At 68.1% G+C, this 56,477-nt stretch carries 49 protein-coding genes, 3 tRNA genes and 1 riboswitch (1 of these 53 only partly in view); of the genes, 34 read left to right on the top strand and 18 right to left on the bottom strand.

The genetic code is table 11. The annotated features are described in order from the left end of the window. Nucleotides 1–28: 28 nt before the first annotated feature. Complete coding sequence (gene arfB / locus AC07PZ_RS20065) at nucleotides 29–442, top strand: alternative ribosome rescue aminoacyl-tRNA hydrolase ArfB (RefSeq protein WP_495296889.1); 414 nt, start codon at nucleotides 29–31, stop codon at nucleotides 440–442. 24 nt (nucleotides 443–466) lie between these two features. Here arfB and AC07PZ_RS20060 read toward each other — a convergent pair whose 3' ends face one another. After that, the gene (locus AC07PZ_RS20060) at nucleotides 467–1,351 is read right to left on the bottom strand and encodes a LysR substrate-binding domain-containing protein (RefSeq protein ID WP_495296888.1); all 885 of its coding nucleotides are present in this window, start codon (nucleotides 1,349–1,351) and stop codon (nucleotides 467–469) included. A 106-nt stretch (nucleotides 1,352–1,457) separates the two neighbouring features. Here AC07PZ_RS20060 and AC07PZ_RS20055 point away from each other — a divergent pair, with 106 nt between their 5' ends. After that, on the top strand, nucleotides 1,458–2,702 hold the full coding sequence (locus AC07PZ_RS20055; RefSeq protein ID WP_495296887.1) for an MFS transporter: 1,245 nt from the start codon (nucleotides 1,458–1,460) through the stop codon (nucleotides 2,700–2,702). Between the two features lie 24 nt (nucleotides 2,703–2,726). After that, complete coding sequence (gene dkgB / locus AC07PZ_RS20050) at nucleotides 2,727–3,539, top strand: 2,5-didehydrogluconate reductase DkgB (protein ID WP_495296886.1); 813 nt, start codon at nucleotides 2,727–2,729, stop codon at nucleotides 3,537–3,539. On the opposite strand, the gene AC07PZ_RS20045 is transcribed toward dkgB, so the two are convergent. Further along, nucleotides 3,505–5,190: a SulP family inorganic anion transporter gene (locus AC07PZ_RS20045; protein WP_495296885.1), complete on the bottom strand. Its 1,686-nt coding sequence runs from the start codon at nucleotides 5,188–5,190 to the stop codon at nucleotides 3,505–3,507. The genes dkgB and AC07PZ_RS20045 overlap by 35 nt on opposite strands. A 70-nt stretch (nucleotides 5,191–5,260) precedes the next feature. Continuing rightward, nucleotides 5,261–6,082 (bottom strand): AraC family transcriptional regulator, encoded by an 822-nt coding sequence (locus AC07PZ_RS20040; protein ID WP_495296884.1) that lies wholly within the window; start codon nucleotides 6,080–6,082, stop codon nucleotides 5,261–5,263. A 184-nt stretch (nucleotides 6,083–6,266) separates the two neighbouring features. Between AC07PZ_RS20040 and AC07PZ_RS20035 the strand changes: the two genes are divergently transcribed. Then, nucleotides 6,267–7,517, top strand: coding sequence for an MFS transporter (locus tag AC07PZ_RS20035; protein ID WP_495296883.1), 1,251 nt, complete (start codon nucleotides 6,267–6,269; stop codon nucleotides 7,515–7,517). Between the two features lie 28 nt (nucleotides 7,518–7,545). Here AC07PZ_RS20035 and AC07PZ_RS20030 read toward each other — a convergent pair whose 3' ends face one another. Then, nucleotides 7,546–8,058: a 6,7-dimethyl-8-ribityllumazine synthase gene (locus AC07PZ_RS20030; RefSeq protein WP_495296882.1), complete on the bottom strand. Its 513-nt coding sequence runs from the start codon at nucleotides 8,056–8,058 to the stop codon at nucleotides 7,546–7,548. Between the two features lie 117 nt (nucleotides 8,059–8,175). Then, nucleotides 8,176–8,340: riboswitch (FMN riboswitch) on the bottom strand. Nucleotides 8,341–8,445: 105 nt separating this feature from the next. Then, nucleotides 8,446–9,537 (bottom strand): DNA glycosylase AlkZ-like family protein, encoded by a 1,092-nt coding sequence (locus tag AC07PZ_RS20025; RefSeq protein ID WP_495296881.1) that lies wholly within the window; start codon nucleotides 9,535–9,537, stop codon nucleotides 8,446–8,448. 92 nt (nucleotides 9,538–9,629) lie between these two features. On the opposite strand from AC07PZ_RS20025, the gene AC07PZ_RS20020 reads away from it, so the two are divergent. Beyond that, nucleotides 9,630–11,345, top strand: coding sequence for a thiamine pyrophosphate-binding protein (locus tag AC07PZ_RS20020; protein ID WP_495296880.1), 1,716 nt, complete (start codon nucleotides 9,630–9,632; stop codon nucleotides 11,343–11,345). A gap of 63 nt (nucleotides 11,346–11,408) precedes the next feature. On the opposite strand, the gene AC07PZ_RS20015 is transcribed toward AC07PZ_RS20020, so the two are convergent. Continuing rightward, entirely contained in the window at nucleotides 11,409–11,831 is a 423-nt protein-coding gene (locus tag AC07PZ_RS20015) for an SWIB/MDM2 domain-containing protein (protein WP_495296879.1), read from the bottom strand. A 170-nt stretch (nucleotides 11,832–12,001) separates the two neighbouring features. After that, on the bottom strand, nucleotides 12,002–12,952 hold the full coding sequence (locus tag AC07PZ_RS20010) for a DMT family transporter (protein WP_495296878.1): 951 nt from the start codon (nucleotides 12,950–12,952) through the stop codon (nucleotides 12,002–12,004). 35 nt (nucleotides 12,953–12,987) lie between these two features. Between AC07PZ_RS20010 and AC07PZ_RS20005 the strand changes: the two genes are divergently transcribed. The 16 genes from AC07PZ_RS20005 (at nucleotide 12,988) to recD (ending at nucleotide 36,922) form a co-directional block, all read left to right on the top strand. Beyond that, on the top strand, nucleotides 12,988–13,392 hold the full coding sequence (locus tag AC07PZ_RS20005) for a gamma-glutamylcyclotransferase family protein (RefSeq protein WP_495296877.1): 405 nt from the start codon (nucleotides 12,988–12,990) through the stop codon (nucleotides 13,390–13,392). Nucleotides 13,393–13,631: 239 nt separating this feature from the next. Continuing rightward, nucleotides 13,632–14,963, top strand: coding sequence for an isocitrate lyase (gene aceA / locus AC07PZ_RS20000; RefSeq protein WP_495296876.1), 1,332 nt, complete (start codon nucleotides 13,632–13,634; stop codon nucleotides 14,961–14,963). A 259-nt stretch (nucleotides 14,964–15,222) separates the two neighbouring features. Then, nucleotides 15,223–17,130, top strand: coding sequence for a threonine--tRNA ligase (thrS, locus tag AC07PZ_RS19995; protein WP_495296875.1), 1,908 nt, complete (start codon nucleotides 15,223–15,225; stop codon nucleotides 17,128–17,130). Nucleotides 17,131–17,207: 77 nt separating this feature from the next. After that, nucleotides 17,208–17,816 carry a translation initiation factor IF-3 gene (infC, locus tag AC07PZ_RS19990; RefSeq protein ID WP_495297088.1) on the top strand — a complete coding sequence of 203 codons (609 nt, stop codon included), beginning with the start codon at nucleotides 17,208–17,210 and terminating at the stop codon, nucleotides 17,814–17,816. Between the two features lie 142 nt (nucleotides 17,817–17,958). Continuing rightward, nucleotides 17,959–18,162 (top strand): 50S ribosomal protein L35, encoded by a 204-nt coding sequence (gene rpmI / locus AC07PZ_RS19985; RefSeq protein ID WP_298926708.1) that lies wholly within the window; start codon nucleotides 17,959–17,961, stop codon nucleotides 18,160–18,162. 23 nt (nucleotides 18,163–18,185) lie between these two features. Further along, nucleotides 18,186–18,545 (top strand): 50S ribosomal protein L20, encoded by a 360-nt coding sequence (gene rplT, locus AC07PZ_RS19980; protein ID WP_307689828.1) that lies wholly within the window; start codon nucleotides 18,186–18,188, stop codon nucleotides 18,543–18,545. A gap of 127 nt (nucleotides 18,546–18,672) precedes the next feature. After that, nucleotides 18,673–19,749: a phenylalanine--tRNA ligase subunit alpha gene (gene pheS / locus AC07PZ_RS19975; RefSeq protein WP_495296874.1), complete on the top strand. Its 1,077-nt coding sequence runs from the start codon at nucleotides 18,673–18,675 to the stop codon at nucleotides 19,747–19,749. A gap of 40 nt (nucleotides 19,750–19,789) precedes the next feature. Next, complete coding sequence (gene pheT / locus AC07PZ_RS19970) at nucleotides 19,790–22,228, top strand: phenylalanine--tRNA ligase subunit beta (protein ID WP_495296873.1); 2,439 nt, start codon at nucleotides 19,790–19,792, stop codon at nucleotides 22,226–22,228. 5 nt (nucleotides 22,229–22,233) lie between these two features. Then, nucleotides 22,234–22,608: an integration host factor subunit alpha gene (locus tag AC07PZ_RS19965; RefSeq protein ID WP_495296872.1), complete on the top strand. Its 375-nt coding sequence runs from the start codon at nucleotides 22,234–22,236 to the stop codon at nucleotides 22,606–22,608. A 64-nt stretch (nucleotides 22,609–22,672) separates the two neighbouring features. After that, on the top strand, nucleotides 22,673–23,182 hold the full coding sequence (locus AC07PZ_RS19960) for a MerR family transcriptional regulator (RefSeq protein ID WP_495296871.1): 510 nt from the start codon (nucleotides 22,673–22,675) through the stop codon (nucleotides 23,180–23,182). A gap of 25 nt (nucleotides 23,183–23,207) precedes the next feature. Continuing rightward, a tRNA-Pro gene (locus AC07PZ_RS19955) sits at nucleotides 23,208–23,284 on the top strand. A 198-nt stretch (nucleotides 23,285–23,482) separates the two neighbouring features. Beyond that, nucleotides 23,483–24,685, top strand: coding sequence for a metallophosphoesterase family protein (locus tag AC07PZ_RS19950; protein ID WP_495296870.1), 1,203 nt, complete (start codon nucleotides 23,483–23,485; stop codon nucleotides 24,683–24,685). Next, a complete protein-coding gene (locus AC07PZ_RS19945; RefSeq protein WP_495296869.1) occupies nucleotides 24,682–27,366 on the top strand; it encodes an AAA family ATPase in 2,685 nt (894 codons plus the stop codon). The genes AC07PZ_RS19950 and AC07PZ_RS19945 overlap by 4 nt, the downstream gene beginning before the upstream one ends. Nucleotides 27,367–27,399: 33 nt before the next feature. After that, nucleotides 27,400–30,960: an exodeoxyribonuclease V subunit gamma gene (recC, locus tag AC07PZ_RS19940; protein ID WP_495296868.1), complete on the top strand. Its 3,561-nt coding sequence runs from the start codon at nucleotides 27,400–27,402 to the stop codon at nucleotides 30,958–30,960. Further along, nucleotides 30,957–34,757, top strand: coding sequence for an exodeoxyribonuclease V subunit beta (recB, locus tag AC07PZ_RS19935; RefSeq protein ID WP_495296867.1), 3,801 nt, complete (start codon nucleotides 30,957–30,959; stop codon nucleotides 34,755–34,757). Before recC ends, recB begins: the two co-directional genes overlap by 4 nt. Next, nucleotides 34,754–36,922 (top strand): exodeoxyribonuclease V subunit alpha, encoded by a 2,169-nt coding sequence (gene recD, locus AC07PZ_RS19930; protein ID WP_495296866.1) that lies wholly within the window; start codon nucleotides 34,754–34,756, stop codon nucleotides 36,920–36,922. The genes recB and recD overlap by 4 nt, the downstream gene beginning before the upstream one ends. Nucleotides 36,923–36,925: 3 nt before the next feature. Here recD and AC07PZ_RS19925 read toward each other — a convergent pair whose 3' ends face one another. The 3 genes from AC07PZ_RS19925 to AC07PZ_RS19915 all read right to left on the bottom strand — a co-directional run bounded on the left by AC07PZ_RS19925 (nucleotide 36,926) and on the right by AC07PZ_RS19915 (nucleotide 39,433). Beyond that, nucleotides 36,926–37,210 (bottom strand): hypothetical protein, encoded by a 285-nt coding sequence (locus tag AC07PZ_RS19925; RefSeq protein WP_495296865.1) that lies wholly within the window; start codon nucleotides 37,208–37,210, stop codon nucleotides 36,926–36,928. Between the two features lie 115 nt (nucleotides 37,211–37,325). Beyond that, entirely contained in the window at nucleotides 37,326–38,633 is a 1,308-nt protein-coding gene (locus AC07PZ_RS19920; protein ID WP_495296864.1) for a c-type cytochrome, read from the bottom strand. Between the two features lie 8 nt (nucleotides 38,634–38,641). After that, nucleotides 38,642–39,433, bottom strand: a complete 792-nt coding sequence (locus tag AC07PZ_RS19915; RefSeq protein WP_495296863.1) for a c-type cytochrome — start codon at nucleotides 39,431–39,433, stop codon at nucleotides 38,642–38,644. 63 nt (nucleotides 39,434–39,496) lie between these two features. Here AC07PZ_RS19915 and AC07PZ_RS19910 point away from each other — a divergent pair, with 63 nt between their 5' ends. Next, nucleotides 39,497–40,153, top strand: coding sequence for a DUF1345 domain-containing protein (locus tag AC07PZ_RS19910; RefSeq protein ID WP_495296862.1), 657 nt, complete (start codon nucleotides 39,497–39,499; stop codon nucleotides 40,151–40,153). A 15-nt stretch (nucleotides 40,154–40,168) separates the two neighbouring features. Here AC07PZ_RS19910 and AC07PZ_RS19905 read toward each other — a convergent pair whose 3' ends face one another. The 3 genes from AC07PZ_RS19905 to AC07PZ_RS19895 are packed head-to-tail and all read right to left on the bottom strand — an operon-like array spanning nucleotide 40,169 to nucleotide 43,163. Then, nucleotides 40,169–41,137 carry a DMT family transporter gene (locus AC07PZ_RS19905; protein ID WP_495296861.1) on the bottom strand — a complete coding sequence of 323 codons (969 nt, stop codon included), beginning with the start codon at nucleotides 41,135–41,137 and terminating at the stop codon, nucleotides 40,169–40,171. Then, a complete protein-coding gene (locus tag AC07PZ_RS19900; protein ID WP_495296860.1) occupies nucleotides 41,134–41,631 on the bottom strand; it encodes a methylated-DNA--[protein]-cysteine S-methyltransferase in 498 nt (165 codons plus the stop codon). Before AC07PZ_RS19900 ends, AC07PZ_RS19905 begins: the two co-directional genes overlap by 4 nt. Next, nucleotides 41,628–43,163, bottom strand: a complete 1,536-nt coding sequence (locus AC07PZ_RS19895) for a DNA-3-methyladenine glycosylase 2 family protein (protein WP_495297087.1) — start codon at nucleotides 43,161–43,163, stop codon at nucleotides 41,628–41,630. Before AC07PZ_RS19895 ends, AC07PZ_RS19900 begins: the two co-directional genes overlap by 4 nt. Before the next feature lie 113 nt (nucleotides 43,164–43,276). On the opposite strand from AC07PZ_RS19895, the gene AC07PZ_RS19890 reads away from it, so the two are divergent. Both AC07PZ_RS19890 and AC07PZ_RS19885 read left to right on the top strand, forming a co-directional pair. Beyond that, the gene (locus AC07PZ_RS19890) at nucleotides 43,277–44,659 is read left to right on the top strand and encodes a phosphomannomutase/phosphoglucomutase (protein ID WP_495296859.1); all 1,383 of its coding nucleotides are present in this window, start codon (nucleotides 43,277–43,279) and stop codon (nucleotides 44,657–44,659) included. A 17-nt stretch (nucleotides 44,660–44,676) separates the two neighbouring features. After that, nucleotides 44,677–46,038, top strand: coding sequence for a 3-deoxy-D-manno-octulosonic acid transferase (locus AC07PZ_RS19885; protein WP_495296858.1), 1,362 nt, complete (start codon nucleotides 44,677–44,679; stop codon nucleotides 46,036–46,038). Nucleotides 46,039–46,049: 11 nt separating this feature from the next. On the opposite strand, the gene AC07PZ_RS19880 is transcribed toward AC07PZ_RS19885, so the two are convergent. The 4 genes from AC07PZ_RS19880 to AC07PZ_RS19865 are packed head-to-tail and all read right to left on the bottom strand — an operon-like array spanning nucleotide 46,050 to nucleotide 49,249. Next, nucleotides 46,050–47,396, bottom strand: a complete 1,347-nt coding sequence (locus tag AC07PZ_RS19880; RefSeq protein WP_495296857.1) for a TolC family outer membrane protein — start codon at nucleotides 47,394–47,396, stop codon at nucleotides 46,050–46,052. Between the two features lie 51 nt (nucleotides 47,397–47,447). After that, on the bottom strand, nucleotides 47,448–47,786 hold the full coding sequence (locus AC07PZ_RS19875; RefSeq protein ID WP_495296856.1) for a rhodanese-like domain-containing protein: 339 nt from the start codon (nucleotides 47,784–47,786) through the stop codon (nucleotides 47,448–47,450). Between the two features lie 20 nt (nucleotides 47,787–47,806). Further along, the gene (locus AC07PZ_RS19870; protein ID WP_495296855.1) at nucleotides 47,807–48,493 is read right to left on the bottom strand and encodes a protein-L-isoaspartate O-methyltransferase family protein; all 687 of its coding nucleotides are present in this window, start codon (nucleotides 48,491–48,493) and stop codon (nucleotides 47,807–47,809) included. A gap of 42 nt (nucleotides 48,494–48,535) precedes the next feature. Beyond that, entirely contained in the window at nucleotides 48,536–49,249 is a 714-nt protein-coding gene (locus tag AC07PZ_RS19865) for a TetR/AcrR family transcriptional regulator (RefSeq protein ID WP_495296854.1), read from the bottom strand. Between the two features lie 175 nt (nucleotides 49,250–49,424). On the opposite strand from AC07PZ_RS19865, the gene msrA reads away from it, so the two are divergent. From msrA to AC07PZ_RS19830, 7 genes are all read left to right on the top strand, one after another. Beyond that, nucleotides 49,425–49,976 carry a peptide-methionine (S)-S-oxide reductase MsrA gene (gene msrA / locus AC07PZ_RS19860; RefSeq protein WP_495296853.1) on the top strand — a complete coding sequence of 184 codons (552 nt, stop codon included), beginning with the start codon at nucleotides 49,425–49,427 and terminating at the stop codon, nucleotides 49,974–49,976. A gap of 22 nt (nucleotides 49,977–49,998) precedes the next feature. Beyond that, complete coding sequence (locus AC07PZ_RS19855) at nucleotides 49,999–50,436, top strand: hypothetical protein (protein ID WP_495296852.1); 438 nt, start codon at nucleotides 49,999–50,001, stop codon at nucleotides 50,434–50,436. 85 nt (nucleotides 50,437–50,521) lie between these two features. Next, nucleotides 50,522–52,603 carry a TonB-dependent receptor gene (locus AC07PZ_RS19850; RefSeq protein WP_495296851.1) on the top strand — a complete coding sequence of 694 codons (2,082 nt, stop codon included), beginning with the start codon at nucleotides 50,522–50,524 and terminating at the stop codon, nucleotides 52,601–52,603. A gap of 48 nt (nucleotides 52,604–52,651) precedes the next feature. Next, nucleotides 52,652–53,608 carry an AEC family transporter gene (locus AC07PZ_RS19845; RefSeq protein WP_495296850.1) on the top strand — a complete coding sequence of 319 codons (957 nt, stop codon included), beginning with the start codon at nucleotides 52,652–52,654 and terminating at the stop codon, nucleotides 53,606–53,608. 92 nt (nucleotides 53,609–53,700) lie between these two features. Continuing rightward, nucleotides 53,701–54,063, top strand: coding sequence for a hypothetical protein (locus AC07PZ_RS19840; RefSeq protein ID WP_495296849.1), 363 nt, complete (start codon nucleotides 53,701–53,703; stop codon nucleotides 54,061–54,063). A 275-nt stretch (nucleotides 54,064–54,338) separates the two neighbouring features. Further along, nucleotides 54,339–54,665 carry a hypothetical protein gene (locus tag AC07PZ_RS19835; protein ID WP_495296848.1) on the top strand — a complete coding sequence of 109 codons (327 nt, stop codon included), beginning with the start codon at nucleotides 54,339–54,341 and terminating at the stop codon, nucleotides 54,663–54,665. A 99-nt stretch (nucleotides 54,666–54,764) separates the two neighbouring features. Then, nucleotides 54,765–54,840 (top strand) — tRNA-Thr (locus AC07PZ_RS19830). A gap of 192 nt (nucleotides 54,841–55,032) precedes the next feature. Here AC07PZ_RS19830 and AC07PZ_RS19825 read toward each other — a convergent pair. Continuing rightward, a tRNA-Arg gene (locus tag AC07PZ_RS19825) sits at nucleotides 55,033–55,109 on the bottom strand. Between the two features lie 270 nt (nucleotides 55,110–55,379). On the opposite strand from AC07PZ_RS19825, the gene AC07PZ_RS19820 reads away from it, so the two are divergent. The 3 genes from AC07PZ_RS19820 to dusA form a co-directional block, all read left to right on the top strand. Beyond that, a complete protein-coding gene (locus tag AC07PZ_RS19820) occupies nucleotides 55,380–55,730 on the top strand; it encodes a hypothetical protein (RefSeq protein ID WP_495296847.1) in 351 nt (116 codons plus the stop codon). A 111-nt stretch (nucleotides 55,731–55,841) separates the two neighbouring features. Continuing rightward, complete coding sequence (locus AC07PZ_RS19815; protein ID WP_495296846.1) at nucleotides 55,842–55,994, top strand: hypothetical protein; 153 nt, start codon at nucleotides 55,842–55,844, stop codon at nucleotides 55,992–55,994. A gap of 216 nt (nucleotides 55,995–56,210) precedes the next feature. Then, a protein-coding gene (gene dusA / locus AC07PZ_RS19810) for a tRNA dihydrouridine(20/20a) synthase DusA (RefSeq protein ID WP_495296845.1) crosses the window boundary here: on the top strand, nucleotides 56,211–56,477 show its 5' portion. It continues 723 nt past the right edge of the window; the window shows 267 of its 990 coding nt (coding positions 1–267); the start codon lies at nucleotides 56,211–56,213; the stop codon falls past the right edge of the window.

Raw genomic sequence — 56,477 nt, 5'->3', positions numbered from 1 at the left:
TTCCGCGGTGTTCCTGGACAATCGCCGGATGGTGCCCCTTCGTCCATCCCTCCAGGTCGACCCCGACGAGGTCGAGATGAGCGCCATCCGCGCACAGGGAGCGGGCGGCCAGAACGTCAACAAGGTGTCGAGCGCGGTGCACTTGCGCTACGACATTCCGGCGAGTTCGCTGCCGGCGGACGTGAAGGAGCGGCTGCTCGCGTTGCGCGACAGCCGCATCACCCAGGAAGGCGTGCTGGTGCTCAAGGCGCAGCAGCATCGCACGCAGGAGATGAACCGCGCCGATGCGCTGGCGCGCCTGCAGGCCCTGGTCGACAGCGTGGCCACGCCGCCACGTGCACGGCGCGCCACCAAGCCGACCTATGGCTCGAAGCAGCGGCGGCTCGAAGGCAAGAGCCAGCGGTCGGAGGTCAAGAGCCTGCGCGGCCGGGTGCGGGACTGATCTTCGCCATCGAGCAGCGCCACATCAGCGCAGCCGCTCCGACACGAAATCCAGGAACGAGGTGATGCGCGCCGACAGCTGCGTGTTGCGGTAATAGACCGCATGGATCGGCTGGCGCACGTCGACCGTGTCGCGCACCAGCAGCGGCACTAGCGCGCCGCTTTCGCGGTCCGCGCCGGTCATGAAGTCCGACAGGCAGGCGATGCCCACGCCCTGCAGCGCGAGCTGGCGCAGCGTTTCGCCGCTCGACGCCGTGAGCTGCGGCGTGATCGGCCATTCCTCGCCATGCGCGCCGCGCAGCGGCCAGCGGTTGAGCGACTCCGGCTGGTTGAAGCCCAACAGCAGATGCTGGGTGAGCTCGTCGACGCGCTTCGGCCGGCCGTGCGCCTCGATGTACGCCGGGCTCGCCAGCACGCGCAGCCGATGGCTGCCGAGCGGCCGCGCATGCAGCGTGGAGTCGCGCAGCGCGCCGATGCGGATGGCGATGTCGGTGCGGCGTTCGATCAGGTCGATGTTGAGGTCGTCGGTGTCGAGCTCGAGCTGGATCTGCGGAAAGCGCTCGCGGAAGGCGGGCACCAGCGGCACGATGACGTGCAGCATGAAGGGCGACGCGGCGTTCACGCGCAGGCGGCCGGCGGGCTGTTCGCGGCGCGTGGCCATGTGTTCTTCCGCATGGTCGATCGCGTCGAGGATGCCGCGTGCGTGCGCCAGGAACGCCGCGCCTTCTTCCGTGAGTTCCAGCCGGCGGGTGGTACGGCGCAGCAGCGTGGTGTCGAGCTTCTGTTCGAGCCGGCTCAGTGCGCGGCTGATGCCCGAGACGGTCTGCGAAAGCTGCTCGGCCGCCGCGGTGATGGAGCCCGCGTCCACCACGGCGCGGAAGGCCGCGAGTTCTTCGATGGTGGTCTTCATTGTTGACTCCGGGTCAATTGACTTTGGGAGCTTAAGGGGTTTTTCTGCAAAGGTGAAAGGCCGAGACTCCAGGCTCCTCAACGTACCGGACATTCCTGGAGCCACCATGCCCATCGCTCTGCTCGCGCTGACCCTCAGCGCATTCGCCATCGGCACGACCGAGTTCGTGATCGTCGGCCTGCTGCCCACCGTAGCAGCCGACCTCGGCATCGGCCTGCCGTCGGCCGGCCTGCTGGTCAGCCTGTATGCGCTCGGCGTCGCTGTCGGCGCACCGGTGCTCACCGCACTCACCGGCAAGGTGCCGCGCAAGGCGCTGCTGCTCGGGCTGATGGCGCTCTTCACCGCCGGCAACCTGCTGGCCTGGCAGGCGCCCAGCTACGAGACGCTGGTGGCCGCGCGCGTCCTCACCGGGCTGGCGCATGGCGTGTTCTTCTCGATCGGCTCGACCATCGCAACCGGTCTGGTGCCGAAGGAGAAGGCCGCGAGCGCCATCGCGATCATGTTCACCGGCCTCACGGTGGCGCTGGTCACCGGCGTGCCGCTGGGCACCTTCATCGGTCAGCACTTCGGCTGGCGAGAGACCTTCCTCGCCGTGTCGGCACTGGGCGTGATCGCCTTCATCGGCAGCTGGATCTTCGTGCCCGGGGACATCCGCCACAGCGCGCCGGCCTCGCTGGCGCAGCAGGCCAGGGTGCTGGCCGAACCGCGGCTTCTGCTGGTCTATGCGAAGACCGCGATCGGCTACGGCGGCTCCTTCATTCCGTTCACCTTCCTCGCGCCGATCCTCACCGACGTCGCCGGCTTCAGCGCGGGTGCGGTGGGCTGGGTGATGCTGGTGTATGGCGTGTCGGTCGCAGTCGGCAACATCTGGGGCGGCAGGCTGGCCGACCGCCTGGGTCCGATCCCGGCGCTGAAGATCATCTTCACGCTGCTGGCTGCCGTGCTGCTGGTCTTCCAGTTCACCGCGCCGCACAAGTGGCTGGCATTGGCCACGGTGCTGGCCTGGGGCGCGGTCGCCTTCGGCAACGTGCCGGGCCTGCAGGTCTACGTGGTCAAGCAGGCCGAGCGCTTCACGCCGCAGGCCGTCGATGTAGCCTCGGGCCTGAACATCGCGGCCTTCAACCTCGGCATTGCCGGCGCGGCCTGGGCCGGCGGCCTGATCGTCACGCACCTGGGCCTGATGCACACACCTTGGATCGGCGCGCTGGTGGTGCTGGTCTCCCTGGCACTCACGCAGTGGAGCGGAAGGCTGGATGCACACCCCCAGGCTTCGCTTCGCGCCGCCAACCCCCTTGCAGGGGGCAACGCCGGCGGTCCGGCGAAGCCGGTCCCGCGGCGCTTCACGAACTGATCGATTTCGTCAACGAAAGAACCTATGAACACGAACACCATCCCTGCCTTCGGCCTCGGCACCTTCCGCCTGAAGGACCAGGTCGTCATCGACTCGGTCCGCAACGGGCTCGACCTCGGCTACCGGCTGATCGACACCGCCCAGATCTACGGCAACGAGGCCGAGGTCGGCCAGGCGATCGCCGAGAGCGGCGTTGCCCGCAGCGAGCTGTTCCTCACGACCAAGATATGGACCGACAGCTACGCCGCCGACAAGCTCGTGCCCAGCCTCAAGGGCAGCCTCGCGAAGCTGCGCACCGACCAGGTCGACCTGACGCTGATCCACTGGCCCGCGCCGGGCAATCCGGTGCCGCTCGCCGAGTTCATGGGCGCGCTGGCCGATGCCAAGGCACAGGGCCTCACGAAGCAGATCGGCGTGTCGAACTTCAACATCGATCTCATGAAGCAGGCGATCGACGCGGTCGGCGCGGGCGAGATCGCGACCAACCAGATCGAGCTTCATCCCTACCTGCAGAACGGCAAGGTGGCCGCGTTCGCCGCCAGCCAGGGCATTCGCATCACCTCGTACATGACGCTGGCCTACGGCAAGGTGCTGAAAGACCCGGTGATCGAGGCGATCGCCGCCGCACGCGGTGCGACCACGGCCCAGGTCGTGCTGGCCTGGGCGCTGCAGCTCGGCTACGCGGTCATCCCGTCGTCCACGAAGCGCGTGAATCTGGCCGGCAACCTGAAGGCGCAGCAGCTGGTGCTGAGCGCCGACGAGATGGCGCAGATCGCCGCGCTGGAACGCAACGAGCGGCTGGTCAGTCCGGAAGGCCTGGCGCCCGTCTGGGACTGAGCGCGGCCAGCGCTTCCGCGTCGGTGCGGTAGCTGAGGAACAGCGGGCCCGGCGACAGCAGGCCCGCGCGTTCGAGTACCTGCTGCGCGGGCAGCTTGAGGCCCGACAGGTGCAGGCGCACCTTCTGCGATTCGAGCAGTTTGCGGATGTTGCCGAACACCTCGGCACCCGTGATGTCGATGCGATTGATCGGGTGTGCGAACAGGCAGACGTCGGTCAGGCCCGGCCGTTCGGCGAGCGCGACGGTGATCGCGTGCTCCAGCGTGCTGGCGGATGCGAAGTCGAGCTCGGCGTCCATGCGCAGCGCATACAGATCGGGCGCGAGCGGCGGCAGGTGCCACAGGTGACGGTCGCGCAAGCTGCCGTCGGCATGCAGGCCGACCTCGATGATGCGCGGATGCAGGTGCCGGAACATGTAGTGCGCCAGGGCCGCGAGCAGGCCGCCCAGCACGCCCCAATAGATCGACGGCGCGGTCGCGATGGTCAGCACGAAGGTCGCGCCGGCGATGGACGCCTCGATCGGCGACACGCGCCACAGCGCGACGAACGCGCGCGGCTTCAGCAGGCCCAGCGTGGCCGTGACCACGACCGACGCGAGCACGGCCTGCGGCACGTGGTAGAGCAGCGGCATCGCCCACAGCAGCGCGCCCGCGACCACCAGCACGCTGAACAGCGTCGCCCACTGCGTCTTTGCGCCGGCGTAGAGCGTGATGGCCGAGCGCGAGAACGACGAGCTGGTCGGGAACGAGCCGCTGAGCCCCGAGGCGATCTTGCCCAGGCCCTGGCCGATCAGGTCCTGGTTCTCGTTCCAGAGCTTGCCGGCACGCGCGTTGTCGACCTTGGCGCTCGACGCGGTTTCCAGGAAGCTCACCAGCGTGACGAGGAAGGCCGGCAACAGCAGCGTGCCGAGTTCCGAGAAGGTGATCGCGCCGGGCCAGTAGAACGACGGCAGGCCCGATGGCAGTTTGCCGATGACGGCGCCGCCGTTGAGCGCATAGCCGATGGCTGCGCTCGCTGCGGCGGCCACCGCGACCAGGGCCATCGTGGTCGGCAGTTTCGGCACGAAGCGCTTGCCGGCCCACAGCATCGCCATGCCGCCGAGGCCGAAGGCGATCGCGTAGAAGTCGGGCGGCGGCCCTTCCAGCAGCTGTGCATAGCTGCGGCCGGTGAAGCCGAGCAGGGCAGGCAGTTGCGACAGCGTGATCAGCACCGCGGCGCCCTGGGTGAAGCCCATCAGCACCGGCGAATTGACCAGCCGCAGCAGCCAGCCGAAGCGGCCGATGCCGAGCGCGAGCTGCATCAGGCCCGACAGCAGCGTGAGCCAGACCGCCAGCGACACCCATTCGCGGCTGCCCGGAATCGCCAGCGGTGCCAGCGAGGCGCCGACCAGCAGGCTGGTGAGCGCGGTCGGGCCGACCGACAGGCGTGCCGACGAGCTGAACAGCACCGCGATCAGCGCCGGGAACAGCGCCGCGTAGATGCCCGTGATCAGCGGCATGCCGGCAAGCGCCGCGTAGGCCACGCCCTGCGGGATCACCATCAGCGCGACGGTGACGCCGGCGGAGGCCTCGTTGACGAGCAGCGCGCGGTCGGGACGCGGCCAGGAAAGGAAGGGAAGCCAGCGGACGAGCTGGTCGCGGGTCAAGGCCATGGATGCTGCGCGCGGTAGGGTTCGGAAGGCACCGGCCGATGATACGGAAGCCGCCTCCCGCGGTCGCCGGCTAGCGCGTCTTGCGATGCTGAAAAGCCGTCGGCGACTGGCCCGTGGCCGTCTTGAACATCGCACAGAACGCGCTGTCGGTGGCGTAGCCGCTCGCCGCGGCGACCTGGCTCACCGGCATGCCGCGCGCCAGCAGCGGCAGCGCGTGTGCCATCACCGCCTGCTGACGCCACGCCTGCCAGCTCATGCCCAGCTGGTCGCGGAACATGCGCGCCACCGTACGTTCGCTCGCGCCGATGGCCGCGGCCCGTTCAGCGAGCGTGGCGCGCGCCGCGGGATTGCGCAGCATCGTCTCGCAGAGCTGGCGCAGGCGCTTGTCGGCGGGCAACGGCACGTCGATGCGGATCTGCGTGGCGCGCTCGAGCTCGTTGACCAGCAGCGGTGCGATCCAGCGCTCGCGCTGCGCGGCGTCCGGGTCGACGCCGCCACGGTCGTCGGGCGTGGTGTCGAGCGCCAGCATCAGGGCGCGCAGCAACGGGCTGATCTCGAGCACCTCGCAGCGCTCCCAGGACGGCGCGACCCAGCCGTGCAGATAGACCGTGCGCAGCTCGGCGTCCTCCACCAGCGTGATGCTGTGCGGCATGTCGGCCGGCACCCAGAGCGCGCGCGATGGCGGCACGATGTAGCTGCCGTCTTCCGTCGACAGCCGGATCACGCCGCGCGTCGAGAAGGTCAGCTGCGGCCACGGATGCTGGTGCAGCGCGACGAAGGTGTCGGCCTTGAGGAAATGCTCCTTGGCGCGCAGCGGGCGCACGGCGTCGGGCGCGTAGAAGTGCGGTGTCAACGGGCCGACGATGTTGGACGGCCCGGACACGACCCGCAATGCGGGCTCCGTGCGCCGAGGCCGCGTCGGCGATGGACCCGCGGGGGAAGTCGAGGGAGAGGTCGAGGGAGAGGTGGGTGCGTCAGGGTTTGGCATGAATCCGACAAATCTTGTCCATGTATCGCCATTCTGCCGCGAGGTGCGCTTCTACGATCGACGCTTACCTCTGCTTTGCACATCAGCCATGTCCATCAATCACTCTTCCGCCGCCGTGGGCCCGACCTTGCGCTCCGATGCCCAGTTGATCGGGCTCGTGGGTCTGGCACACGCCATCAGCCATTTCAGCCAGCTCGTGCTGGCGCCGCTGTTCCCCTGGCTCAAGGACGCGTTCGACGTCAGCTACACCGAACTCGGCGGGGTGTTGACGGTGTTCTTCGTGGTGTCGTGCATCGTGCAGGCGGCGTCGGGCTTCGTCGTCGACAAGCTCGGCCCGCGGCCGGTGCTGTTCGTGGGGCTCGGCCTGCTGGGCATCGCGGCGTTCGGCTATGCGCTGGCGCAGAGCTACTGGATGCTGCTGGCGAGCGCCGTGGTTGCAGGGGTCGGCAATGGCGTGTTCCATCCGGTCGACTACACGCTCTTCAACCGCAAGGTCGCGCCGACGCGGCTCGGCCATGCGTACAGCGTGCACGGCATCACCGGCAGTCTCGGCTGGGCGCTCGCGCCAGCCTTCGTCGTGCCGCTGGCCATGGCGTATTCGTGGCGCGTGGCGCTGGCGGCCGCAGGCGCACTGGCCATCATCGTTCTGGCGGTTCTTTGGATCTACCGCAGCGTGTTGTCGCTCGACGTGAAGGCGGTCCACAAGGCCACCGGGCAAGGCGCGCCGGCGATGGCCGGCGGCGAGTTCGGCTTCCTGAAGATACCGGCGGTCTGGATGTGCTTCGGCTTCTTCTTTTTCTACGCGATGGTGATCAGCGTGGTGCAGACCTTCGCGCCGGTGGCCGCAGGGCATCTGCATGCGGTGCCCGTGGCGCTGGTGGCCGTCTGCCTGACGGTCTACATGGTGGCGAGCGCGATCGGCATGGTGTTCGGCGGCTTCCTGGCGTCGGACCCGTCGCGCTGCGAACGCATCGTCGGCGCCGGCTTCGGCGTGGCGGCGGTGCTCGCATTGATCCTCGCGTTCGCCGACTTCGCGCCGGTGCTGGTGCCGGTGATGTTCGGTGCGATGGGCTTTGCGTCCGGCATCGCCGGCCCGTCGCGCGACCTGCTGGTGAAGCGCTCGACGCCGGCCAACGCGACGGGCCGCGTCTACGGCGTGGTCTACGCGGGCCTCGACATTGGTCAGGCGACCGCGCCGCTGATCTTCGGCCGCCTGATGGACCACGGCCAGTACCTGAGCGTGATCATCGGCCTGGCCCTGGTGCAGGGCGTGCTGATCGCCAGCGCCTTCAATGTGCGCCGGGTGCGGCGCGAGGCGCTGGTGCCGGTTTCGGCCTGAGGCCCCTCAGGCTGCTTCTTGCGGCCTTTCAGGCGGCCAGCAGGGCGTCGACCTGGCGCAGGCCTTCGATGGTCTTGATGCAGGCTTCGGCAGCTTCGGTGCCCTTCACCGCGAAGTGGCGGTGGAAGTACTTGCGGTGCTCGACGTGCTCGTGGAAGTGGTGCGGCGTGAGCACGGCCGACAGGATCGGCACGTTCGTCTCGAGCTGCAGCGACATCAGCGTGCTGACCACGGTGCTCGCGACGAACTCGTGGCGGTAGATGCCGCCGTCGACCACCAGCGCGCAACCGACGATGGCCGCATAGCGGCCCGACAACGCGAGCCGCTTGGCATGCAGCGGGATCTCGAACGCGCCGGGCACGTCGATCACGTCGATGCGGTCGCGCGGGAAGCCCAGCCGCTCCATCTCCACGAGGAAGGCGTCGCGCGCCTGGTGGACGATGTCCGAATGCCATTGCGCTTCGACGAATGCGACGCGGCTTGCATCGGGCGTGTCCGATGCCTGGATGGCGGAAAGGGGAAGGTCGTTGATCTGACTCATGGTGTGCCTCAAAAAGCAGGTTTCCTGAATCAGGGCGCACGAAACCACGAAGCCGACCGCGCGTCGCCGCCTCCATGCAGCCATGCATGCGACGGGACACGCGGGCAGCCCCGCATTTCGCGCTCTCTTTCATCCGGACTGTGACCGTCGGCTCCGGAATCGCACCGGATCTGCTGACCCCGGAACCCAGGCAGGGTACCGGGCGCTCGCGGGCTCATGCAGCCCCTTTCGAGGACCGCCATCACCGCCGGTGGGGAATTGCACCCCGCCCTGAGAACGCTTGCCCGGGCTTGCGCCAGGGCGGTCTTGATTCTAGGGAGCGCCTGCACGGTGCGCTGTCGCGCATGGGGCAAAACCCTTGGGTGCCGCGGGGTGACCGAGGCGCGCTCAGCGTCGTTGCAGAAAGGCCGTCATGCGTTGCAGTTCGTCGTCGATCGATGCGCGGTAGGCGGCACCTGTCGGCGCTTTGCCGGCATAGCCGAAGGCGGGCGTCAACTGGCCGTCGCGCGCCGATACGTTGGCCCATCCGATCACGCGGTCGTGCTGCAGCAGCGGCAGTGCGTAGTAGCCGAACTGGCGCTTGGCTTCCGGCGTGTACGCCTCGAACTTGTAGGTCCAGCCCCAGAGCAGTTCGAAGCGGCGTCGGTCCCACACCACGGGGTCGAAGGGTGCGAGCAGGCGGACGTCGTCGTCCGGGGCGTGGCGGCGCGAACGCGGGCTTTCTTCGGTTGGCCAATACCAGGTGACGCCGTCGATGCGGCAGCTTGCGAGCTCATCGCGTGCCATGCGCAGTGCGGCCTGCGTGTGCGCCGACAGGTGCGGCGCGCCGTAGCCCAGCAGGCGTACCAGGTACGTCAGGCTGACGGCAGGCAGCGGCGCGTACTTGTGGACCACCAGCGCGATCAGCGCCGCGGCGCGACGCGCACGACCGGCGGGGCTGTCGTCCGCAGGCGGATGCGTCACCGCCGCATAGACGCGCGTGCCGCTGTCGCGCCGGACCACCCGCAGATGGCCGCGGTAGTGCAGCCCGTCGAGGATGTGCGTGGTGGCGTTGCTCGACCCGCCCCAATAGTTCTTGACCCGGCCATGCGAGAAGTGCAGCTCGACGTCGCGCGGATGCACGGCGCCACGCTCGCGCACGTAGGCCAGCACGTCGGCAGCCTTGCGCTGCGTGTCCTCGTCCCAGGCGCGCCGCGCTTCACGTGGATGCATCAGCGCGAGGTGCTCGCGCGGCAGGAAGCCGTAGTTGACGAGGCAGTCCTCCTCCACCGCGAGCCGTGCATAGCGGCTTTCCAGATCGCCGGCGCGGTAGTCGGTGACACGGTGCCGCAGCGTCAGGTCCTGCGCGCGTGCCGGGGCGCGGATCGGATCGGCCTGAACGAAGCCGAGCTTGCGGATCGCGCCTGGCAGCGTGGTCGGCTTGAACAGGGTGCGCGCCACCGCGTAGCGGCGCAGGTCGTCGAGGGTCGGATCGGGCATTCGCGGATTGCAGCACGCGCGCGCGGCTGGCGCATCGCGCGTGCGGCTCACGATAATCGGCGCTCCTTCATTTCTCCATCGAGCCAAGTTCCATGAGCGCATCGCATGCCGGCCGCCTGATCGTCGAATGTCTCATCGAGCAGGGCGTCGAGATCGCCTTCGGCGTGCCGGGCGAAAGCTTCCTGGCGGTGCTCGACGGCTTCCACGCGCAAGCCGATCGCATCCGCTTCGTCGTCAACCGGCAGGAGGGCGGTGCGGCCTTCATGGCCGAGGCGCACGGCAAGCTCACGGGCCGGCCCGGCGTGTGCTTCGTGACCCGCGGACCCGGCGCGACCAACGCGTCGATCGGCGTTCACACCGCGTTCCAGGACTCGACGCCGATGGTGCTGTTCGTCGGTGACGTGGGCAGCGATTTCCGCGATCGCGAGGCCTTCCAGGAAGTCGACTTCGGTGCTTTCTTCGGCCCGAGCACCAAGGGTTTTGCGAAGCGTGTCGAGCGCATCGACGATGCCGACCGCATTCCCGAATACATCGCGCGCGCATTTGCCACTGCGATGAACGGCCGTCCCGGTCCGGTCGTGCTGGTGCTGCCCGAGGACATGCTGCGTTCGTTCACCGCTGCGCGCCCGCTGCCGCGCGTGGCGGCCGTCGAGCCCTGGAGCGACCCCGGCGCACTGCGCACGCTGCGCCAGATGCTGCTGAAGTCGCAACGGCCCTTCGTGATCGCAGGCGGCGGCGGCTGGACGCCGCAGGCCGCGCAGGCGCTGCGGCGCTTTGCCGAGAACTGGTGTCTGCCGGTGGGCAACGCCTTTCGCTTTCAGGATACTTTCGACAACCACCATCCGCTGTATGCCGGCGATGTCGGCATCGCGATCAATCCGAAGCTCGCCGCGCGCGTGAAGGAGGCAGACCTGGTGATCGCGATCGGTCCGCGGCTCGGCGAGATGACGACCGGCGGCTACACGCTGCTCGAGGCGCCCAAGGCGAAGCAGACGCTGGTGCATATCCATGCGAGTGCGGAAGAGCTCAACCGCGTCTATCAAGCCGATCTCGCGATCAATGCAGGCATGAGCGCCGCCGCGCGCAGCCTCGAGGTGCTGAGCGCGCCGCCCGAGTTGCCGTGGGAGGCCTGGACGGCGGCCGCGCATGCCGACTATCTGTCGAACCTCGTGCCACAGCCCTTGCCCGGACTGCCGGCCGACGCGCCGCGCGGTGCGGTCGACATGGCAGAGGTCGTCGCGCTGCTGCAGCGGCATCTGCCCGAGGATGCGGCGATCACCAACGGCGCGGGCAACTTCGCGAGCTGGGTGCATCGCTTCTTTCGCTATCACGGCCTCGCCAAGGGCCACAAGACGCAGCTGGCACCGACCAGCGGCGCGATGGGCTACGGCGTGCCCGCCGGCATCGCCGCCAATCTGGCGACGGGCCGCATCGCCTTCACGATTGCCGGCGACGGCGACTTCCTGATGAACGGCCAGGAACTCGCCACAGCGGTGCAGCACGGCGGCAAGAGCATCGTCGTCCTGCTCAACAACGGCATGTTCGGCACGATCCGGATGCACCAGGAGCGCGAGTACCCGCAGAACGTGAGCGGGACTGCGCTGCACAACCCGGACTTCTGTGCATTGGCGCGCGCCTATGGCTATGCGGCCGAGCGCGTGACGGCCACCGATCAATTCGAGGCCGCGTTGCTGCGTGCACTCGCGGCCGATACCGGCACCTTGATCGAGATCCCGCTCGACCCCGAGGTGATCACGACGCGCGGAACGTTGTCGGCCATCACCCAGGCGGCACAAGCGCGCGGCTGAAGGAGGCAAAAAAAAGCCGGCACGCGGCCGGCTTTTTCATGAGGCGCACGAGGCGCCGTTGGCTTACTTGACGTGCTTGCCGATCAGTGCGGCCAGTTCGAACATCGACACTTGCGGCTTGCCGAAGATTTCCTTCAGCTTGGCGTCGGCGTTGATGTTGCGCTTGTTGGCCTTGTCCTGCAGGTTGTTCTTCTTGATGTAGTCCCACAGCTTGCTCACGACGGCGGTGCGCGGCAGCGGCGTCGAACCGACCACGGCGGCCAGTGCCGGGCTGGGCGTCAGCGCCTTCATGAAGGCTGCGTTGGGCGTGCGCTTCTTGGCGGGAGCAGCCTTCTTTGCAGCGACCTTCTTGGCCGGAGCCGTCTTGGCAGGAGCAGCCTTCTTCGCCGGTGCAGCGACCTTCTTTGCGGGTGCAGCCGCCTTCTTGGCCGGAGCGACCTTCTTTGCGGGAGCTTTCTTGGCCGGAGCCTTCTTTGCAGTTGCCATGGTTGATTTCCTTTTTTGGTTGGTCATTTCACCAATGAAAAGCTGCGTCTCCACTGGCAGCAGGAATGCTAAATGAGAAGAAACGCGTTTCCAAGGGAAAAAGGCACTTTTTCATTGGGAGCTGTTGTTTTTTCAGAGGGAAAACGGCCCTCGTGCGGCCCTGGGGCCGCTCAGTGCACTTCCGAGCCCGTTTCAGACGGCTTTCGCTGTGCCGGCCACGTCGCCAGCACGACACCCAGCAGCGCCATCGCAAACGCAAACAGCTGCATCGAAGCGAGTGTCTCGCCCAGCACGACGACGCCTACCAGCGCCGCGCTCACGGGCAGCAGCACGGTGAAGACACCGGCCTGCGCGGCGGGTACGCGTCGCAGGCCGGTCATCCATAGCCAGACGGTCCAGATGCTGGCAGCGAGCGCGTAGACCACGAGCAATGCCCAGGTCCCGACATGCACCGATCCGAAATCGAAATGCAGCGCGAACCAGAGGCCCAGCGGTGTCGACAGCGCGAAGCCCCAGAGATTGATCAGCGACGAAATGCGCTTGGGGCCCAGCCGTCCGGTCAGGGACTTGCCGATGACCGCATAGGACGCTTCGCAGATCACCGCACAGAACACCAGCACGTTGCCCAGCCACGGCAGGTGGCCGCCCGTGTTCGCGCCGGCATCGCCACCATGGGTCGGCGTGAGCGCCAGCAGTCCGATGCCGATCGCGGCGCAACCGATGGCAAGCGCTATGCGGAGCGTGATGCGCTCGCGCAGGAACACCGCGCTTTCGATGGCAACGACCGCGGGGATCGACGCCATGATCACGCCAGCGGAAACGGCGCTCGTCATGCTGACGCCGTACAGCATGCAGATCGAGAACAGGAAGTTGCCGAGCAGCGACTCGAGAAAGACCAGGCCGCGTGTGCGTGCCGTCATGGGTGGTTCGTCGGCAGGTCGCTTCAGCCAGTGCGGCATCGCGAGCGCCGCAATGCCGAATCGCAGCCAGGCCAGCAGCAACACCGGGAAGGCAGCCACCAAGGGCTTGGACAGTGCGACGTAGCCGCCGACCAGGGACATGCTCAGGGCAAGGCAGCCGTATGAAAGCAGACGGCCCGGTGCGTGGACAGCGGGGTTCAATAGACTGGATGGACGTTGAAGGAGATGGATCGATGATGCCCCAAACCACTGCCCTGAACCGCGCCCAGCGCCATGTCTTCGTCTACGGCACGCTGCGCAGCGGCGGTCGCAACGACATCGCGCGTTATCGGCCGCAGCCGGTGTTCGCGGGGCGCGCCGTGATCGCGGGCACCCTGTACGACCTGGGTGCCTATCCTGGCGCGCGGCTGGGCGGTGATGGCCGGATCCACGGCGAGGTCTATGCCATCACGGCGGCGGTCGAGGCCGAACTTGATCTGCTGGAGGAGGTGGAAGAAGACGGTTCCGGTGAGTACGTGAAGCGCGAGCTGCAGGTGTCAGGCAGCGATGGAAGCTGGTGGTGCCTGGTCTATGAGATCCAGCTGCAGCGTGTGCTGGATGCACCGGTGATCGCAGGTGGCGACTGGCTCGCGCGGCGCTGAGCGCTGCATTTTTCACGACCGAAGAAATCCTTCTGCAATGTGAAATTCAAGCATGCTGCACCGCAAGAATTTTTCTCAATATAAGAAAAATAATTTCGCATTGAGATATTTCAATGTAACTTGTTGATTTTCAAAGAATAAAAATATGTCTTGTATAAGACATAAGAGTCGGTCGCCGATTTAAAGTAAATGCCAAGGCCGCAGCGCCTTCGTGCATCAACCAACCCTTCGGAGAGACCATGCCCCAGACCCTCACAGAACAACTCAGCCGCGAACAACAGATTGCCGCCCTCGAAAAGGACTGGGCTACGAACCCGCGCTGGAAGGGCGTCAAGCGTGGCTACAGCGCAGCGGATGTCGTGCGTCTTCGCGGTTCGTTCCCCATCGAACACACGCTGGCGCGCCGTGGTGCCGAAAAGCTGTGGGACAAGATCAACGGTGGATCGAAGAAGGGCTACGTGAACGCTTTCGGCGCCATCAGCGCCGGCCAGGCAATGCAGCAGGCCAAGGCCGGCCTGGAGGCCGTGTACCTGTCGGGCTGGCAGGTCGCCGCCGACGGCAACACGTCCGAAACCATGTACCCCGACCAGTCGCTCTATGCGTACGACTCGGTGCCGACCATGGTTCGCCGCATCAACAACACCTTCAAGCGCGCCGATGAGATCCAGTGGGGCCGCGGCATCAACCCGGGCGACAAGGAATTCATCGACTACTTCCTGCCGATCGTGGCCGATGCAGAAGCTGGCTTCGGTGGCGTGCTGAATGCCTTCGAACTGATGAAGAACATGATCGCCTCCGGCGCCGCCGGCGTGCACTTCGAAGACCAACTGGCTGCCGTCAAGAAGTGCGGCCACATGGGTGGCAAGGTGCTCGTGCCGACGCAGGAAGCCTGCGAGAAGCTGATCTCGGCGCGCTTTGCAGCCGACGTCATGGGCGTGTCGACCATCGTGCTGGCGCGTACCGATGCCGAGGCTGCCAACCTGATCACGTCCGATCACGACGCAAACGACAAGCCCTTCCTGACCGGCGAGCGCACGCAGGAAGGCTTCTACCGAGTCAAGAACGGACTGGAGCAAGCGATCAGCCGCGGCGTTGCCTACGCTCCCTACGCCGACCTCGTGTGGTGCGAAACCGGCGTGCCCGACATCGGCTTTGCCCGTGAGTTCGCGCAGGCCGTGCACGCCGCTTGCCCGGGCAAGCTGCTGTCGTACAACTGCTCGCCGTCGTTCAACTGGAAGAAGAACCTGGACGACAAGCAGATCGCATCGTTCCAGGAAGACTTGGCAGCGCTCGGCTACAAGTACCAGTTCATCACGCTGGCCGGCATCCACATCAACTGGTACAACACCTTCAAGTTCGCCAACGCCTACGCGCAAGGCGAAGGCATGAAGCACTACGTTGAAATGGTGCAGGAGCCTGAATTCGCGGCGCGCGACAAGGGCTACACCTTCGTGTCGCACCAACAGGAAGTCGGCGCCGGTTACTTCGACGACGTGACCACCGTGATCCAGGGCGGTTCGTCCAGCGTCAAGGCGCTGACCGGTTCGACCGAAGAAGAGCAGTTCCACTGACTGGCGACTGCGCCGTGAGATCGAGCCCGGCCCTGCGCCGGGCTTTTTTGTGCTCGGCTAGAATCAAAAGCTCCGTCTCCAACACAAGAGCGAGAAAGGCAATCTGGTTATGACACCGCGAACTACGACCGACGCATTCAACGGCGCTTCCACCGAAGGAACGCGCTGCTAGTCCGCGCACGCTGGCTCCGCCAGTCGTTCAACCAGAAAAAGCGCGGTCATCCACCGCGCTTTTTGTTTTTTCAAGCCAAGGTTTTCCATGATCCAGATCACGCTTCCCGACAACTCGCAGCGCGAGTATCCCGGCCCGGTTTCGGTTGCCGACGTTGCCAAATCGATCGGCCCCGGCCTGGCCAAGATGACGGTGGCCGGCAAGGTCGACGGCAAGCTGGTCGACGCCAGCGATGTCATCGACCACGATGCGAAGCTGCAGATCATCACGCCCAAGGACGACGAAGGGCTCGAGATCATTCGCCATTCGACGGCCCACCTGGTCGGCCACGCGGTCAAGCAGCTGTATCCCACGGCGAAGATGGTGATCGGGCCGGTGATCGACGAAGGCTTCTACTACGACATCTCGTACGAACGCCCGTTCACGCCCGATGACATGGCTGCCATCGAGGCACGCATGCGTGAGCTCATCGCGCAGGACTACGACGTCGTGAAGAAGATGACGCCGCGCGCCGAGGTGATCGAGGTGTTCAAGTCGCGCGGTGAAGACTACAAGCTGCGTCTGGTCGAGGACATGCCCGACGAGCAGGCGATGGGTCTGTACTACCACCAGGAATACGTCGACATGTGCCGCGGCCCGCACGTGCCGAACACGCGCTTCCTGAAGGTCTTCAAGCTCACGAAGCTGGCCGGCGCCTACTGGCGTGGCGATGCGAAGAACGAGCAGCTCCAGCGCATCTACGGCACGGCCTGGGCCGACAAGAAGCAGCTCGACCAATATATCCAGCGCATCGAAGAGGCCGAGAAGCGAGACCATCGTCGCCTGGGCAAGGAGCTGGATCTGTACCACATCGACGAAGTGGCGCCGGGCGTGGTGTTTTGGCACCCGAAGGGCTGGGCGATGTGGCAGCAGGTCGAGCAGTACATGCGCAAGGTGTACCGCGACACGGGCTACCAGGAGGTCAAGGGGCCGCAGATCCTCGACAAAAGTCTCTGGGAGAAGACGGGACACTGGCAGAACTACCGCGAGAACATGTTCACGACGGAGTCGGAGAAGCGTGAATATGCGCTGAAGCCGATGAATTGCCCGGGCCACGTGCTGATCTTCAAGAGCGACCTGCGCAGCTACCGTGACCTGCCGATCCGCTACGGCGAGTTCGGCCAGTGCCACCGCAACGAGCCATCGGGCGCGCTGCACGGCATCATGCGTGTGCGTGGCTTCACGCAGGATGACGGGCACGTGTTCTGCACGGAAGATCACATCCTCGAGGAATGTGTCGCCTACACGGCCAAGCTGCAGAAGGTCTACGCCGACTTCGGTTTCACGGAGATTCTCTACAAGGTCGCGACGCGTCCGGACAACCGCGTGGGCTCGGACGAGCTCTGGGACAAGGCCGAATTCGCCTGCATGGAGGCGCTGCGCCGTTCGGGCGTCGATTTCATCGTGTCGCCGGGCGACGGAGCTTTCTATGGCCCGAAGATCGAGTACACGCTGAAGGACGCGATCGGCCGTCACTGGCAGTGCGGCACGATGCAGGTCGACTTCAATACGGCCGAGCGGCTGGGCGCCGAATACGTGACGGAAAGCAGCGGGCGCGCCAACCCGGTGATGCTGCACCGCGCGATCGTCGGTAGCCTCGAGCGCTTCATCGGCATGTTGGTCGAGCACCATGCTGGCGCGATGCCTGCATGGCTCGCGCCAGTGCAGGTGGCTGTGCTGAATATCAGTGAAGGACAGGCGGATTACGCAGCATCAGTTGCTAAAACGCTGCAGGATCAAGGGCTTAGGGTCACGCTCGATCTGCACAACGAAAAGATTACGTATAAAATACGAAAGCATTCGCTGCAAAAGCTTCCTTACATCATTGTCGTGGGCGACAAGGAAAAGGAAGCAGGTGCCGTCGCAGTGCGCGCCCGAGGCAATGTTGACCTCGGTGCCATGTCGGTGGAGGCGTTCTCCCAAAAGGTCGCCGACGACATCCAACACAAACGCTGATTGTTGATGCAACACATCGCTTGTGCGCGCGGACTCGACGGTGTTAGCTACTATTTTGGTAGCAAACTGTTTGAAGGATTCTGACCATCGCTACTGCATTTCGCGACCGCCGCCACCGCGAGGAACGCCAACACCGCCTGAACCGGGAAATCATGGCCCCGGAAGTTCGCCTGATCGGCCCTGAGAACGAGCCGTTGGGTGTTGTGAGTCTGAACGAGGCGCTGCGTCTGGCCGGTGAGCAGGACGTGGACCTGGTGGAAGTCGTCGCGGCCGCCAACCCGCCGGTCTGCCGCCTGATCGAGTACGGCAAGTTCAAGTACCACGAGCAGAAGAAGGCGGCCGAGGCGAAGTCGAAGCAGAAGGTCATCGAGGTCAAGGAAATCAAGTTCCGGCCCGGTACCGACGATGGCGACTACAACATCAAGATGCGCAATATCAAGCGCTTTCTTGAAGATGGCGACAAGTGCAAGATCACGTTGCGTTTCCGGGGGCGCGAAATCACGCACCAGGAACTCGGTCTGGCCTTGCTGCAGCGCATTCGCGATGAGCTGGGTGATCTGATCGTCGTCGAGCAGTTTCCGAAGCTGGAAGGGCGTCAGATGATCATGATGATCGCGCCTGGTCGTCGCAAGTCCGGTGGTCCGGCCAAGCCGGCGACAGAGGCAGCTGCTCCGGCAGCCGCCTGATTAGAAAAGCAGTTACGAAGAGATTTCGCCGCTGCCTGTGCCGCAAGGTGAAGGCAGCGGTGGGATGAAGAAGTGTCTCGGGGCCAACAAGCCTGTGGAGTTTCCGCAGCGCCTCACGAGCACAAATTAAAGGAGCATGAACATGCCCAAAATGAAGACCAAGAGCAGCGCGAAAAAACGTTTCCGCGTTCGTCCAGGTGGCACCGTCAAGCGCGGTCAAGCCTTCAAGCGTCACATCTTGACGAAGAAGACCACCAAGAACAAGCGTCACCTGCGTGGTGCCGTGGCAGTCCATGAAACCAACATGGTTTCGATGGCGGCCATGCTGCCCGGCCGTGGCATTTAACAAGACGAACAAGGAGTAAACACATGCCTCGCGTCAAACGTGGTGTAACGGCTCGCGCCCGCCACAAGAAAGTTCTCGCACTCGCCAAGGGTTTCCGCGGTCGCCGCGGCAATGTCTTCCGCGTCGCCAAACAGGCGGTGATGAAGGCAGGTCAATATGCCTACCGTGATCGCCGCACCAAGAAGCGCGTGTTCCGTCAGTTGTGGATTGCGCGTATCAACGCCGCCTCCCGCGAACTGGGCATGACCTACAGCCAGTTCGCCAACGGCATCCGCAAGGCCGGTATCGAGATCGACCGCAAGGTCCTGGCCGATATCGCCGTGCACGACAAGGCCGCTTTTGCCGGCATCGTGGAGCAGGTCAGGGCCAAGCTGGCTGCTTGATTTTGCACAGTGGGCGGTTCGTTCCTGGACGAGCCCGCCTGCGCCCACGGTACAAGGGCTGGCGCTTGAAAGAGCCCAGCCCTTTTTTCATGGCCACGGCCATCCCCCATTTCCCCGAAGCATTGTCATGAACGAGTTGGACACCCTGGTCGACAACGCCCGCGCCGCATTCGCGCAAGCCAAGGCTCCGGCCGATCTCGAGAACGCGAAGGCGCAGTTCCTCGGCAAGTCCGGCCGCGTCACCGAATTCATGAAGGGCATGGCGCAGCTCAGCGTGGAAGAGAAAAAGTCCCGCGGTGCCGCCATCAATGTCGTCAAGCAGAGCATCGAGGCTGCGCTGAACGAGCGCCGCCAGCAGTTGGCCGATGAAGAGCTCGCTGTGCAATTGCGCGCCGAATCGCTCGACGTCACCTTGCCTGGACGCCGCCAGATCGGCGGTGGCCTGCACCCGGTCAGCCGCACGATGGAGCGCATCGAGGCGATCTTCTCCAGCATGGGTTTCGACGTGGCCGACGGCCCCGAGATCGAGAGCGACTGGCACAGCTTCACGTCGCTCAACAACCCGCCGAACCATCCGGCGCGTTCCATGCAGGACACCTTCTACGTCGACATCAACGGCGACGACGGCGTTCCCTACAACCTGCGCCCGCACACCAGCCCGATGCAGGTGCGCTACGCCCATCAGCACATCAAGAAGCACGCCGCCGCCTTCGAGGCCGCCGCTGCCGATGCCACCGGCATGCTGAAGGCGCCCGAGATCCGGGTGATCGCGCCCGGTCGCACGTACCGCGTCGACAGTGACGCGACGCACTCGCCGATGTTCCATCAGTGCGAAGGCCTGTGGCTGGGCGAGAACGTGAGCTTCAAGGACCTGAAGGTCGTGTTCACCGATTTCTGCCGCACCTTCTTCGAAAGCGACGACCTGGTGCTGCGCTTCCGTCCGAGCTTCTTTCCCTTCACCGAGCCAAGCGCCGAGATCGACATCCAGTTCCAGAGCGGACCGCTGGCTGGCCGCTGGCTCGAGGTCGCCGGTTCCGGCCAGGTGCATCCGAACGTGGTGCGCAACATGGGGCTGGACCCCGAGCGCTACATCGGTTTCGCCTTCGGCATGGGCCCTGACCGGCTCACCATGCTGCGCTACGGCGTGAACGACCTGCGGCTGTTCTTCGACGGCGATCTGCGCTTCCTGTCGCAGTTCCAGTGACCTCATCGCAGCCGTAACAGCCCAACAACGAGAACAGAAGATGCAATTCCCCGAGTCCTGGTTGCGCGAGTTCTGCAACCCGCCGCTGTCGAGTACCGAACTGGCCGAAACCCTCACGATGGGCGGCTTCGAGGTTGAAGAACGCCGGCCCGTCGCGCCGCCCTTCACGAAGATCGTCGTCGGCGAGATCAAGGAAGCCGTCCAGCATCCGAATGCCGATCGCCTGCGCGTGTGCCAGGTCGACGTCGGTCAGGGTGCGCTGCTGAACATCGTCTGCGGCGCACCCAATGCGCGCGTCGGCATCAAGGTGCCGTGCGCACTGGTCGGCGCCGAACTGCCGCCAGGCGACGACGGCAAGCCCTTCCTCATCAAGCTCGGCAAGCTGCGCGGCGTGGAGAGCCAGGGCATGCTGTGCTCGGCGCGCGAACTGAAGCTGAGCGACGACCATGGCGGCCTGCTCGAACTCGCGGCCGATGCGCCGATCGGCGCCGATGTGCGCGAAGTGCTCGCGCTCGACGACGCGCTGCTCACGCTCAAGCTCACGCCGAACCTGGCGCATGGCCTGAGCGTCTACGGCATCGCGCGCGAACTGTCGGCCCTGACCGGTGCGCCGCTGAAGACGCCGGCCATCGCCGCGGTGCCGGCGACGCAGTCCGATACGCTGCCCGTCAAGGTCGACGCGCCTGAGCTTTGCGGCCGTTTTTCCGGCCGCATCGTGCGCGCGGTGAACACCCAGGTCGCTACGCCGGCATGGCTGGTCGATCGGCTGGCGCGTTGCGGCCAGCGCAGCGTGTCGCCGCTGGTCGACATCTCGAACTACGTGATGTTCGAGTACGGCCAGCCGACCCACATCTTCGATCTGGACAAGATCCATGGCGGCCTTACCGTGCGCTGGGGCCGGGCGGGCGAACAGCTCAAGCTGCTCAACGGCAACACCGTGACCGTCGACGAAAAGGTGGGTGTGATCGCCGACGAACGCGAGGTCGAATCGCTGGCCGGCATCATGGGCGGCGACGCGACGGCCGTGTCGGACGCCACGAAGAACATCTATGTCGAGGCCGCGTTCTGGTGGCCCGAGGCGATCCAGGGGCGTTCGCGCCGATTCAATTTCTCGACCGACGCAGGGCATCGCTATGAGCGCGGCGTCGATCCGAGCCGCACCGTCGAGATCATCGAGCGCATCACGCAGCTGATCCTGCAGATCTGCGGCGGCGATGCCGGTCCGGTGACTGACCAGACCTTGCGCCTGCCCGAAGCCAAGCCCGTCACGCTGCGCGTTGCGCGCGCCGCTCGCGTGATCGGCATGCCGGTCACGCAGGCGCAATGCGTGGATGCATTGCGCCGTCTCGGCCTGCCGATCGAGGAGGGCGACGGCACGGTGATCGTGACGCCGGCACCGCATCGTTTCGACCTGCTGATCGAGGAAGACCTGATCGAGGAGGTCGCGCGCCTCATCGGCTACAACAACCTGCCGGTCACGGCGCCGCTCGCACCCATCACGGCCCGCGTGCGGCCCGAGTCGCAGCGCAGCCGCTTCGCCGTCCGCCATCGGCTGGCGGCGCTGGGCTATCAAGAGACGATCAACTTCAGCTTCGTCGAGGCGCATTGGGAGCACGAGCTGGCCGGCAATGACGATCCGATCAAGCTGCTGAACCCGATCGCGAGCCAGATGAGCGTGATGCGTTCGTCGCTGCTCGGTTCGCTGCTGCAGGTGCTCAAGTTCAACATCGACCGCAAGGCGCAGCGTGTGCGTGTGTTCGAGTCGGGCCGGGTGTTCCTGCGCGACGCCAGTGTCGCGACCACCGACACCACGGTGAAGGGCATCCATCAGCCGATGCGCGTGGCTGGCCTCGCCTGGGGTGACGCCGAAAACGCGCGCTGGGACGGCAAGGCGCAGCGCGTCGATTTCTTCGACGCGAAGGGCGACGTCGAGGCACTGCTCGCGCCGCTCGCCGCGACCTTCGAACCCACCGAGCATCCAGCGCTGCACCCGGGCCGTGCGGCGCGCGTGCTGATCGACGGCAAGGTGATCGGCGTGGTCGGCGAGCTGCACCCGCGCTGGCGCCAGAAGTGGGATCTCGCGCAGGCGCCGCTGCTGTTCGAGCTCGATCTCGATGCGGTCGTGGCGCGCCACGTGCCTGTGGCCCAGCCGGTGCCGAAACACCAGGCGGTCGAGCGCGACCTCGCGGTCGTGGTGGCTGAAGCCGTCACGCACGACGCGCTGGTGCAGGCGATCCAGTCGGCGTCCACGCAAGGTCTGCTCCGCGACGTGGCGCTGTTCGACATCTACCGGCCGCAACCCGCACGCGATGGCGCAGCGCCGGCAGCCGGCGGCCTTGCGCCCGGCGAGAAGAGCATGGCCGTGCGCCTGAGCTTCCACAGCGACACGGCGACGCTGACCGACGAGCAGATCGATCCGGCCGTGCGCGCGATCATTGACCAACTCGGTGCCCGCCTGGGTGCGCGCCTGCGAGGATGAAGGCCATGGATTTCACGCTCGAAGCCCTCGAAACCCCCGCGCTGACCAAGGCGCATCTGGCGGAACTGCTGTTCGAGCAGATCGGCCTGAACAAGCGCGAGTCGAAAGACATGGTCGAGGCCTTCTTCGAGCTCGTCGCCGGCAGCCTGATCGAGGGCACCGACGTCAAGATCTCGGGCTTCGGCAACTTCCAGATCCGTGTGAAGGCGCCGCGGCCCGGTCGCAATCCGCGCACCGGCGAGGCGATCCCGATCGGTGCGCGCCGCGTCGCGACCTTCCATGCGAGCGCCAAGCTCAAGGAGCAGATCCAGGGCAGCCTGGCTGAAGAAGGCGAGGCCACGAGCGAAGAAGCGGTCGCCTGGAACATCGGAGCGCAATAGTTCTTGGTGCCGCGCACGGGCGTGGAGTAACCTCTGAGGTTTCGCCCGCACCGTCTTGATTTCAATGGAGAAAACGCTCCCCCCGATTCCCGTCAAACGCTACTTCACCATCGGTGAGGTCGGCGAACTGTGCGGCGTGAAGCCGCACGTGCTGCGCTACTGGGAACAGGAGTTCACGCAGCTGCGGCCCATGAAGCGGCGCGGCAACCGGCGCTACTACCAGCACCACGAAGTGCTGATGATCCGCCGCATCCGCGACCTGCTCTACGACCAGGGCTTCACCATCAGCGGCGCGCGCAACAAGCTGCAGGAACTGGTGCAGCACGAGCGCGATCGGCGCAAGGCCGGCGAGGTGCCGCTCGATGGCGTGGAGGCCATCGAGATCGATCAGGAAGAATTCGATGCGGTGCTGCGGCAGGGCAGCGATGCCGAGGCGGGCCTGCAGGCGTCGACGGCGCAGCAGGCGATTGCTGCTTCGACCTTCGAGTCCGCTCCCAGCTTTGCGGCGTCCCAGTTGCTGCAGTTGCGACGCGAGTTGTTCGAAATTCGAGAGCTGCTCGCGCCAACTTACTGATCTCTCCAGCTATAATCGCGGGCTTCGGTGTGTGGCGCAGCCTGGTAGCGCACTTGCATGGGGTGCAAGGGGTCGAAGGTTCGAATCCTTTCACACCGACCAAAAACAGCAAGCAGATCAACGGCCTAGGTTCACAAGACCTAGGCCGTTTTTCTTTGCCTTTGAGGCGCTTTGGCAACCGCGCCGCGTTGATGGCAAGCCGCCCGTCAAACAGCTTCCTCGGTGCCCGCCGATCGCGCACCTGTACGACGCATCCGCGTCTCGAATGCTGCCAAACTTGGCACTCCATTCCGAGGTTCCATGATCCGCTTCCTGCACACCGCCGACTGGCAGATCGGCCGCCAGTTCGCCACCTTCGACCCCGAGCACGCGCCCATCCTGGCGGAGGCGCGCATTGCGGTGGTCGAGCGCATGGCCGCGCTCGCGACGCAGCATGCGGTCGATGCGGTGCTGGTGGCCGGCGACGTGTTCGATGCGCAGACGGTGTCCGAGCGCACCGTGCGCAGGCTCTTCAATGCGCTGGCCGGTTATGCGGGCCCGTGGCTGATGATTCCCGGCAACCACGACGCAGCGCTGGCTGAAAGCGTCTGGACGCGTGCGCAGCGCCTGGGTGCGGTGCCGGCCAACGCGCACCTGCTGCTGACCTCGACGCCTGCGCTGTTCGGCGCCCAGGGCTTTGCCGTGCTGCCCGCGCCGCTCACGCAACGCCACACCTACGACGATCTCACCGCCGGGTTCAACCTGGCCGAAACCCCCGCCGGCCTGCTGCGCATCGGCATCGCACATGGCAGCGTGCAGGGCATCCTGTCGGAAGACATCGATTCGGCCAACCCGATCGCGCCCGATCGCGCCGAGCGGGCACGGCTCGACTATCTCGCGCTCGGCGACTGGCATGGCTGCAAGCGGATCGACGCGCGCACCTGGTACGCCGGCACGCCCGAGCCCGACCGCTTCAAGGCCAACGACGCCGGCCAGGCGCTGCTGGTGGAGATTGCCGCGCCGGGCAGCGAGCCGGTCGTCACGCCGATCGCCGTCGGCCAGTACCGCTGGCAGTTGCTCGCCGTGGCGCTGCAGGTACCGAGCGACATGGACGCGCTGCACACGCAGCTCGACGCGCTCGGGCCGCGCGACGTGGTCGACCTGCGCGTGCAGGGCCGCATCGACCTCGGCGGCCTGCAGGGCCTGAAGGCCGCGATCGGTCGTGCCGAAGCCCGCGCACGCCATCTTCAGGCCGACCTGTCGGCACTGCAGTTGGTGCCGACCGATGAAGACATCGCCGGACTGCAGGCCGACGGCTACCTCGGCGAGTTGCTGACGGAGCTGCGCGACCTGCAGTCCGGCGGCGACCCGGCGCAAGCCCGCACGGCGCAGGACGCGCTGGCGCTTCTCGCCGCCGCGCTGGCCCAGCGCCTGCCTGCAACGGCGTCCTCGAGCGCTGCCGTCGCCGCCGAAGCAACGGTGACCGCGACGGCGACGGCGACGGCAGGAGCTTCCCAGCCATGAGCCTGCAGATCACTCGCCTGCGCGTCGAGCAGTTGCGGCGCTTTCGCCAGCCCCTGGAACTCTCCGGCTTCGAACCCGGCCTGAACATCGTCGCGGCGCCCAACGAGGCCGGCAAGAGCACGCTGGTGCGCGCCATCCGCGCCGCCTTCTTCGAACGGCACCGTTCGACCGCGGTCGACGACCTGCGTCCCTGGGGCGAAGGCAGCGGCGCGGCACCGCAGGTCGAGCTGGACTTCCTGCTCGACGGCGAGGCGCACCGGCTCGTCAAGAGCTTCCTCGGCAAGAAGCGCTGCACGTTGCAGGTCGGCACGCGGATGTTCGACGGCACCGACGCCGAAGACCATCTGGCGCAGCGCTTCGGCTTCGCCTTCGCCGGCAAGGGCGCGAGCAAGCCCGAGCATTGGGGCATTCCGGGCCTGCTGTGGGTGGAGCAGGGCGCGGGCCAGGAGCTCGAAGTGAGCCATGCGCGCGACCATCTGCACGATGCGCTGCAAGGCCAGGTCGGCGCATCCGCCGGCGCGCTGGCCGCGACCGGTGGCGACGAGATCCTCGAACAGCTCCGAGCCCAGCGCAACGAGCTTCTGACCGGCGCCGGCAAGCCGCGCGCCGCCTATGCCGAGGCGGCCGAATCCATCCAGACGCTGCAGCCGCAACTGGCCGCCATGGACGCGCAGATCGTCACTTACCGTCGGCAGGTCGACCAGTTGGCCGAACTGCGCACGCAGCATCAGGCCGATGAAGTCGCGCAGCCGTGGGAGCCACTGCGCCAGTCGCTCGCTGGCGCGCAGGCGCAGCAGCAGGCGCTTCAGGTGCAGCAGGCACAGCTGCAGGCCGACCGCGGGCGGCTGCGCCAGCTCGACGGCACGCGCGATCTGCTGCTGAAGGAACTGGACGGCCTCGCGCGCCAGCAGGCCGATGCCGATGCCCGCGCCCGGGCGCTCGCACAGGCCGACGCGCAGCGGCAGGCCGCCGACCAGGCCACCACGCACGCGCGTACACAGGCCGACGCCGCGCAGCGTCGCGCGCAGGCCGCACGCGATGCGTGGCGCGTCGCCCGGCAAGAGGCCAATCGGCTGGCGCTCCATCAGCAGTTGCAGCGCGCCGGTGTCGATGCGGAGCGCAGCTCCCAGGCGCTGCAGCGCGCCGAAGAAGCCGGCTTGCGCCTGGCCGCGCTGCGTGCGCAAGCGGCCGCGGCGCCGGCCATCCGTGCCGCGCAAGTGCGCCAGCTGGTCGACCTCGAACGCACCGAGCGCGATGCGGCATTGCGTCGCGAAGCCGTCGCGACGCGGCTGCAGTTCGATCTGCCCGGCGGCCAGGCGGTCGATCTGCACACGCAGGGGCGAACCGACCGCCTGCAGTCGCGAGGCGAGCGGCTGCTCGATGCGCCGGCCACCTTGCAACTGCCCGGCGGTGGCGAGCTGATCGTCACGCCCGGTGGCGCCAACCTGTCCGACCTGGCCCGCAGCCACGAGCAGGCGCAGGCGTCGCTGATCGCCGCGCTGCAGGCCGCGGGCGTCGCCGACCTGGCCGAGGCGCAGGCGCGGCTGGCCGCGTCGACCGACCGCGAAGCGCAGATCCGGCTGGCCGAGCAGGCGCTCGCCATCGTTGCGCCGCAGGGTCTGGAGCCGCTGCATGGCGCGCAGGCCGAGGCACGCTCGCGTGCCGCCACCGCGCAGGAGGCCTTGGCGCGACTGCCGGCCGCTCCCATCGATCCCGCTGCGTCGACCGGCGGCCTTCTTCCGCTCGACAGCGCCGAGGCCGCGCAGGACGCCGCCGCCGCCGCCGAGCAGGCGGCCGCCAAGGCGCTGGCCGATGCGCAGCGCAGGCAAGCGGCTGCGCAGAGCCAGCACGACACCGCGCAGCACGAGCATGCCGCCGCCCAGGCCGCGCTCGCCGATCCGGCCCGCGGCCAGCGCCAGGCGCAGGCGCGCGATCAGTTGCTGGCCAATGGCGCCGAGCGCGAAGCGCTGGCCGAGCGCATCGACGCTGCCGCCGCCCAGGTGCAGGACGCGCGGCCCGACATCGTCGCGCAGGACATCGAGCGGCTGCAGCGCAGCATCGAACAGATGGTGCGCGGCCACCAGCAGCGCCGCGAAGAACTGCTGCTGCTCGAGAACACGCTGCAGCAGGCCGGCGCGCAGGGACTCGAAGAACAGCGCGATGCGCTCGCCGGCCAGCTCGGCCAGGCGCAGCGCCGGCATGCCGAACTGCAACGCCGTGCCGACGCGCTCGACCTGCTGTGCCGGCGGCTCGACGACAAGCGCCGCGACACGCTCGCACGCCTGCAGGCACCGTTGCAGGACCGCCTGCAGCATTACCTGCCGCTGCTCATGCCCGGTGCGACGGTGCAGATGGACGCCGGCCTGGCGCCCGGCACGCTGGTGCGCCCCGGCGTCGGCGGCGCAAGCGAAACCGGCCAGGTGCAGGCGCTGAGCTTCGGCGCGCGCGAGCAGCTCGGGTTGATCAGCCGCTTCGCCTATGCCGACCTGTTGCAGCAGGCCGGCCGGCCGACGCTGCTGATCCTGGACGACGCGCTGGTCCACAGTGACGCCGGCCGGCTCGCGCAGATGAAGCGCGTGCTGTTCGATGCCGCGCAGCGCCACCAGGTGCTGCTGTTCACCTGCCATCCCGAACACTGGCGCGACATGGGCGTCGGCGTGCGCGCGCTGCCGCTGTCCTGAGCGATCTCCCGAACTCTCGACACACTTCGACCGATGAGCGACACGCCCCTTTCCCCCGGCTTCATGGCGGTGCACAGCAACCACCCCGAAGCCCTGCGTGACCTGGTGCTCGCCTGGATCGCCAGGCATCCGCTCGCGCCGCTGGAAGACGAATGGGTGCTGGTGCAGAGCAACGGCGTCGCGCAGTGGCTGCGGCTGTCGCTGGCGCGCGACGTGCGGCACGGCGGCGTCGGCATCGCGGCGGCCTTGCAGACCGAACTGCCATCGCGCTTCATCTGGCAGGCCTACCGCGCCGTGCTCGGCGCGCAGGCGGTGCCCGCGGCCTCGCCCTTCGACAAGCCGCTGCTGGTCTGGCGCCTGATGCGGCTGTTGCCGGCGCTGCTGGCCGAAGAGGTGTTCGCGCCGCTCGCACGCTTTCTCGACGACGACACCGACCGCCGCAAGCGCCATCAGCTGGCCGAGCGGCTGGCCGACCTGTTCGATCAATACCAGGTCTATCGCGCCGGCTGGCTCGCAGGCTGGGCCGCGGGCGGCGACGACATCGTCACCAGCCGCAGCGGAACGCAGCCGGTGCCCGATGCGCTGCGCTGGCAGCCGCGGCTCTGGCGCGCGTTGCTGGAAGACGTGGGCGCCGAAGGTGCCGACGGTGCGGCCAGCAGCCGTGCCGCCGTGCACCGGCGCTTCATGGCCGCCGTCGAGAGCGGCCCGGACGAGCGCCCCGTGGGCCTGCCGCGGCGGCTCGTCGTGTTCGGCATCTCGTCGCTGCCGCAGCAGTCGCTCGAGGTGCTGGCTGCGTTGGCGCGCTGGGTGCAGGTGCTGATGTGCGTGCACAACCCCTGCGAGCACGACTGGTCGCACATCGTGGCCGACAAGGACCTGCTGCGCGCCGAGCGCTGGCGCCAGCGCCGCCGTCCGGGCAGCGAGCGCGCCATCGCCGACGAGGCGCTGCACCTGCATGCGCAGCCGCTGCTCGCCGCCTGGGGCAAGCAGGGCCGCGACTTCATCCGCCTGCTCGACACGCACGATGCGCACGAGGCCTATGCGCAGCGCTTTGCCGCGATCGGCGAGCGCATCGATCACTTCGAGCCGAACGCGCGCGACACGCTGCTGCGCCAGTTGCAGGACGACATCCGCGACCTGCGGCCGCTGGCCGAGTCGCGCGCGCTGTGGCCGGCGCTCGATGCGCAGGCCGACGACTCGATCCGCTTCCACGTCGCGCACGGTCCGCAGCGCGAGGTCGAGGTGCTGCACGACCAGTTGCTGGCCGCGCTGGCGGCCGACCCGGCGCTGCGGCCGCGCGACGTCATCGTGATGGTGCCGGACGTGGCCGCCTACGCGCCGCACATCCAGGCCGTGTTCGGGCTGTTCGGTCCGGACGATCGGCGCCACATCCCGTTCACGCTGGCCGACCAGGCGCGGCGGCACCACGATCCGCTGCTCGCCGCGCTCGAAGCACTGCTCGCGTTGCCGCAGTCGCGTGTCGCGATGAGCGACGTGCTCGACTGGCTCGAAGTGCCGGCGCTGCGCGCTCGCTTCGGCATCGACGAAGACCAGTTGCCGCTGCTGCACCGCTGGATGTCGGCCGCCAACATCCGCTGGGGCCTGCATGCCGACCAGCGGCGTGCGTTCGACCTGCCCGATGCGTCGGGCCAGAACAGCTGGGACTTCGGGCTGAAGCGGATGCTGCTCGGTTATGCGGTGGGCAGCGGCGCGGCCTGGGACGGCATCGAGCCGCTCGACGAGGTCGGCGGGCTCGATGCCGCATTGCTCGGCCCGCTGGTGCAGTTGCTGAGCACCCTCGAAGCGCATTGGCGCACGCTCGCCATGACCGCGACACCGGCCGAGTGGGGCGTGCGGCTGCGCGCGCTGCTCACCGACTTCTTCCTCGCGACCAGCGAGGGCGACGGCTTCACGCTGCGCCGGCTCGAATCGTCGCTGCAGGACTGGCTCGCGGCCTGCGACGCCGCCGCGCTCGACGAGCCGTTGCCGCTGTCGGTCGTGCGCGAGCACTGGCTGGCGCAGATCGACCAGACCTCCTTGAACCAGCCTTTCTTCGCCGGCGCCGTGACCTTCGCGACGCTGATGCCGATGCGGGCCATTCCGTTTCGCGTCGTCGCGCTGCTCGGCATGAACGACGGCGACTATCCGCGCAGCCGCGTGCCGATGGACTTCGACCTGATGGGGCCCGACTACCGCCCGGGCGACCGCTCGCGCCGCGAGGACGACCGCTACCTGTTCCTCGAAGCGCTGCTGTCGGCGCGCGAGCGCCTGCACATCAGCTGGGTCGGCCGCAGCATCCACGACCAGTCGGAACGTCCACCGTCGGTGCTCGTCGCGCAGTTGCGCGATCACCTCGCGGCGGGCTGGCGGCTGGCGGGCGACGAAGCGCTGGCGCAGGACGACGCGGGCGCGCGGCTGCTGCATGCGCTCACGGTCGAACACCGGCTGCAGCCTTTCCACGCGGCGTATTTCAGCGAAGGCGGCGATACGCGGCTGTTCAGCCATGCGCGCGAATGGCGCGCGGGTTTTGCGACCGTGCCGGCCGATATCGATGCGCCCGGGCTCGCGCCCTGGGCCTTCGAAGGCCCGCTCACCTTGCGGCTGCTGGCCGGCTTTCTCAAGGACCCGGTCGGCAGCTTCTTCAAGGAGCGGCTGCACATCCATTTCGGCGCGGCCGATCCGGTCGGCGAAGACCAGGAACCCTTCGCGATCGACGCGCTCGGCAACTGGCGGCTGCAGGACGAACTGATCCTGGCGCAGCAGGCTGCCATCGCCGATGGCGCGCCGCGCGAGGCAGCGCTGGACCATGCACTCGCGCGCATGCAGCGCCGCGGCGAGCTGCCGGCCGGCCACTTCGCGGAACTCGTGCAGGGCGAGCTGGCCGAGCCGATGGAGAAGATGTTCGCGGAGTACGCCAGCGCGCTGGCCGACTGGCCGGATGCGTTGCCCGACGCGGCACTCGACCATCTGCCCGCGGGTCGTGGCGAGGCGTTGCGGCTGGTCGACTGGCTCGACGGCTTGCGCGCCAATGCGGCGGGCTTGCGATGCCGGCTGGTGCTCGACAGCGGCAGCCTCGTCACCAAGGGCCGCTACCGGCTCGACCGGCTCGTGCCCTGCTGGGTCGCGCACCTGGCGGCGCATCTGGATGGCGACGTGCTCACCACCCGCATCATCAGCAAGGCCGGCAGCGTCACGCTGATGCCGCTCGGCGCGGAGCAGGCGCGGCAGCACTGGGCGACCTTGCTCGATGCGTGGACGCTGGGCCTGTCGCGGCCCTTGCCGTTCGCGCTGCGCAGCGGCATCGCCTGGCGCGACAAGGGCGGCAGCGACGCGGCCCAGCCCGGCAGCGAAGCCTACGCAGCCGCCCGCGCGCGCTACGAGGACAGTGAGCCGGCCTTCATGCAGTACGGCGAGCGCGACGACAACGCCTACCTCGCGCGCACCTTCGCCGATTTCGCCGCGCTGTGGTCCGGCGGCGAATTCGCGACCTGGGCGCGCGCGCTGCTGCAGCCGATCGACGACGCCATCCTGCGTGCGTCGTCGAAGCCGGCCAAGGCTGCAGCGGTTGACACGGCTTCTGGAGCGTCCGAATGAGCCGCCTGCCCACGCTCCTGCAACCGCTCGACTTCCCGTTGCGCGGCAGCCGGTTGATCGAGGCCAGCGCCGGCACCGGCAAGACCTTCACCATCGCCGCGCTGTACCTGCGGCTGGTGCTCGGCCATGGCGATGGCGACGCGGCCTTCGCGCGGCCGCTCACGCCGCCCGAGATCCTGGTCGTGACCTTCACCGACGCCGCGACCAAGGAGCTGCGCGACCGCATCCGCGCGCGCCTCGCCGAGGCGGCCGAAGCCTTCCTCATCGAACCGGCCGACGTGCCGCAGCGTCCCACCGGGCAGGACCTGCTGCACGACCTGCGCGCGAGCTACCCCACCGCGCAATGGCACGCCTGCGCCCGCACGCTGCGGCTCGCCGCCGAATGGATGGACGAGGCGGCCGTGTCCACCATCCACGGCTGGTGCAACCGCATGCTGAGCGAGCACGCCTTCGACAGCGGCAGCCTGTTCACGCAGACGCTGGAGACCGACCAGCGCCTGCTCCATGCCGAGACCGTGCGCGACTACTGGCGCAGCTTCTTCGCACCCCTGCCGCCCGCCGATGCGAGGCAGGTTCGCACCTGGTGGGCCACGCCCGATGCGCTGGAAGGCGAGGTCGATCGTCTGCTGGGCCTGACCGAAGCGCTGCCCGCCGGCCGGCCGCCGGCCGAGGCCTTGCGCGAGGCGCGCGAAGAGGCCGCGGCTGCGCTGGCGGCGCTCAAGCGGCCCTGGGCTGGCGAGCAGGGCTGGGCCGTCGAGCTGCTCGCGCTGCTCGAAGCAGCCGTCGCCGCCAAGCAATGCAAACTGCCCAAGCGCAAGGACTGGCTGCAGGCCTTGCGCGACTGGGCCGAAGGCGACGCGGTGCTGCCCGCCTTGACCGACACGGCCTGGAAGCGCCTGTCGCCCGCCGGCCTTGGCGAAGGCTGGAGCGGCGACGACGCGCCGTTGCGCCACCCCGCATTGCAGGCCTGCGGCAGTCTCCGCGAGGCGATCGGCGCGCTGGCCGACGGCCGCGAGGCGCTGCTGCGCCACGCGGTGCATTGGTGCGCGGCGCGCCTCGCGGCCGAGCAGGCGCGGCGCGCGCAGATGGGTTTCGACGAGCTGCTGACCCGGCTCGACGCCGCATTGCAGGGGCCGAACGGACCGCGCCTGGCCGCGCTGATCCGCCAGCAATTCCCGGTCGCGCTGATCGACGAGTTCCAGGACACCGACCCGCTGCAGTACCGCATCTTCGACGCGATCTATGGCGTCGCCGCGAACGCGCAGGACACGGCGCTGGTGCTGATCGGCGACCCCAAACAGGCGATCTATGCGTTCCGCGGCGCCGACATCCACACCTACCTCGCGGCGCGACGCGACACCGGCGATCGCCACGCGACGCTGGGCACCAACTTCCGGTCGACCGCGGCGATGGTCGATGCGGTGAACCGCGTGTTCCTGCAGGCCGAAGCGCGCGAGGCCGGCGAGGGCGCCTTCCTGTTCCGCCACGGCGGCGACAACCCCTTGCCCTTCGTCGCAGTGCAGGCCCGCGGCCGGAGCGAGCGCTGGCAGGTGCAGGGCCGCGATGCGCCCGCGCTGACCTGCTGGACGCTGGATTCCGACCAGACCGATCAACCCGATCAAGCCGTCCGCAGCGGCGAGGCCCAGCGTGTGCTGGCCTCGGCCTGCGCCACCGAGATCGTGCGCCTGCTCAATGGCGGCCAGGCCGGCGATGCCGGCTTCGCGTCGGCCGACGGCACGCTGCGGCCGGTGTCGCCGGGCGACATCGCCGTGCTGGTCAACAGCGGCCGCGAGGCGCGCGCCGTGCGGCAGGCGCTGTCGGCCCGCGGTGTACGCAGCGTGTACCTGTCGGACAAGGAGTCGGTGTTCCAGAGCCCAGCCGCGGCCGAGGTACAGCGCTGGCTCGCCGCCTGCGCCGAGCCGGACGACGACCGTCCGCTGCGCGCCGCGCTGGGCACGGCCGCACTGGCCTTGTCCTGGGCCGAGCTCGACCGGCTGAACCACGACGAGCTCGAGTGGGAAAGGTGCGTCGTGCAGTTCCGCGGCTACCAGCAGGTCTGGCGCCGCCAGGGCGTGCTGCCGATGCTGCGCCGGCTGCTGCACGACTTCGGCGTGCCGCAACGCCTGCTCGCCGCCAATGGCGAGCGCCTGCTGACCGATCTGCTGCACCTGTCCGAACTGCTGCAGGAGGCCGCGGGTCAGCTGCATGGCGAGCACGCGTTGATCCGCTGGCTGGCCGAACAACGCCACGACGAAGACGCCCAGGGCGAGGCGCCCAAGCTGCGCCTCGAAAGCGATGCGGCGCTGGTCAAGGTCGTTACCGTCCACAAGTCGAAGGGGCTCGAATATCCGCTGGTCTTCCTGCCTTTCGCCACCGCGTTTCGTGCCACCAAGGCGGGCGACCTGCCGCTCAAGTGGCACGACGACACCGGCCGTTTGCGGGTGAGCCTGCACGCCGACGACGAGGTGCTCGCGCGCGCGGACCGCGAGCGGCTGGGCGAAGACCTGCGCAAGCTCTACGTCGCGTTGACGCGGGCGCGTCACGCGACCTGGCTCGGCATCGCGCCGCTGCCGGGCATGGAGCGCAGCGCGATCGGCTACCTGCTGGCCGGCGGTGCGCCGCTGCCGCCCGAGGCCTTGCGGCCGGCGCTCGATGCGCTGGCCGCGGGCCATCCGGCGATCGCGGTCGAGCCCGCACCCGAAGCTGGCGACGCGCTTTACCAGGCCGAGTCGGTCGTGCCGCGGCTCGCGCCGGAGCCGCCTTTGCCGCCCGCGCCGCCCGAGCGCTGGTGGATCGCGAGCTACTCGGCGTTGCGCCGGGCACACCAGGCGGTCGATGACGAGACCGTGATCGCCTACGGCGCGGACGGCGCAGGTGGTGGGGACGCGGATGCGCCCGGCTGGCCGGCACCGCAGCCGGGCCCGACGGATGCGGCCGAGGACATCTATGCCGACAGCGCGAGCGACGCACCGACGACGGAGGCCGCGTCGGCGCTGTCTCTTTCGCTGGCCGGTGTCGCGGTGCCCGACGCCGGTGGCCTGCATGGCTTTCCACGTGGCGCCGGACCCGGCAGCTTCCTGCACGGCCTGCTCGAATGGCTGGGCCGCCAGGGCTTTGCGCGGGTGCTGGCCGAGCCGGCACTGCAGGCCGATCTGGCCGACCTGGTCGCGCGGCGCTGCAACCTGAGCGGCTGGAGCCATTGGACCGAGCCGCTGCGCGACTGGCTGCTCGGCTGGCTCGCCGCGCCGCTCGACCTGCAGGCGCTCGGTGCCGAATTGACGCCGATCGCCCCGGCGGCACTCGGCCGCGTGCAGATCGAGATGGAGTTCTGGTTCGGCATCGACCGCGTCGACACGCGCGCGCTGGACGCACTGGTGTGCCGCCACACGCTCGGCGGCGTGGCGCGGCCTGCGCTGCTGCCGCAGCAGGTCAACGGCATGCTCAAGGGTTTCATCGACCTGGTGTTCGAACACGACGGCCGCTATGTCGTGGTCGACTACAAGTCCAACTGGCTCGGCCCGGCGGACGCCGACTACACGGCCGAGGCACTGCGCGAGGCGGTGCTGGCGCATCGCTACGAGCTGCAGTACGTGCTCTACGTGTTCGCACTGCACCGGCTGCTGAGCGTGCGCCTGCCCGGCTACGACTACGACCGCCACGTCGGCGGCGCGGCCTGCCTGTTCCTGCGCGGCCATGCGGCGCCCGGCCAGGGGCTGCATGCCGAACGGCCGCCGCGCGTGCTGATCGAGGCGCTCGATGCGCTGTTCCAGGGCGCGGGCGCGGAGGAGGCGCCATGATGGCAGTGACCGCCGTGTCCGCAGTATTTCTCGGTCCGCGCCCCGCGCGGCATGCACCGATGCTCGCCGCCCTCGAACGCTGGGTGGCGGAGGGCTGGCTGCGCGCGCTCGACGCCAGCTTCGCCGACTTCCTCGCGCATCAGGCGCCCGAGGCCGATCCGCTGCTGATCCTGGCCGCCGCGCTGGCCAGTCACCAGCTCGGCCGCGGCCATGCCTGCCTCGACCTGCGCGCCGCGCTCGATGACGCCGAGCGTGCGCTGTCGTTGCCGCCCGAAGGCGACGCCCGAATGCACGGCCACGATCGCGATCGGCCCGATGGGGTGGGCGAGACGCCGCCCGCACAGCCCTCGGCGCTGCTTGCGGGCGTCGATCTGGCGCGCTGGACCGCGGCGCTCGATGCGCCTGCGCTGGTCGGCGACGGGCCGGGCGACACGCCGCTGGTGCGCATCGGCACGCGGCTCTATCTGCGCCGCTACTGGCAGTACGAGCAGTCGGTGCGCGAGGCGATCCTGCGGCGTGTCGAGATGCCCACCGCGGCCGCCGCGCCCGAGGCGCAGGCGACGCTGGCCGCCGCGCTGGGCGTGCTGTTTCCGGCGCGGCCCGGCGGCGCCGTCGACTGGCAGAAGATCGCCTGCGCGCTCGCGGCGCGGCAGCGCTTCGGCATCGTCACCGGCGGTCCGGGCACCGGCAAGACGACCACCGTGGTGCGGCTGCTCGCGCTGCTGCAGCACCTGTCGCTGTCGGCGACCACCGGCGCGCGGCGGTTGCGCATCCGGCTGGCTGCGCCGACCGGCAAGGCCGCGGCGCGGTTGAACGAATCGATTGCCGGTGCGGTCGCGCAATTGCCGCTCGCCGGCCTGCCGGAACCGGAGGCGCTGAGGGACTCGATTCCGACCGAGGTGAGCACTGTGCATCGCCTGCTCGGCAGCCGGCCCGACAGCCGGCATTTCCGGCACGACGCGCAGCATCCGCTGGCGCTCGACGTGCTGGTGATCGACGAGGCCTCGATGCTCGACCTCGAGATGATGGCCGCCGTGTTCGCCGCGCTCCCGCCGCAGGCCTGCCTGATCCTGCTCGGCGACAAGGACCAGCTCGCGTCGGTGGAGGCGGGCGCGGTGCTCGGCGACCTGTGCCAGCGTGCCGATGGCGGCTACTACCGGCCGGACACCGCGGCATGGCTCGCCGCCGTGACCGGCGAGCGGCTGGACGACGCGCTCTGCGACCTCTACGGCGGGCCGCTCGACCAGGCGGTGGTCAAGCTGCGCGTGAGCCATCGCTTCAGCGCCGACAGCGGCATCGGCCAGCTCGCCGAGGCCGTCAACGCGGGCAACGCCACGGCCGCACGGCGTGTGTTCGATGGCCGCTTCGCCGATCTCGCGCGGCGGTCGGCCAGCGACGATCGCGCGTTCCGGCGGCTGGTGGTCGACGGTGCGCCCGCCGCCTTTCCGCAGGGCGAGACGCGCGCTGGCGGTGTGCTGCCGCCGGTCGGCTACCGGCACTACCTCACGCTGATGCACGAGCGCCAGCCGGCGCCCGACGCCACGCAAGTCGCGTTCGACGGCTGGGCGCGCGAGGTGCTCGCGGCCTATGGCCGCTTCCAGTTGCTGTGCGCGCTGCGCAGCGGGCCGCGCGGCGTGGAGGGCCTGAACGCGCGCATCGCGCAGTTGCTGATGGAGGAGCGGCTGATCGAGGCGGCGCAAGGCGGCTGGTACCTGGGCCGGCCGGTGCTCGTCACGCGCAACGACTACGGCCTGGGGCTGATGAACGGCGACGTGGGCGTGACCCTGGCGCTGCCGTCATGGACGGCCGGCAAGCCCGAACCGCAATGGATACTGCGCGTGGCCTTCGCCGCGGGCGACGGGCAAGGCGGCATCCGCTGGGTGCTGCCGAGCCGGCTGCGTGCGGTGGAAACCGTGTTCGCGATGACAGTCCACAAGTCGCAGGGCTCGGAGTTCGCGCATGCCGCGTTGCTGCTGCCCGAGCGCATGAGTCCGGTGCTCACTCGGGAGCTGGTCTACACCGGCATCACGCGGGCGAAGCATTGGTTCACGCTGGCGTCCACGCAGGACGTGCTGCAGGCGGCCATCGCACGGCGGGTCGACCGTGTCGGCGGGCTCGGCAACGGATTGGGTGGCGGGCTTGGCCTTGGCCTCGGCCCGCCTTGACCTTCAGGCGGCCCTGACTTCGAAGAAGGCTTCTTCCGCGCCGCCGAGGTCGCGGAAGCCGGCGGTGCGGGCCAGGTCGTAGGCCTTGGGCCAGGCGCTGGCGAGCGCGAAATCCTCTTTCGACAGGTCTTCTGCGCTGGAGTCGGACGCCACCTGGAAGGCGCGCAGCACGGGGTCGACGCGCTCGCCGAGTGCCTTGTCGAGGGCGCGGCGGAAGCGCTGTTCGGCCTGCTGCTGGGCGTCGAAGGGAAGGCCGGGGAATTCCTGGAGGCTGACGGTGTAGGGCATGGAGGATCCTTGCGGGAGAAAAACGAGGGTTGCGATAAGAACTGTGAATTTATACAGTCTTTATGGCAAATCGTCGATGGGCTCACGCAGGCCCTTGCATGCTTTCGTCTCGTCCTCAGCGCCGCGCCATATCGCGCTGGCTGACCGGCGGCGCGTCGTTGCCCCAGGAACCACGCACCCAGGTCAGCACGTCGGCGATCTGCCGGTCGTCCAGCACATGGCCGAAGGGCGGCATGCCGTAGGGCCGCGGATTGCCCGCGGTGGCCGGCAGGAAGCCGCCGTGCCGCACCATCTGCATCAGGTTCACCGCGCTGTCCATCAGCACGGCACGGTTGCCGGCCAATGGCGGGTAGGCACCGGGTGCGCCCTGGCCCGCATCGCCGTGGCAGTAGGCGCAGCGCTGGGCGTAGATCGTGGCGCCGCGTTCCATGGTGCCCGGGTCGCGCCGCACGGTCGGTGCCGGCGTGGCGGCGGGTGCGGCTTCCGGCAGCTTCTGCAGATAGGCCGCCATGGCCGCCAGGTCGGCGTCGTCCAGGTACTGCGTGCTGCGGAACACCACGTCGGCCATCGGCCCCATCACCGAGCCGCCGGGCGCCGTGCCGGTCTTCAGCAGCTGCACCACGTGCCGTGCTTCCCAGGTCGCGACGCCGGCCTCGCGCGCCGACGTGAGCGAGGGCGCATACCAGTTCTCGACCGGGATCACGCCGCCAGACAGGCCGCGCGCTTCCTCGGTGGCGCCCAGCGCGTTGCGGCTGCCGTGGCAGGCGATGCAGTGGCCCAGGCCCTCGGTCAGGTAGGCACCGCGGTTCCATTCGGCCGGCTGTGCCGGGTCGGGCACGAAGCTGCCCGGCTGGAACGACAGCGCGCGCCACACCGCCAGGGCGGCCTGCGTGTCGTAGGGAAAGCGCAGCTTGTGCGGCCGGTTCGGCGTGGCGTCGGGCGGCAGGCTGCGCAGATAGGCGTAGATGGCATCCGAATCCTCGCGCGTGATCTTGGTGAAGCTCGGGTACGGGAAGGCCGGGTACAGCAGCCGTCCGTCCTTGGCGCGGCCGTTGTGCATCGCGCGCCAGAAGTGCGCCGCGCTCCAGCCGCCGATGCCCTGCTGCGGGTCGGGTGTCAGGTTGGTCGAGAAGATGGTGCCGAAGGGCGTCGCGATGCCGAGGCCGCCCGAATAGGCAGCGGCGCCGCGTGCGCTGTGGCAGCCGGCGCAGTTGCCGGCCAGCGCGAGGTAGCGGCCGCGTTCGACCTGTGCGGGCGTGCTGGCGAAGGGTGCGTCGCCGGTGGGGAGCGGGTCTTCGCCGCGCAGGTTGAGGGCCACCACCGCCGCGGCGGCCAATGCAGCCAGCAGCACGACGGCGAGCAGCAGCGCGATCAGCACCCGGCGCAAGGTGACGCGGCGTGCGGATGGGTTGGGCGCGTTCATCGGCGTGCTCATCGCGTGCCCGCCTCGGGCTGCACCATCGCGCTGCAGGCCATCGGCATCGGTCCGGGCGGCGCCGCCGCGGGCTTGGGGTCGGCGGGCACGGGCTGCAGTGCAAGCCAGCTCGCGACCGCCGTGATGTCGCGGTTGTCCAGCTTGCGGCCGACCTGCGCCATGCAGTCGGGCGCGAGTGCATGGCGCTCGTCGGAAAGCCATGCGCCGAGCTGCGACGACAGGTACAGCCGCGGCAGGCCGACCAGCGCCGGAATGCCGGGCAGCACGCCGGTGAGCGCGCTGCCATGGCATTGCGCGCAGGCCGGTATGCCGCGCCGCGTGTCGCCTTCGAACACCAGCGCCTTGCCGCGTGCCAGCATGTCGGGCGTCGCGTCGCTGCGCGTGGCCGCGGGCGGGTAGGGCAGTTCGAGCGCTGCGAAGTACTCGGCGATCTCGCGCAGGTAGCCGTCCGACAGGTGCTGCACCATGTAGTTCATGTCGGGGTTGGAGCGGCGCCCGTCGCGGAAGCTCATCAGCTGGTTGAAGAGGTAGGTGGCCGGCTTGCCGGACAGCCGCGGGAAGTAGTCGGCGTTGGCGGCTGCGGCCTCGCGCCCGTGGCAGGCGATGCAGGCGGCGACCCGCTGTTCGAGCGTGTCCGGCACGCCGGTGCTGGACGTTGCCGATGATGCGGCTGGCGCCGTCGGCGGTGGCGTGGCCGCATGCACCGCACCGGCAAGGCCGGCCGCGATCCATGCGACCCCGGCCAGCAGTGGCAAGGCCATGCGTGCAAGGGAGCGTGGGAGCTTCATTCTTTCTTGTCTCTCATCGGGTTCTGCCGGCATTGTCGGCCGGGCTCCACGTAAAGTCGCCGTATGCGCAAACATCTCTCTGAAGCGGCTGGCCTGGAGCGGCTCGCCTACGGCTGCGGCGTCGGGCTCGCCGCCGGCTTCGCACCCTGGCCGACCGACGGCCTGGCACGCGGCCTGATCGGCTGGTGCGCCGGCATCGTGGTCTACCTGGCGCTCGCCTGGTGGCTGGCCGAGACCTTCGACGCGCAGCGCACCCGGGCACGCTCCCGGTCGCTCGACCAGCCCAACGTGCTGATCCTGGTGATCATGCTCACCGCGGTGGGCGTGAGCGTCACGGTGATCGCGATGCTGCTGATGCAGGTCAAGCAGATGGACGGGCTGCAGCGCGCCGCCCACATCGCGCTGGGCATGGTGGCGCTGGCAGCGTCGTGGCTGGTGATCCACACGATCTATGCCTTTCACTACGCGCACCGCTACTACCAGCTGGAACAGAGCGACAAGGTGGCAGGCGCCGGGCTCGACTTTCCGGGCAAGCTCGACCCGGACTACTTCGACTTCCTGTATTTCTCCTTCGTGGTGGGCATGACCTCGCAGGTGTCGGACGTGGAGGTCACCTCGCGCGAGATGCGCCGCATCACGCTCGTGCACAGCGTGCTGGCCTTCGCCTTCAACATGCTGGTGCTCGCGCTGTCGATCAACGTGGTGGCGGGCGCGATCTAGCCGCGCGGGCGCGGCTCAGCGGCCGCGGCCCGGCTTCACGAAGCCGGTCGACAACGCCACGCCGCAGACGATCACGCCTGCGCAACCAAGCATCCACGGCGTGACCTGCTCGCCCAGGAAGATCCAGCCATAGATGATCGCGAACACCGGCACCAGGAAGGTCACGGTCAGCGCGCGCGCCGGACCGGCGGTCTCGATCAGCCGGAACAGCAGGATGTAGGCGAGCCCGGTGCAGGCGATGCCCAGTGCCGCGACCGCGAGCCAGGCGCGCAGGCTCGGCATCTGCGTGGGATGCAGCCAGAGCGCGGGCAGCACGAGGAACAGCGTGGCGCCGATCTGCGTGCCGCCCGCGGTCGCCAGCGAGGGCATGCCCATCAGGTAGCGCCGCGTCATGCTGGCCGCGATGCCGTAGCTGGCGCAGGCGCCCAGGCAGGCCAGCGTGGCCCACATGGCCGCGCCGCCGCCCTGTCCGGACTGCAGGCCCGCGTTGCGGCTGGCCAGCGCCGCGACGCCGGCGAAGCCGACCACCAGGCCGACCAGCCGCCAGTTGTCCGGCCGCTCGCGGAACCAGGCCCAGGCCACCAGCGCACCGAACATCGGCGTCGTCGCATTGATCACCGCCGCCAGCCCCGTGTTGATCGTGAGCAGCGCGATCGCGAACAGCGCGAAGGGCAGGCCGGAGTTCATCACGCCGACCGCCAGCGTCGGCTTCCAGCGTGCGGCGAAGGCACCCCAGTGGCCCTTGGCGAGCATCAACGGCAGCAGGACCAGCGCGCCGATGGCGACACGCAGGGCCGCGGTCGGCAGCGCGCCGAATTCGGCTCCGCCGATGCGCATGAACAGGAAGGAAGCGCCCCACAGCGCGCCCAGCAGGACGAGGTCGATCAGCCAGCGGCGCGACAGCGCGCCGCCGGCGGGTGTTGTGGCGGCAGGTGGGGGTGCGGACGTGGACTTGGGCACCGTGGCGTTGCTGCGGGCGTTCAACGGGCGCCCTCCAGTGCGAGCAGCGCGGTCTTGCGGTCGAGGCCGCCGGCATAGCCGGTCAGCGAACCGTCGGCGCCGACCACGCGGTGGCAGGGCACGATCACGCTGATCGGATTGCGCCCGACCGCGGCGCCCACGGCGCGCACGGCGGCCGGCCGATCGATGCGGGCGCTCAGCAGGCCGTAGCTGGTCGTCTCGCCAGCGGGTATCGCGAGCAGTGCCTGCCACACGGCCTGCTGGAAGGCCGTGCCGTGCGACAGGTCGAGCGGCAGGTCGAAGCTGTTGCGCCGGCCGGCGAAGTAGTCCTGCACCTGGGCGGCAGCCGCTTGCAGCACCGGGTCGGCGTCGTCGGGCTGCCAGCCGGTCATGTCGGGCCAGTGGCGCTGGGCGTCGAACCAGAGGCCGGCCAGGCCGGCCGGCGTCGCGGCCAGCGTGATGCCGCCGAGCGGGCTGTCGATGTGCTGCATGCGCAGCGCGGTGTTCCTGAATTTCATGGTGCGTCGGGCGTTGCCGCCGGAGTGGGTCGGGTGATGGGGGCGCGCGGTGCCTGCCAGGCGCGCAGCACGGCATAGCCGCGCCAGGGCCGCCAGGCCTGCGAGGCTTCGGCCGCGGCGCGCGCCGAACTCACGCCCAGCGCCTTTTGCAAGGCCACGTCGCCGGAGGGGAAGGCATCGGGCCAGCGCAAGGCGCGCATCGCGATGTACTGCGCAGTCCAGTCGCCGATGCCGGGCAACGCCTGCAGCGCGGCCAGCGTCGCCGGCACGTCGGCGCCGGCATGCAGGGCCAGCCGTCCGGCCACGCTTTCGCGCGCCAGCGCCTGCAATGCGGCCTGCCGCTGCTTGACGATGCCGAGGCTGCCCAGCGCATCGCCGCTCGCTGCCGCCAGGGCCGTCGGCGTCGGGAACAGGCGGTCGAGCCCGGCGATCGGCGTCACGACCGGCTCGCCGAAGGCCTCGACCAGCCGCGCGCCGAGCGTGCGCGCCGCGGCCACGGTGATCTGCTGGCCCAGCACCGCGCGCACCGCGAGCTCGAAGCCGTCGACCGTGCCCGGCACGCGCAGGCCGTCGCCGTCGGGGAAGGCCTCGTGCAGCACCGCGTTGATCGCCATCGGTTCGGCATCGAGGTCCAGCATGGCGCGCACACGGCTGATCACGATCGGCAGCACGGCGGCCAGCGATTCGGCGACGGCCAGGCAGAGCTGCTCGCGTGGCATGTCGAAGTGCAGCCGCAGCCAGCCGGTGTGCGTCTGGCCGGCGTGGCTCACGCGCAGCGTTCGCGCGAAGAAGGCGCCGTGCTTGTCGGTGCCGGCCAGTTCGACGCCGCGCAGGCTGCGCTTCGCGAGAAAGCCGAGCATGGCGTCGGCGTCATAGGGCGGACGCAGGCCGAGCCGCACGTCGATCGTGTCGGCACGTGCCGCACCTTCGCGGCCGGCCCGGCGCAGCGCGCTGGGGTTGAGTCCGTAGTGCGCACCGAAAGCCGCATTGAAGCGCCGCACGCTCGCGAAGCCGCTGGCCAGCGCGACCTGCGCCATCGGCAACCGTGTGTCGGCGATGAGCTGCTTGGCGGCCAGCAGCCGGCGCGTCTGCAGGTACTGCAGCGGCGACACGCCGAACTGGACTTCGAAGATGCGCCGCAGATGCCGGTCGCTCACGCCCAGCCGCGCCGCGATCTGTGCGGCGCCCGGGCCGTCCTCGGGCCAGGCGTCGGGTTCGTCGATCAGCCGTGCCGCCTGCAAGGCGAGGATGCGCGATGCGTCCTCGGTCGACCAGCTGGCGGCGCGCGGTGCGAGCTCCGGCCGGCAGCGCAGGCAGGGCCGGAAGCCGGCCGCCTCGGCCTGCGCGGCATGCTTGTAGAACCGGCAGTTCTCGCGGCGCGGCAGCTTCACGCGGCAGACCGGGCGGCAGTAGATGCCGGTCGAGGTCACCGCCGTGAAGAAGGTGCCGTCGAAGCGCGCGTCGTGCGCCTTCATGGCGAGGTAGCAGGCGTCGCTCTCGAGTCCGGCGGTGGGTTCGGCATCGGTGTGCATGCGGTCGATCATACGGTTGCGCATGCTCTGGACTGGCCGTTTCCGGACATTTGGGCGACGCATCGCGTGCCTACAATGGACGCAGTTTCTTGCAATCTTCCAGGATGTTTTTCATGCAGCTCAGCGCGTCGATCTTCAAGGCCTATGACATTCGCGGCGTCGTGCCCAGTACGTTGAATCCGGAGATCGCCGAAGCGCTGGGCAAGGCCTTCGGCAGCGCCGCACGGGCGGCCGGTGAAAAGAGCGTGGCGGTGGGCCGCGACGGCCGCCTGTCGGGCCCGTCGCTGGTCGAGGCGCTGATCCGCGGCCTGATCGCCACCGGCGTCGAGGTGATCGACGTCGGCGCCGTCACCACGCCGATGCTGTACTTCGCCGCCCACACGCTGTGCACCAGCGGCATCCAGCTCACCGGCAGCCACAACCCCAAGGACTACAACGGCTTCAAGATGATCATGGCCGGCCGCGCGATCTACGGCGACGAGATCCAGGCGCTGCGCCGCGTGATGGAAGCCGACAGCGCCACGCTCGCCCCCGGCGGCAGCGTGCGCAAGGTCGACGTGACCGAGGCCTACACCCAGCGCATCGTGGGCGACATCCAACTCGCGCGCCCGATGAAGATCGTGGTCGACTCGGGCAACGGCATCGCCGGCGCCTCGGCCCCGGCCATCCTGCGCGCCATTGGCTGCGAAGTCACCGAACTCTTCAGCGAAGTCGACGGCAACTTCCCCAACCACCATCCGGACCCGAGCAAGCCCGAGAACCTCAAGGACCTGATCGCCGCGCTGCAGGCCGGCGACGCCGAACTGGGCCTGGCCTTCGACGGCGACGGCGACCGCCTGGGCATCGTCACCAAGGACGGCCAGAACATCTACCCCGACCGCCAGATGATGCTGTTCGCGCAGGACGTGCTGTCGCGCGTGCCGGGCGGCACCATCCTGTTCGACGTGAAGTGCTCGCAGCGCCTGGCGCCCGCGATCGAGGCGGCCGGCGGCGTGGCGATGATCTACAAGACCGGCCACTCGCTGATCAAGGCGAAGATGAAGGAGATCGACTCGCCGCTGGGTGGCGAGATGAGCGGCCACATCTTCTTCAAGGAGCGCTGGTTCGGCTTCGACGACGGCACCTACGCGGGCTGCCGCCTGCTCGAGATCCTGAGCAAGAGCCCGGACGCGGGCGCGGTGCTGAACGCGCTGCCGACGAGCTTCTCGACGCCCGAGCTGAACGTGGCGTGCGCCGAAGGCGAGCCGCACGGGCTGGTCGAGCAACTGGTGAAGAAGATCGACTTCCCGGCGCCGGCGAAGCTGTCGACCATCGACGGCGTGCGGGTGGACTGGCCGGACGGCTTCGGCCTGATCCGCGCATCGAACACGACGCCGGTGCTGGTGATGCGCTTCGAGGGTCACACCGAAGAGGCGCTGCACCGCATCGAGGGCGACATGATGGCGCTGCTGAAGTCCGTGAAGCCCGACGCCACGTTGGCGGCTGCGGCGCACTGAGCAGGAATCGGTCGGCTTTGCGTTCGCTGCTGCTGCGCCTCTATGGCGCGTTCACTTTCCTTGTCCAGCCGGTCGTGCGGCGCAAGTTGCGCAAGCGCGCCGTGGCCGAGCCCGGCTACGCGGTGGCGGTCGAGGAGCGTTTCGGCCACTACGACGCCGCGGCGACCGGCACCGGCTGGTGCTGGGTGCATGCCGTGTCGCTCGGCGAGTCGCGCGCCGCGGGCATCCTGATCGCCGAACTACGGCGCCAGCAGCCGGGCATTCCGATCCTGCTCACGCACGGCACGGCGACCGGCCGCGAGGAGGGCGCCAAGCTGCTCGAGCCCGGCGATCTGCAGGTCTGGCAGCCCTGGGACACGCCCGGCGCGGTCGATCGCTTTCTCACACGCTTCGCGCCGCGCATCGGCGTGCTGATGGAAACCGAGGTCTGGCCGGTGATGGTCGCTGCGTGCGCCGAGCGGCGCATTCCGCTGGTGCTGGCGAACGCGCGGCTCAATGCGAAGTCGCTCGCGTCCGCCGAGCGGCTCGGCTGGCTCGCGCGGCCGGCCTATTCGTCGCTGGCCGCCGTCTGGGCGCAGACCGAGGCCGACTCGCATCGACTGGTGTCGCTCGGCGCCAAGGTCGCAGGCGTGTTCGGCAATCTCAAGTTCGACGCCACGCCCGATGCGCGGCAGCTTGCGGCCGCGACGAAATTCCGCACGCAGCTGCCGAAGCCGCTGGTCGTGCTCGCGAGTTCGCGCGATGGCGAGGAGCAGATGTTCCTCGATGCGCTCAAGCGCTTCGGTGCGGGTGCGCCGCTGCCGCCCGAGCAGCCGGGCGTGCAGTCGATCGCGCGCCAGGTGGCGGGCGTGCAATGGATGATCGTGCCGCGCCATCCGCAGCGTTTCGACGAGGTGGCTGCGCTGATCGAATCGAACGGTTTCGGCGTCGCACGCCGCAGCACGGCGGGTGCGCCCGCGGAGCAGGAGATCTGGCTCGGCGATTCGCTCGGCGAGATGGCCCTTTACTACGGGCTGGCCGACGTCGCGATGCTGGGTGGCAGCTTTGCGCCGCTCGGCGGGCAGAACCTGATCGAGGCCGCGGCCTGCGGCTGCCCGGTGGTACTCGGGCCGTCGACCTTCAATTTCTCGGAGGCGGCCGAACTGTCGCTGGCCGCGGGTGCCGCCGTGCGGGTCACGAACATGGAGCAGGCCGTGAAGACCGCGCTCTCGCTGGTCGCCGACGCCTCGCGCCGTGAAGCCATGGCCGAAGCCGCGCTGGCCTTCGCATCGGCCAACCGCGGTGCTTCCGAGCGCACCGCGAAGGCGATCCTCGCGATCGCCGAATCGACGGTCGCCGCGCCGGTGCTCGACGACCGGCCCGAACCCAGCCTCGACTGAGGCCTGCTGCTTCAGCGTGCCGTCGCCAGTGTGAGGTTGATCGGCGCCAGATCGGACGCCGTCAGCGTGCCGTTGGCCTGCCGCAGCTTCAAATTGCCGAGCAGCACGTTGTAGCGCGCGAGCGCCAGGTCGCGCTTCGTCTGGTAGAGCTGGCTCTGCGAATTGAGCACGTCGATGTTGATCCGCACGCCGACCTGGTAGCCGAGCTTGTTAGCGTCCAGCGCACTCTGGCTCGACGCCTCGGCAGCTTCGAGCGCCTTCACCTGGCCGGCACCCGAGATCAGGCCGAGGTAGGCCGCGCGCGTGGCTTGCGTCACGTTGCGGCGCGTGGCTTCGAGCGTGGAGCGCGACTGGTCCTCGAGCGCCAGCGTCTCGCGGATGCGGTTCTCGGTGGCGAAGCCCGCGAACAGCGGCACGGTCAGCGTGACGCCGACCTGGGCACCGTTCACGCGCGTGCCGATGGTGGTCAGGTTCGTGCCTTCGGGGCTGCGCGTGACGCTGTAGCCGAGCGTGGCGTCGATGGTCGGCTTGTGCCCGGCTTCCGCCTTCTTCACTTCGAGCCCCGCGACATCGACGCCCAGCAGCGCCTGGCGGATGGCGGGGTGCACGCCTTCGGCCTGCATCACCCAGGCGTTCATGTCGGCTGGGTCGGGCGCGGGCAGGGCCACCGGCGTGGCGAGCGGCAGCGGCGCGCTGCCGGTGCGTCCGACCAGCTGGTCGAGCGCCAGCTTGCGCACCTGGAGTTCGTTCTCGGCGGCGATCTCCTGCGCGATCACGAGGTCGTAGCGCGCCTGCGCCTCGCGCGAGTCGGTCACGGTCGATGTGCCGACCTCGAAGTTGCGCTTGGCCGAGGCCAGTTGTTCGGCCACCGCGGCCTTCTGCGCACGCACCAGCCCGAGCGAGTCCTGGCTGCCCAGCACGTCGAAATAGGTTTGGCTCACGCGCACGATCAGGTCCTGGTCGGCGCTGGTCAGCACGGCTTCGGCGATCACGGCCTGGCGCTTGCCTTGCTCGTAGGTCGCCCAGTTGGCCGGCCGATAGAGCGGCTGCGACGCGTTGATGCCGACGGTCTGCGTCGTGTAGTCGCGTGGACCCGACGAGCGCGGCGCGCCCGCGATCACGTCGATGTCGAGATCGGTGCGCGAGGCGCTCGCGCTGGCCGCGACGCTCGGCAGGATGCCGGCCTTGGCTTGCGCGGCGCGGGCCACGCTGGCTTCGTACTGCGCGCGGGCGCCCTGGTAGGTGGCGTCATAGCTCCGTGCCGACTCGTACAGCTCGACCAGGCTCTGGCTGTGGGCCGGCAGGGCGAGCGCGGCGACGAGGGCCGCCGCGAGAGGAAGAAGTCGAGGCACGGGCATGAAGAGTCCTGGGGAGCGAAGAATCAGTAGCGCGGCACCGCCGCTTTCATCTCAGTAACGCGGCACCGCCGCGTCGTGCGTCGCGGACCAGGCGTCGATGCCGCCTGCCACGTTCGCCACATGTTCGAAGCCGTTCTGCACCAGGAAGGCGGCGACGCGCTGGCTGCGTGCGCCGTGGTGGCAGAGACAGGCGATGCGTTGTCCCGCGTCGAGTTCGGCCAGCCGGCCTGGAATCTCGTTCATCGGGACGGCCACCAGCGTGAAGCCCTCGGGCGCCACGCTGGCGGTCTGCAGTTCCCAGGGCTCGCGCACGTCGAGCAGCACCGGCGCTGCTGTGGCGTCGTGTGCGAACCAGGCGGCGAGGTCGGCGGGGCGGACTTGGTCGATCATGTCAGTGGCGTCCCGCCGGCTCAGAAGGCGAAGCGCGAGGGCTCGGGGAAGCCGAGCAGACGCGGTGCGATGGTGTCCCACGGCTGGATGGTTTCCCACTTGCCTTCGCTCACGCGCGTGACGAAATGCGCGCGCATCATCGGCTCCTCGCCGACGATCGCTGCGAGGCGGCCACCGACCTTGAGCGAACCCAGCAGGTTCTGCGGAATGCGGGCGACCGAGCCGCTCAGCACGATCACGTCGAAGCTCGGGCCGCTGGGCAGCGGCGTGGCGCCGTCGGCATTGCGCACCTCGACGTTGGTCACGCCGTTGCGTGCGAGCGTGGTGGCGGCGCGAGCGGCCAGCACCGGGTCGATCTCGAGCGACAGCACGCTGGCTGCGCGGTGGGCGAGCAGCGCGGCCATGAAGCCGGAGCCGGTGCCGATCTCGAGCACCGACTCGTGCTTCTGCACGTGCAGGTCCTGCAGCGTGCGGGCCTCGACGCGGGGCGACAGCATGATCTGGCCGGGCAGCGAGACGCCGTTGGCGCCTTCCAGCGGCAGCTCCATGTCGAAGAAGGCGAGGGCACGGTGCGCTTCGGGCACGTAGTCCTCGCGACGGATCTGCGCGAGCAGGTCGAGGATCTCGAGATCGAGCACGTCCCAGGGACGGATTTGTTGCTCGATCATGTTGAAGCGCAGTTGCGCAAGGCTGGCGGGGGTGTTCATAGGGGCTCTTTCCTTTTGTGGGCTCAGGACAAACCTTCAATTTTAGGCGCCGGGGGCGCCACGTTGGGGTTTGCCCGAGGTTGGGGCCCCCGGCTCGGCGAGCAGCCCGCGCAGCACGATGCCGGTCTGGACCGCCAGATAGGTTTCAGGGTCCAGTTCGGCCTGGCCGTCGATGCAGACGTTGACCGAGTGCTTCCACAGCATCAGGAAGAGCATCGGGGCGATCACGGCGTAGATCGCATGGTCGACGTCGATCGGTGCGAATTCGCCGCTGTCGATGCCGCGCCGCAGGATGCGGCGAATCAGGTCGTGCCCTGGATGGACCACCTGCTTGCGATAGAACTCCGCCAGCTCGGGGAAGTTGCGGCCCTCGCTCAGCATGAGCTTGGTCAGGCCGGAGGCCTTGGTGGATGCGACGCGCTCCCACCAGACGCGCATGCAGTAGCGCAGCATCTCGGCGGTGCTGCCTTCGAAAGCCTCGAATTCCTGGTTCCAGCCGGCGAAGAGGCTCGCGAGGTTCTCGACCACGACCGCCTTGAACAGCTCTTCCTTGCTCGGGAAGTACAGGAACAGCGTGCCCTTCGACACGCCGGCGCGGGCCGCGACTTCTTCGGAGCGCGTGGCGGCAAAGCCCTTTTCGACGAACAGGTCAAGGGCGGCCTCGAGCAACTCGCCAGGGCGCGCTTCCTTGCGCCGCTCGCGCTTGGCGCGCACCGGGCAGAGCTTGTCGGCGAGAAATCGGCGAGGTGAGGACATCGAGGCAGCGAGGGGAACGAACGGCAGAATTGACGGTGGTGATGCCAGGAACAGAAGAAACGGCGTTGGCAGAACTGCTACTGACTGACGGGTTAGTAATGTAGTGAGCTGCATCCGCTCCGTCAAGCCGCGACAATCACGGGCTCGCCTTTCTGCAACCTGCCGGAGCCACGCCATGTCCCAGTCTTCATCGTCGACCGAAACCATCACCTTGGGTGGTGGTTGCTTCTGGTGCACCGAAGCGGTGTTCGATCGCGTGCAGGGCGTGGTGGACGTGGAGTCCGGCTATTGCAATGGCGAGGTGATCAATCCGAGCTACGAGCAGGTCTGCACCGGCCGTACCGGACATGTCGAGGTCGTCAAGGTGGCGTTCGACACGGCGCAGATCTCGCTGCGCGAGATCCTCGAGATCTTCTTCGTGATCCATGATCCGACGACGTTGAACCGCCAGGGCAACGACGTCGGCACGCAATACCGCAGCGGCATCTACACCACCAGCGATGCGCAGAAGCAGGTTGCCGAATCGGTGATCCGCGAGATCGCCGACAGCGGCACCTACCGCGCGCCGATCGTGACCGAGGTCGTGCCGCTCGCCAATTACTCGACCGCCGAGGCTTACCATCAGGACTATTTCCTGAATCACCCGAACCAGGGCTACTGCGCCTTCGTGGTTGGCCCGAAGGTCGAGAAGTTCCAGAAGACCTTCGCGGCCCGGGTGAAGTCCTGATCCGCTGATCTTTCGTCCTCGCGTGCATCGTTCCTCCGTCGTCTTCCCTCGCCACCCGGCTGCGCTGATCCTTGCGCTGGCCGTGGCGCTGTGGCTCGCCTCGACGCTGGGGCTGGTGCACCGCACGCTGCACGTGCCCGGGCTGAATCCGCCGGCCACCTTGCAGTCCGCGACGCCGGCCAGCCTGGCCGACGTTGCAGCGTCCGCCGTTGTCGACAGCATCGTGAAGCGCGAACCCTTGCGGCATGCGCCGCACGGGCTTGCCGTGCTGTTCGGCGATCACTCGGATGCCGACTGCCGTCTCTACGACCAGTTGGCGCACGGCACGGCGATGCCGGCCGTACCTTTCGTCGCATTGCCGGTGTCGTTGCCGGCCGCCACCTTCGCGTGGCTGCAGGGCGAAATCTTCGCCCGCTGGGTCGCGCTGCTGCGTGCCCGCGGCCCGCCCTCGGCTCGCTGAATCTTCCTGTCAGGTTTCACGGTTCGCCGCACCCGGTTCACGGGTGCGGCGCGCTGCCCTATCGATTCAACGAGTCTTCATTCCCATGTCTTTCCGATTCCATCGCAGCGCTGTCGCGCTGGCCGCCGCTTCCGCCCTGTCCCTCCTGGCCTGGCCCGCCCTTGCACAGAGCGACGCCACCGCGCCCAGCCTGAAGGAGGTCACCGTCACCGGCAACCCACTGGGCGCCACGGAGCTGATCGCGCCCACCGACAAGCTGCAGGGCGACGCCTTGCTGCTGCGCTCCGACTCGACGCTGGGCGAAACGCTCAACAACATGCCCGGCGTGAGCAGCAGCTACTTCGGCCCGAACGCCAGCCGGCCGATCGTGCGCGGCCAGGACGGCGACCGCATCCGCATCCTGCAGAACGGCGGCACCGCGCCCGACGCGTCGGCGTTGAGCTACGACCATGCGGTGCCGGTCGACGCCTTGGTCACCGAGCGCATCGAAGTGCTGCGCGGCCCGTCGGCGCTGCAGTACGGCGGCAGCGCCGTCGGCGGCGTGGTCAACGTCATCGACAACCGCATTCCGAGCGAGCCGCTGAACGGCTTCGGCGGCCGTGCCGACATGGGCTACGCGACCGGCAACAAGGAGAAGAGCGGCGGCGTGGTGCTCGAAGGCGGCAACGACCGCTATGCGCTGCACGTCGATGCCTTCGACCGGAAGTCCGACGACGTGTCGGTGCCGGTCGATCTCGAATGCGCCAAGCCCGGCTCGCCCACGCTGGCGCGCAAGATCTGCAACTCCGCCAACAGCGCGCATGGCGGCGCGATCGGCGGCAGCCTGTTCTTCGATCAGGGCTGGATCGGCGCATCGGCCAGCACCTACCGCAGCACCTACGGCACCGTGGCCGAGGACGACGTGACCATCGGCATGCAGTCCGACCGTTACGCGCTGGAAGGCGAATGGCGTCCGGGCGGCTTCTTCACCAGCGTGCACGCCAAGCTCAGCCACACCGACTACAGCCATACCGAGTACGAGGGCGCCCAGGCTGGCACCACCTTCGCCAACAAGAGCGACGACCTGCGCATCGAGGCGCGCCACCAGAAGATCGGCAACGTCGAAGGGCTGATCGGCTTCACGAGCGAACGCGGCCGCTTCTCGGCCGACGGCGAAGAAGCCTTTGCACCGCACAGCCTGACGCAGTCGAATGCGTTGTTCCTGCACGAAGAGCTCGCGACGTCCTGGGGTCGCTTGAGCTTCGGTGCGCGCACGGAGCAGACCAAGGTCACGTCCTTCGGTTATCCGGACGATCTGTCGATCACGCGTTTTGCGACCGGCGAGCGCAGCTTCAACCCGCACAGCGCGGCCTTCGGCGCACTGGTGAACGTGGCGCCGCAATGGCAGCTGACGTCGAACCTCGCATACACCGAGCGCGCGCCCAAGGACTACGAGCTGTTCGCCAACGGCCCGCACGTCGCAACCGCGGCATGGGAGCTCGGCGACGACACATTGCAGAAGGAGCGTTCGCTCGGCCTGGATGTGGGCGCGCAATGGAAGTCGGGCGCGAACACGGCGCGGGTGAATGCCTACGTCACGCGCTTCCGCAACTACATCGGCCTGACCGCGACCGGCAATCAGCTCGACGAGGAGGGCGCTCTCGCGGCGCCCGGCGCCAGCGACACGTTGGCCGAGTACGTCTACAACGGCGTGCGCGCGCGCTTCACGGGCATCGAGGCCAGCGGCAATCTGCAGTTGCTCGGCGCCGACGGTTTCTCGCGCGCGGCCGATGGCTCGACACTCGACCTCGAATGGCGCGGCGACCTGGTGCGCGCGACCAACACCGACACGGGCGAACCGCTGCCGCGCATCTCGCCGCTGCGTGTGGGCGCGACGCTGGCCTATGGCAACGGGCCGTGGGGCGCGCGCTTCGGTTTCGACAGCTATGCCGCGCAACACCGCGTGCCTGCCGAGGGCGATCGCGAGACGTCCGGCTACACGCTCTGGAACGCCGCGTTCACCTACCGCATGAAGGCGGGCGGGGCCAACCTCACCTGGTATGCGCGGCTGGACAACCTGACGAACCGATTGGCCTACAGCGCGACGTCGATCCTGACGACCACCGTCTATCCGGCCGCGCCGCTGCCGGGCCGCTCGCTCAAGGTCGGACTGCGCGCGACCTTCTGATGTCCGATTGATCGTTTTCGCCGCGGCGCGGCGGGTATCCTCGCCGCGGTGAACTCATCGGTCGTTTCCTCTCTCCTGCCTGTCGTCCTGCTGATCGCCGTCGGCTTTTTCGCGGGGCGCATGCGATGGGTCGGTGGCGGTGCCGTCCGTGATCTGTCGAACCTGATCTTCCTGCTGCTCGCGCCGGCGCTGTTGTTCCGCGCGATGAGCACCGTGCAGGTCCAGCAACTGAGCCTCAAGCCGGTTGCCGCATATTTCATCGGTGCCGGCCTCATCTTCGTCGTCACCATCGCCTGGCGCGGCTTCAACCGCACGTCGGCTGTGCTGGCACTGGCCAACACTTACAGCAACACCACGATGATCGGCATTCCGATCATCAGCCTGGCCTATGGGGCGGAAGGCATGGTGCTGCTGCTGACCCTGATCTCGCTGCATTCGCTGGTGCTGATGACGGGCGCGACGCTGCTGATCGAACTGGCCGTTGCCAACGAGCAGGCGGCGAGGCATGGCGGGAGCCGCTCCATGCGCTCCACGCTGCGCACTGCCGGCCGCGCATTGCGCAATGCCATCATCCATCCGGTTCCGTTGCCGATCATCGCGGGGCTGTTGTTTGCGCAGACCGGGCTCACGATGCCTCCTTTCCTGGACACGCCGATCCTGCTGCTGGGCCAGGCCTTCACGCCGGTGGCGCTGGTCATGGTCGGCATCACGCTGGCGCTGACCCGTGTCGGGGAGCATTGGCGCAGCGCGCTGCAACAGGTCGCGATCAAGAATCTGGTGCACCCGTTGCTCGTGTTCGGCGCAGGCTGGTTGCTGGGCGTGCGAGGGTTCCAGCTGGCCGTCATGACATTGGCCGGCGCGTTGCCGATGGGCGCGAACGTGTTCCTGTTCTCGCAGCGCTATCGGACGGCAGAGGAACTGGTGACCGCAAGCGTCGTGGTCTCGACCGGGCTGGGCTTGTTGACCGTGTCCATCGTGTTGGCGCTGACACAGCTGTTGCTGTAGGTATCCGCCGACATGCCGTTGCGCAGACGGCCGATGCAGCAGCTTCTTCGGCGCGGTTCTGCTCCTCGGGATAAAACCGACGGAGACAACCCATGACGCGTGAAGCGATTTTTTGTTTCGACACGGCGACCGTGCGATTCGCCATTTACCCGGACGGCTTTGACGGCGCTCGGGTCATTGCCCAGATCAGCGAATTTCCATTGCGCGATCTCTTTGGTGCCGATGGCGGCGGCGACACGTTGATTGCCGCCTATGACCGCCATGCACAGGCCATCGACGCTGCAGCGCTGCGCTGCTATCGCGCCGACACCCGCAAGCCGATCGTGCTGCAGACAGCGGACTTCGCGCTGGAATCTGTCCATCTGCCGGATCGGCGGACGCCTGTCGTGCCGAGTCGCGTGGAAGTTACCCGACCTGCTGCCAATCACGTTCTGCCGTCCACGCTCGCGGCCTGATGGCGTGAGCCGGTGGCGATGGTCGGTTCGTCTGCGCAGGCGGTCCGGCGTTTTCTTGACGACAGGCGAGGCTTCAGGTGCCTGCCGCGAATCTCTTGATGGGTGGGGTGCGGGCTCTCGGGCTCTTTCAGGCAGGCCAAGCGCTCGACCGTAATGAGACCCTTGCTTTGGGCAATCGCCCTGCAGCATTCCTGGAGGCAGCTGGCAGTCAGTAACCGTAATTTACACTTGCGAGCACTGATCCCCATTTCTTGCCCACTCTGAAGGAGTTGCCAGTGGCTGGCCTCGAATTTCCAACCCAAAAGAAACCCGAAGCACAGTCCGCCGAAAGTGCGTTCGGCGGGTTGCCCACGCCCGCCTGGGCAATGGCAAAACCGAAGGCTGCCGCTGCAGAGAAAAAGCAAGATGCAGCGCCTTCCAAGAAGTCTGCCGGATCCGGCAAGCCGAAAGTCGAGAAGGAAAAACTGCGACACGCCTTCGGTGCAGTCTTGACGCTCGAAGCATTGCTGGCGTTGGTGGCCGTTGCCGCTTTTGCCATCGTGATCGCGCTGGTCTGCTGGTTCTGGCCTGATCTCAACTGGATGATCCGGCAGTACCTCTGAGGAGGTCGGCGGCAGATCCGATGCCGACGTCATCGGGCACTTCACTTGGCATGGCTCGCGCCGGAATGCTGAAAAAGATGATGTATAATCGAAGACTTAGCCGGTGTAGCTCAGTCGGTAGAGCAGCTCATTCGTAATGAGAAGGTCGGGTGTTCGATTCATCTCTCCGGCACCAATATAGATAAAGTCTTGTCACCATCAATCGATGGCGACAAGACTTTTTTTTGGCCGAAACAAAAGCGCGCGATGGGTTTCGGGCTTCGGGTTTTGGCGAGCGTGAATATTGGCCATGGCAGCTCAACGCATTTGCGAAAGATGCAGGCTTGCTGATGACGCTGATGGGATTCAAATAAATCGGCGATTTATTTGGCCTGTCCGGAGGGGATCGAACCCCCGACATTCGGCTTAGAAGGCCGATGCTCTATCCAACTGAGCTACGGACAGGTAATTGGTGCGAACACTTCGGGTTACCGAAATATCGTTGATGCGTATTGGCCGCAGACGACATCTGCGCGGCGGTGCGATTCTAACGTCGGCTCCCCTGTCGTCCGGCTTCTCTCAGTCCGCGGCCCGTCGAGGAGCGACAATTCTTCCTGTCTCTCTAGGAGCATCGGCTTGCATCGAACTGAAATCCAATCAGGCAGGAGAAGAGCGGCGTGGGTCGTGGCGACGGCCGCGCTGCTTCTCGCGGGCTGTGCCGCGCCGGTGAGCACCATGGCCGATTTGCGTTCGCCGCAACATGCGACCGGAGGTGTCGCGATTGCATGCGGCAGCTACATGCAACTGGCGCGCTACTGGAACGACAGTGCGCGGACCAATGGATCGGGAAAGGCCGTCGGCTCGCTGAACGTGGTGCTGGCCGATGGCCGTGCGGAGATCACGATCGGCAGCGGCCCGTACTACGGCCTCATCGAACTCAAGGACCTGGGGCGCAACACAACCCGCGTCACGAGCTATGCGAGCGGCATGGCCGGTGCGCAGATACTGGTCTGGCGTCATCAGATCCTGGCGGCACATCAAGCAGCGCCGGGCCTGGTCACCTGTCCGTCGGCCGCGGATGTGTGAAACCCAAGTGCGCGGTGTATGCCTACGTCGGGTCGCCTCGGTGCTTCTTAGCGTCCATGGTGCTGCAGTCGCGTGACTGCTGTCCCTTCAACTTCATGGAGTCGCATCGACATGACCAAACCCCAACCGTCGCCGGACGATCCGGCCCAACTGCCCGTTGAACCCGAATTTCCCACCGACGAGCATGGCGACAAGCCAGGTTCCGAGGACGGCGAACCAGGGTTGGACGAGAACGCGGCCGGCTTCGTGAAGCCCCGGCTTTGAGCAGGGTGTGCGCCGGGCCGAAGCCGCGCTGAACGAGGTCGCGGAAGTCGATCAGGTCGTCGAACTGCACGTGTGCGACCTGCCGTTCCGCAGCCCATGGCCCTGCGTACGCCGACGAGGCGCGTCTGATGGAAAATGCCGATGACGGTTCCGGTGGCGCGTGTATCCGCCATCCTCGAATCGAACCCAACCCTCAACGACATTCCAATGGACCTCATGACACACGCCGCTGACCGCGTCTCCGTGGCGCCGATGATGGACTGGACTGATCGGCATTGCCGCTATCTCCATCGACTCCTCACACAACGCGCGCTGCTCTACACCGAGATGGTCACGACTGGCGCATTGGTGCACGGTGATGTGCCGCGCCATCTGCGTTTCAACATCGAGGAGCACGCCGTGGCGCTGCAGCTCGGCGGCAGCGAACCGGCCGACCTGGCGCATTGCGCGCGCCTGGGCGAAACCTGGGGCTACGACGAGATC

It is taken from the genome of Variovorax sp. GW821-FHT10B04 (assembly GCF_059415645.1).
Note: the sequence above shows the minus strand (reverse complement) of the source record. Positions and strands in the feature narration are given on the sequence as shown.

Coding starts and splice junctions, on each gene's coding strand:
- arfB (WP_495296889.1), top strand. CDS start 29: ATGGTGCCCCTTCGTCCATCCCTCCAGGTCGACCCCGACGAGGTCGAG.
- AC07PZ_RS20060 (WP_495296888.1), bottom strand. CDS start 1,351: ATGAAGACCACCATCGAAGAACTCGCGGCCTTCCGCGCCGTGGTGGAC.
- AC07PZ_RS20055 (WP_495296887.1), top strand. CDS start 1,458: ATGCCCATCGCTCTGCTCGCGCTGACCCTCAGCGCATTCGCCATCGGC.
- dkgB (WP_495296886.1), top strand. CDS start 2,727: ATGAACACGAACACCATCCCTGCCTTCGGCCTCGGCACCTTCCGCCTG.
- AC07PZ_RS20045 (WP_495296885.1), bottom strand. CDS start 5,190: ATGGCCTTGACCCGCGACCAGCTCGTCCGCTGGCTTCCCTTCCTTTCC.
- AC07PZ_RS20035 (WP_495296883.1), top strand. CDS start 6,267: ATGTCCATCAATCACTCTTCCGCCGCCGTGGGCCCGACCTTGCGCTCC.
- AC07PZ_RS20030 (WP_495296882.1), bottom strand. CDS start 8,058: ATGAGTCAGATCAACGACCTTCCCCTTTCCGCCATCCAGGCATCGGAC.
- AC07PZ_RS20025 (WP_495296881.1), bottom strand. CDS start 9,537: ATGCCCGATCCGACCCTCGACGACCTGCGCCGCTACGCGGTGGCGCGC.
- AC07PZ_RS20020 (WP_495296880.1), top strand. CDS start 9,630: ATGAGCGCATCGCATGCCGGCCGCCTGATCGTCGAATGTCTCATCGAG.
- AC07PZ_RS20015 (WP_495296879.1), bottom strand. CDS start 11,831: ATGGCAACTGCAAAGAAGGCTCCGGCCAAGAAAGCTCCCGCAAAGAAG.
- AC07PZ_RS20005 (WP_495296877.1), top strand. CDS start 12,988: ATGCCCCAAACCACTGCCCTGAACCGCGCCCAGCGCCATGTCTTCGTC.
- aceA (WP_495296876.1), top strand. CDS start 13,632: ATGCCCCAGACCCTCACAGAACAACTCAGCCGCGAACAACAGATTGCC.
- thrS (WP_495296875.1), top strand. CDS start 15,223: ATGATCCAGATCACGCTTCCCGACAACTCGCAGCGCGAGTATCCCGGC.
- rpmI (WP_298926708.1), top strand. CDS start 17,959: ATGCCCAAAATGAAGACCAAGAGCAGCGCGAAAAAACGTTTCCGCGTT.
- rplT (WP_307689828.1), top strand. CDS start 18,186: ATGCCTCGCGTCAAACGTGGTGTAACGGCTCGCGCCCGCCACAAGAAA.
- pheS (WP_495296874.1), top strand. CDS start 18,673: ATGAACGAGTTGGACACCCTGGTCGACAACGCCCGCGCCGCATTCGCG.
- pheT (WP_495296873.1), top strand. CDS start 19,790: ATGCAATTCCCCGAGTCCTGGTTGCGCGAGTTCTGCAACCCGCCGCTG.
- AC07PZ_RS19965 (WP_495296872.1), top strand. CDS start 22,234: ATGGATTTCACGCTCGAAGCCCTCGAAACCCCCGCGCTGACCAAGGCG.
- AC07PZ_RS19960 (WP_495296871.1), top strand. CDS start 22,673: ATGGAGAAAACGCTCCCCCCGATTCCCGTCAAACGCTACTTCACCATC.
- AC07PZ_RS19950 (WP_495296870.1), top strand. CDS start 23,483: ATGATCCGCTTCCTGCACACCGCCGACTGGCAGATCGGCCGCCAGTTC.
- AC07PZ_RS19945 (WP_495296869.1), top strand. CDS start 24,682: ATGAGCCTGCAGATCACTCGCCTGCGCGTCGAGCAGTTGCGGCGCTTT.
- recC (WP_495296868.1), top strand. CDS start 27,400: ATGAGCGACACGCCCCTTTCCCCCGGCTTCATGGCGGTGCACAGCAAC.
- recB (WP_495296867.1), top strand. CDS start 30,957: ATGAGCCGCCTGCCCACGCTCCTGCAACCGCTCGACTTCCCGTTGCGC.
- recD (WP_495296866.1), top strand. CDS start 34,754: ATGATGGCAGTGACCGCCGTGTCCGCAGTATTTCTCGGTCCGCGCCCC.
- AC07PZ_RS19925 (WP_495296865.1), bottom strand. CDS start 37,210: ATGCCCTACACCGTCAGCCTCCAGGAATTCCCCGGCCTTCCCTTCGAC.
- AC07PZ_RS19920 (WP_495296864.1), bottom strand. CDS start 38,633: ATGAACGCGCCCAACCCATCCGCACGCCGCGTCACCTTGCGCCGGGTG.
- AC07PZ_RS19915 (WP_495296863.1), bottom strand. CDS start 39,433: ATGAAGCTCCCACGCTCCCTTGCACGCATGGCCTTGCCACTGCTGGCC.
- AC07PZ_RS19910 (WP_495296862.1), top strand. CDS start 39,497: ATGCGCAAACATCTCTCTGAAGCGGCTGGCCTGGAGCGGCTCGCCTAC.
- AC07PZ_RS19900 (WP_495296860.1), bottom strand. CDS start 41,631: ATGAAATTCAGGAACACCGCGCTGCGCATGCAGCACATCGACAGCCCG.
- AC07PZ_RS19895 (WP_495297087.1), bottom strand. CDS start 43,163: ATGCACACCGATGCCGAACCCACCGCCGGACTCGAGAGCGACGCCTGC.
- AC07PZ_RS19890 (WP_495296859.1), top strand. CDS start 43,277: ATGCAGCTCAGCGCGTCGATCTTCAAGGCCTATGACATTCGCGGCGTC.
- AC07PZ_RS19880 (WP_495296857.1), bottom strand. CDS start 47,396: ATGCCCGTGCCTCGACTTCTTCCTCTCGCGGCGGCCCTCGTCGCCGCG.
- AC07PZ_RS19875 (WP_495296856.1), bottom strand. CDS start 47,786: ATGATCGACCAAGTCCGCCCCGCCGACCTCGCCGCCTGGTTCGCACAC.
- AC07PZ_RS19870 (WP_495296855.1), bottom strand. CDS start 48,493: ATGAACACCCCCGCCAGCCTTGCGCAACTGCGCTTCAACATGATCGAG.
- AC07PZ_RS19865 (WP_495296854.1), bottom strand. CDS start 49,249: ATGTCCTCACCTCGCCGATTTCTCGCCGACAAGCTCTGCCCGGTGCGC.
- msrA (WP_495296853.1), top strand. CDS start 49,425: ATGTCCCAGTCTTCATCGTCGACCGAAACCATCACCTTGGGTGGTGGT.
- AC07PZ_RS19850 (WP_495296851.1), top strand. CDS start 50,522: ATGTCTTTCCGATTCCATCGCAGCGCTGTCGCGCTGGCCGCCGCTTCC.
- AC07PZ_RS19840 (WP_495296849.1), top strand. CDS start 53,701: ATGACGCGTGAAGCGATTTTTTGTTTCGACACGGCGACCGTGCGATTC.
- AC07PZ_RS19820 (WP_495296847.1), top strand. CDS start 55,380: ATGGCCGATTTGCGTTCGCCGCAACATGCGACCGGAGGTGTCGCGATT.
- AC07PZ_RS19815 (WP_495296846.1), top strand. CDS start 55,842: ATGACCAAACCCCAACCGTCGCCGGACGATCCGGCCCAACTGCCCGTT.